Genomic DNA, 57,671 nt, shown 5'->3' with positions numbered 1-57,671 from the left:
AAAAACCAAGTGGCGTCGTCAGTGGCCAGCTCCCGGGCCGGGCTGTCGGGGTCTTCGGTGATGTCCACCACAATGTCGAGCGGGCGCTGCTCGGGCAAGGAGCCCTCCCGCACCATCTGCGGCACGTAGCGAATGAGCTTGAGCAAGTACAGGCTCAGGTGAAAGCCGGTGAGAGTTTTCAGATAATCAAGCAGCACGTGGCGGGGAATCACGTGGCGGTACTGCAGCAGGCGGTGCACATCGTCGCAGTACAGCTCGGCCTCGGGCAGCATCAGCGGACGAATGCGCTCAAACGTGGCGGGGCCGTCGCCGGTAACATCCATATCTACCTGCTCCACCATCCGCAGCAGGCCAAGAGTATCTAGGTCGAGCTTGGGGCGAGGACTGAAGCGCTTGGCCAGCAGGTCCCAGCCTTCCACCAGGTAGCTGCGCAGCTCTTCACTTACCTGGGCCCGCGTGGTGAGAAAGGAATATACCTGGTCGGCAGTGTTGTAGTCGCGGGAGAACTTTTGGTTGCGAATCAGGTAGCTCAGCAGGTGAATGGGCTTGAGCGACGCCAGATTTTCGCGGTCCGTCTGGCCGCGGCTCACCACGTCCATGAGGTTGGCGCGCAGCCAGCCTTTTACGGCCTCCGGGTGCTGGCTGACGCCCTCCGCCAGGCCTTTGCTTTCCATATCCCGAAACAAGCCTAGTAGCTCAGGCTCGCCGATGGTGCGGGTGCTGGCCGACTTAACGCGGCTGCGCGGCCGGCCGCCGTTGTGCTTGAGCAGCACGTATAGGTTGACCAGCGTGCGGTCGAGGTTGATTTGCTTGGCGTCGATAAAGCAAATCTGCGGGTTGCGGAATTCGCCGCGGTTGCCGGGGAGCTTGGGAATACGGAGTGCCATCGGGATAAAGGCGGGCTAGCGGGCGAATTGCTTGGGCCGGACAATGATTTTGTGCTGGGGCGTGGCCTCGATGGTGTGATAGTCGCGGTGGTTGCTGGTAACCAGCACCTGGCGGTAGTCGAGGTTGGCCAGCAGGTTTTTGAATAGCTGCAGCTCCTGAGAGCGGCCTTTCAGGTCGTTGAGGGAGGGCTTGTACCCGTCCTTGATGTAGACGAGTAGCTCAAACAAATCCAGCGAAATGTCCATGCGTACCTGCGGGTACTGGCGGTGCTGGAAAACAAACCGGTCGGGGAAGTATTCCAGGTACTCGGTGCGGCGCGGCGGTACGGCCAGTCGCAACGCAAACTCCTCCAGCTCAAACAGCCGGTAGGTCTGGGCCTGGGGGTCTTTCTCGCCCACGGCCAGCACGAGGTACTGTTCGCCGATGTGGCCATCGGGAAAGCCTTCGAGCAGGGCCAGGGCCTGGGCTATGCTCACGCGCAGTTTATCCAGCTCCTGCTGCTGGTCGGCAGGCTGGGCCAGCAGCACCCGGGCAAACTCGCCCACGGCCCGGTAAGGCAGGCGCAGGTCGGAGTCGAAGGTGCCTTCAAAATACTGATGCCGGGCCAGCAGGCGGTGCATTTCGCGCTGGGCCCCGCTGGCCGCTTCGTCGGCCTGGGCGCGCAGTGCGTCCCGCTCCTGGGCCAGCCAGGGCAACAGGGTGCCCTCGCGTTGTTCGCTGAAGCGTAGGTAGTCGCGGGGTTCCAGCGGGTTGTAGTACAGGGCCCGGTCGTAGGCGGGCAGGGCACGTTGGCCCACGTCGGTGCGGCGCAGCAGCCGCACGAGGCGGTCTTGCTGGCCGGCGTCCTGGGCGTGGCTGTCGGAGATGTTGAAGTAGTAGTTGCGCAGTATCGGCCAGGCTTCGCCAGCGGCCACCAGCTCGGCCACGTCGGCGCAGGTATGGTCGCGGGTGAGCCAGAAGGCCAGCAAGGAGCGCAGGTCGCGCATGGTGATATGCAGCTCGCGGCGCAGGTGTACCGTGAGCAACAGGCGCTCCATGCGGCGCAGCACCTCGGGGCCGGCGTCGGGGTCGTTCAGGCTCTGGGCGTTGTAGCGAATAAAGCACTGCTCGCGCACGGCGCAGGTGTGGCACCCCGCCCAGTGCTCGGGCCGGACGAAGGCCTGCACCTGTCGCCGGAAGATGCTTTCCTCTCCCGTTAGCTCGCTCAGGCTCACCACGGAGCGCAGGTTCAGGTTCACCAGCAGCAGGCCCGGCGGCAGCTCGCTCACGCCCTCCTGGTAGAAATAGGCTTCCACGGCCGTTTCCAGGGCCCCGAACTGGGCGCGGCGGGCGTGCAGGTATTCAATCAGGCGGCCTTCGTTGATGGCAATGAGTCGGCCTTCCGGGGCTTGGCTGAAATCGGCGAGGTTCGCAAAAGGTGCCAGGAACTCGTCCAGCACCTGGGTATTGGCCTTGTCGCCCTCGTCCTGGGAGCCGTCGTAGTTGCTCTGAAACGGAATGCCTTGAAGGGTGAATTCAGCCCCGTTGCGCGAGGCGTGGCGGCGGAAGCCGGGCGTGCTCATTTCCTCGGCCCGGCTTTCCAGCTTTTGAATGAAAGCGGTTTTGCCGTCGCCGGCGTTGCCGGTGATGATGACCAGCCGGTACTTGGCCGCCAGAATGTCGTCGAGCAGCTTGTCGTCGAGGCGGGTGGGTACGTAGGTGTCGCGGGCGAACTGCCCCAGGCCGCGCGCGTCGGCGCGGGTGCCGGCGTTGGTGTAGCGCGACTGGCTGAACAAGCGGTTCAGCTCCACCACAAACTGCTCGGTGGTAAATTCGGCGGGGGCGGCCACCGCCCGGCTGCGCAGCAGGCCCGACACGCCAATGGCCTCCAGGGCGGTCAGCATCTCGGCGGCGGTGGCAAACCGCTCGGCGCGGCGGGGCTGCACGGCCCGCTCCAACCAGGCCGCGAAGGCGGGCGAGAGGTCGGGGCGCAGCTCCTGCGGGGGGCGCGGCGCGCGGCTGACGGTGGGAATGCGGCTGCCGCGGCCATCGGCCCAGGGGTGCTGCCGGCACACCAGCTCGTAGAGCGTGACGCCCAGCGCAAAGGTGTCGCAGCTGGCATCCCAGTCGACGGTAACCTGGTGGTTACGGTCGGGGGCAATGTAGGGCGAGGTGCCCACGTGGTGGCGGTCGGCGGCCTGGTCGGTGGCCACGTTGAAGTCGATGAGCACGAACCGCTGCCCCTGGTGCCAGAGAATGTTGTTGGGCTTGATGTCGCGGTGGATGATGGGCCGGGGCTGGGTGTGCAGGTAGTGCAGGGCCTGGCCCATCTCCCGCGCCAGCTGGTACACCTGGGGCATGGGCAAGCGGGCTTCGCCGCTCACGTACTCACGCAGGGTGGGACCATCAAGCAGCTCCATGATGGTGTAGTAGCGGCCGTCGGGCAGCTGCTCGTTCCACTTGAACTTGACGATATTGGGGTGGTCGAGGTTAATCAGCGCCCGAAACTCATCGCGCAGGGTGCTGGCGCCCACGCTCTCGTTGTAGAGCTTCAGGGCCATGTCCTGGCTTTGCAGGGTGTGGTGCACGCGCCACACGCGGGCGTAGCCACCATCCCCCAAGGGGGCCACCACGTCGTAGCTACCGCCGAGGCGGGTGCCGGGGCCGATGGTCGTTTCGGCGGCCGGAGCGGGGCGGGCCGAGGCATTTGGGGTTGCGGGCTTGGTCGTAGTGGCCAGGCCCTGATCGAAGCGCTGGAGCACGGCGGCCATGTCGGGCAGGCGGTCGGTGGGCTCCAGGCGCACCATGTCGGCTACCAGTTGATCGAGCCAGGCGGGAATGCCGGGCACTTTAGCGCCAGGTAGCTCGGCGGCGGGCAGCCGGCCGCCCCAGTGGTCGAGGTCGTGCCAGGACTGGGGCAGGGGGCAGGTGCCGGTTAGGGCTTCGGCTATGGTGAGGCCCAGGGAATAAATATCGGTGGCAGCCGTGGTTTCGGCTACTTCGTCGTCCAGCTCGGGGGCGCGGTAGCGCAGGGCAACTTCGTCGTCCTCGGTAGCGCGGGGCAGCACCGTGAATTCGTTGCGGCGGGCCGACCAGAAAAAGGCGCGGCTGAAGTTGCCGAGCAGGGCCGCGCCGGCTGGGGTAAGGAAGATGTTGTCGGGGCGCACGTCGCGGTGGTACACCTGGGCGGCGTGAGCGGCTTGCAGGCCCTGAGCCACCTGGCGCAGCAACACCAACTTTTCGGGCAGCGAGTAGGTACGGCGGCCCAGCTCGGCGCGCAGGGTGCTGGCGTCGAGGTAGTCGCTGATTTCGTACAGCTCGCCCCGTTCGGCGTCGGAGAGCAATACCACGGGCAGCAGATGAGGCGCGGCGCCAATCTTTTGCAGAGCCTGGTACTGGTTTCTAATGACGTTGAGGCGCAGCTCCCGGTCGGTGGGGCTGAGGCCGGCCAGGGCGATGCTGTAAGCGCGTACCCGCTTGCGCACGGGCGTATCGAGGCCGCGGGGGCGCACCAGGTACTCGGTGCATTCCTCGGAGCGCGACAGTTCCTCGTCGATTTCGTACTCATCCTCGAACAAGCGGGGCGCGGGCGCGGCGGCCGGCCCCACGCGGCCGGCCAGAAACTCGGCTACGGGGCGTTGCAGGTCGGTAATCTTGTCGGGCTGGGTGGCCCGCGCTTGCGCGTGGTCCTGTAGGTAATAGGTCAGGCCCCGGTCGAGGGAGAAGGCTCGCTCGGCCACCGCCCCCGTGAGCTGGCGCGACACCATGCTAGGGTGCGACAGCACCAGCGCCGACTCCACCCACGCCCGGCCCCAAGCCTCATTCCTTTCCTTGAGCTGGCTCACCAGCACCTGGGTTTTAAAGCGCACGGAGCGCAAAGGGTTTACCCGGTCGCGGCCGTTGATGGTCCAGGTGTGGTCGTCGCCAGTGAGGTGGCCCGCCCAGTCCTTGTTTTCAAGGTGATACAGGGCGTGGGGCGCCACTACGATGAGGTCGTACTCCAGCTGGTCCACGGCGCCGTTGCGCGAGTTGCGGTGAATCAGGTGAAGGTTGGGAATGAGCAGGTAGTTGGCGGGCAGCTGCTCGGCCAGGTAGCGGAGCAGCCGCTCTTCGCCGGCTTGCATGGCCCCGTCGTAGTGCGCGGGCGTAATTATTTCTGCCATGAGGATATAGCCGTTTCTACGGCTTGAATAGCTTTATTCTCAAGTTGGTTAGCTTCATGTCTGAAATCGAAAGCACGCAATACCAGTTTGCTTACCTTATTTTTTAAGTTTTGATCTGCAATAGGAATATTAATATCCTTAATCAGTTGCCAATTTAGACGACGAAGCGTTGTTCCATAAATCATAGCACGTAATATCCTGAACCCGGCTTTAGTACGCAGTGCCGTAAATAAATAAGCAGCGTCCTCTTTACTATTGCAAATGAAGCGTCCGATATCTCCAGACAATAGTTGGCCCTCGTACAGTTTATAAGCTAGAGTGGGCTGAACAAATATTTCGTTCTCTCCTGCGGCGTTTCCAACAGAAGGGAATAAAACCATTTCAGGTTGTGCATAGTCTTTAGATGTAGCACGAATTATTTTGACGCGCTTATAATTTCCTGGGTTTTGACGGTGTAAATCTGATTGGGATACCATTCCAGGGCCGCGGAAATTCTTATCGTCAATTCGTTTGAAATACCCCCCCCCAGTTCCATTGGTGAATGGTTCTGTTAAATACTCATTTAGTATAATTCCTGGCTTTCTGTGCCATTCTCTAATTATTTGAGTTGATCTATAAGAATGGTTTCTGGCTTTTATAGATGTTACGAGTATATCAGAAGCACGAACTACATTAGCTGCCTTGTCTATATTTTCAGATGGCGCAAGCCAGCTTTCGTTGTACGTTAAACCATTGCCCTCTTCGAAAAGGTTGTTAGCGTCCAATAACAGTTGGGTGGCTTGTTCCCTCAATGTTGAAGCCGCTTCTATATCTGCGTGAATCTGCTGCATCTGTGCTTCGGGCAGCAGTGGGACGGGCACTTCTGCTACAAAGTCTGGTTCGATGTGCTGAATGACTGCTCCGAACGTTCCTTGCGTCAGTAGCCCGTATCCAAAGCTGGAAGACAAGAACGCATACAGGTAGCCTGCAGGTAGCTTGCCGTTTGGGACTACTCGGATAATGTGTTCCGAAGCCGCTTTTCCCTCGAAATCTTTGGTCGTAAAGGCTGTGTTGCCAATCGTGCCGGACCGGGATATAAGCGTCCAGCCTGCTTGCAGCATAGAATCCTCCAAATCACGAGTGTGTTTGGTGGAGACATATTTGATGGAGCTTAGGTCGGCCTTCAGCATATCGGAGCTGCCCATAAACGGAATGCCCCGCTCCGGTGAATCCACATAATAGCGTTTGGCTCGACCGCCATAGAAGATGCGCTTAGTTGCCTCTCCAAGGCCCACGGTACCTAGGGGCGCACTCTCAACGAGGTGACGTGCTTGGCGGCCTTCGCTCAAATGATAAGCCGCATCGAAACGCACGCCCGTTTCCTGCAACCAGCCGGATTTTGCAACTGCCGTTTTCATTGTGCGCCTCCCTTCTTGAATTCACGGTACGCCTGCGCAATGCGCGGCAAATCATCATCGAGCGTGGGGCGCTTTTCGGTGCGCACTTTCAGCTTGGTTTTGTCGGGGCTGAGGTACTGAATAGTATGGTTGCTGATGATTTCAGCGCCATCTTCGTCGCGCACGTGCACGGGCACGCCGCGGCGGTCCTTGCCTACTTTTTCGGCAATGGCCATGAACACGTCGTACTCGGCCGGGCCGGTATCGTAGGCTATGCTGCGCTCTACCTCCGAGAGCTTTTGCAGGAACAGCAGCGAGGCCTGCACGCCTACCTGGGGCAAAAACGCCTCCACCGGCAAATCGACGGACGCCAGCAGCCGGAAGCGTTGCAGAATCCAGTGGCGCACGTACTCGGTGTTGGGGTTGCCCAGGATGCCATCGGGCAGCACGATGGCCAGGCGGCCCCCGGCTTCAGGAACTGGTAGCAGCGGTCGATGAACAGGATTTCGGGCGGCTGCGAGCTTTGCAGCTGCTGCTTGTCCCAGCCGGCCCCATCGGGCAGGCGGCGCCAGGTGTGGCCTAGGTCAAATTGCTCCAGAATCTGCCGGTCGTTGATGGGGATTTTGGCCCCGAACGGCGGATTGGAGAAAATCAGGTCGAAGCAGCCGAGGCTGTTGCTGTAGCCCTGGTTGCCGTGCTCGGTGTCGAGGTCGTCCTGGTCTTGGGCCTTTTCGATGCTGCGCTGCACGGCCGCGTCGAAGGCAGCGCGGTCGGGGAAGTGGCCGCCGGGATACTCCAGGGAATTGAAGTGGAAGATGTTAGCGTGGCCGTCGCCGGCCATCACCATGTTCATGCGAGCGGCCCGCTTCAGGTCGGGGTCAAAGTCGATGCCGAACTGGTAAGTCTCGGCGTACTCCTGCACCTGGGCGTTTACCTCGGGCGAGTTGTACTTGTCGCGCAGCCACTCGCCCTCCAGTTCGGGAAATAGCCGCTGGGCCAGCTTGTGGCGCACGTGGTCGAGGGTCATCACCAGGAAGCCGCCGCTGCCGCAGCTGGGGTCGAGCACCCGCTCGTGGGGGTCGGGGTCCATCATTTGCACCATGGCGCGCATGATGTTGCGCGGAGTGAAGAACTGGCCCCGCTCGCGTTTGAGCGTATTGCCCACGATGGTTTCGTAGGCCAGACCCTTCACGTCCACGGTGGCATCGAGGAAGGAGTAGCGGGCCAGCTCGGCCGCCACGAAGGCCAGACCGCGCGGGGTGAGCTTGATTTCCTCGTTGCCCTCAAACACCTCGTCGAACTCGGCAGAGCCTTTCATTTCCTGAAACAGCTCGTTGATGCGCTCGTAAGCGCGCATTTGGCCCTCCGTAGTGTTTTTCTCCGTCACGCCCACCCAGAACCGGCGGCGGTAGCTGGTGTTGGTGCGGGCGCAGATGTCGCGGCGCTTCTCGTCGTAGATTTTGCAGAAGATGAGGTTGAGCAGCTGCCAGAACGCGTCTTTGGTGCGGCCCTCGTTGCCGTAGATGTAATCGTGGCAATACTTAAAGGTGCGCACCAGCGAGTCGTTGGCCGGCACGCGGGCCGTCAGCTTGTCGGAGCGGTCCAGGTCGTCCAGGGTTTCACCCGCCCCCGGAAAGTCCGACAGCTCCTCGAACACCGCTTGGCCGATGGCATTGGTTTTCTTGCGCAGAAAGGTAAACTCCGCCCCGTTGAACCACAGGCCAAACTCGCATTCGCCCACCGCGCCCAGGGCCTCCTGCAAAGCAGCCGGGCCTTTTTTCTGGTCGTTGGATTTGACCTTGGGGTCTTGCACCACACACAAGCGAATGATGTCGGCCTGCGTGGGGTGGTCGTAGTCGGCCCGGTCGGGGCGAAACACCACCAGCTCCAGCCGGCGCTTCCACTTTTTGCCCTCGTCGGTTTCGCTCGTGATGGTGTAGTCGCGCGCCATGTCGCCCCGGTCAAAGCCGTACTCCTCCATGAGCATGCGAATCAGGCTCTGCAGGTTGTCTTCCTTGGGGCTAGGCTTGATGGGCAGGTCCGTCAGCAGGCACAGGACGGCGTTTTCGTCCTGGGCATCATCCAGCGTAGCGGTTTCGATTTCGAGCAGGTCGTCGGGGTTCATGGGCGAAAAGGGCGAGAAAAGGGCTGCGGAAATGCCGGGTCCTGGCGGGAATGCAGCGCGAGAAAAAAGGAGAAACTAAACAGATAAGAGGGCTTCTACTTGCGGCAGCTGCGCTCGGCGCCGGGCGTAGCGCCGCAGTCGGCTTTCGTGCAGGCTGAAGTGCTGGCGGGCGTAGCGGTAGAGGTCGGGCAAGTGGTCCTGGTAATGCGCGTAGAGGTCGGCGTGAGCCAAAGCATCTACCAGTTGCTTTTCCAGCGAACCGATGGTGCAGCCCTCGGACGTCGTCAGCAGCGGTGCTTCCGTCACCAGTGGGCGCAGCACCACGGCCCGCTCGTGCAGGTGCACGTAGCGCAGCACGTCGGCGGCGGGCGGGGCCAGGAAGGTAAAGCGGCTCAGCTCCTGCAAAGCCTCGTACACGGCGGGCAAGTGCGGTTTGGCTACTTCCAGCAGCCGAAAGCTCGGCAGCGCGGGCGCCTCGGGCCGCAGCTGATTAAGCCAGGCGGTATCGGCGAGACATACCACTTGCCCCGGCACGGCTCGTTGGGCCGTGCGGTATAGCCGTACCGAGCCCGAGTCCAGGGCGGGCATGAACTCGGGCCGGGCCGGGTGGCTGGCGTACAGGCCGCGCCCGACGGAGCATAACACGCCGCGGCTTTTCAGGTCGTGGATGCGCCAGGTGAGGGTGGCGTCGGTCAGCTCCGGGTATTCCTGCTGGAGCAGGCCCAGCAGCTGCTGCCGCGACCATTCGGGCCGGGCCTGGAGGGCAGCGTGCAAATCGAAGCGGAGCAGGGGCGTCACGGGGCAGTAAAGGACCTCACCCCCCGGCCCCCGAAGAAATGCTTGATTCGCACCAAAATGCTTAATGCGCATTTCCCAAAAGAGAGGGGGCCAGACGGGCTGGAAGGAGTTGTGGTGGCCGAAGGTTGCGAATGATTTTAGCATTTGCAAATATTCGGCAATGCGTGTTGCCCGGTTGCCGATGGTTGGCGTGACGGTTGCTGCGGGATAAGTGGGTGAGGGAAAGGGCGGTGGGCGCGAATACCCCGTCGGGTAATGCCGAAAACAGGGTGGCGAGTTGTACGGTACGCCCCGTTGCGCTTTATTTGAAGGTTTCGATAAGCGTCGACGTATTTTTTGGCTCCGCCTGTTTCTTTATGCAGCTTGCTCAGCTCTACCAGCACTATAAGATTACGCCCCGTCAGCTGGAAGATGTGTTGCGCAAGCACCGGATTACGGCGCAGCTGAAGCACCTGAAATCGGCGCCGACGGCTTGGTTGGAGCTATTGGATGCGGAACTGGGTGCGCCGGAGGGTACAGGCGGAGCACTTGAGTTGGGCGGGACCGGCGAAAGCACGGTCCCCATGCCCTCGGCGCCGGTACCTGCCCGCGGCAGCGTGAAGCTGGAGCTGTTGGGCGAGTTGCCGCGGACCATCCGGGCCGAAGCGGAAGCACTTGCACCGATGGTCGCCGCAGCGGACGGGGCGCGGCCAGCGGCCAAGGCCGTGCGGCCGCAGCGGGATGAGCGGCCGCGGCGGCCGGCGCCGAAGCAGCCGGCCGCTGACGAGCTGTGCCTGGGGCAGGTGATTAAAGTAGTGGCCGAGAAAGGATTTGGCTTTTTGCGGCAGGCCAGTACGAATGCAGAGCTATTTTGGCACGTTTCGGCCCGCGGCAGCCAACCCCCCGTGTTGGAGGAGTGGGTGCTCTACGCCGAGGGCCCCAGTCGCAAGAAGCCCGGCACGCAGGAAGTGCGCTGGGCTCGGCCCCTGAGCCAGGAGCTTGACCTGGCCCGGCGGATGCAGGAGCACCTGGACGTGGCCACGCTGCGCGTGCTGCTGGCGGTGTTGCCGTTGGAAGCACGGCCTGCTACGGCAATGGAGCTGCTGAGCCGGGTGCGGCCCGTGCGGGATGCCGAAACCTGGGAACCCGCTATTCAGGCCCTGCAGGACGTAAGGCTGCACGCACCGGCTGTGCTACCCGAGGCCGTACAGACGGTGCTTGGCCGCTGCGTACCGGCGTATGCCTGGCAGGTGTGGCTGCATTACAGCTCACCGTTGGCCGGACACCTGGAGGCCGCCACGGCGGTGGCAACTCAGGTAGCCGCCACGGGCGCGGCCAGCGGGTGGTGGACGGGTGGGCAAGCGGATGGGCTGCTGGGGCTATGCCTGGCGGGCTTGCCGCAGCAAGCGGATGAGCAGCTGTACACGGAGCTTAGGCAGCTGCGTGGCGCCTTGCAGAAATTTCATGCTGAAATTTATAACAACCTCTTGCTGCGCTGGCTACGGCTGGCCGGGCAGCCCAGCACAGCGGCCGCATTTTGCGAGACCAGGGAAGTAGCCCGCCTGGGCATTGGGGAAGTAGGTGCTCAGTTGGAACACTGGCTGCAGGAAGCATTGCCACCCGCTGCCCAGCTGGAGCTATGGCTGGCCGGAGAGTGGGAAGCGCTGCCTCGGGCCGAAGCCCTGGCGCAGTTTGGGCACTTGCCCGCTGCCGCCCAGGGCCGCATAGCCAGCCTGCTTACCGATGAAGAGCTGCTGGCCGTGGGCCACTACCTGGAGCCGGATGCCGCCCCGGAGCTGCAGGCGCGGGTGCAGCAGCTGGCCGATGCGCACGTACTGCACACGCTCCAGGCGCTGGGCCTGGACCTGGAAAGCGACCGGGAAGTCATCCACGAAATAGCCTGGGGCCGGCCCGGCGGCTGGTGCACGGGGGCCGGCGACGAAGCCGTGGATGCCGCCGTGGCCCAGCTGGCGGCCTACGTCAGCAGCGACCCGGCATGCCTGCTGGTGGGCCACAACGTGGCCGGCTTCGACGCGCCGGTGCTGGCCGCCCGCGAGGTGACGCTGCCCCCGGCACAGCTATGGGATACACTGCTAGTGGAAATGGCCTTGCAGCCGGCCCGGCGCACCTTCGCCTTGCGCACGGCACACCGGGCCCAGGCTGATGCGGAGCTGGCCTTGCGCCTGCTGGTAAACCAGGTGTACCGCCTACAGCTACTGCCAGAACCCGAGTGGGAAGTGGTGCAGCCGCTGTTTGGGCCGGCCACCGTGGCCCGGCTGCAGCAGTTGCGCGAGCAGCCACCGTTGCGCTGGCACGCAGCAGAGCACCTGCGGGCCGAAGCCGACGAGGGCTTGCGGCCGCAACCAACTGCTTCGGCCCGGCAGGAACTGCTTCGCCAGCAGCTGGCGGCTTGTCGGCGGCCCATCACGCTGGTGCTGGCTCCGGTGGAGCTATGGCCAGAGGTAGGTAGCGAGGCCGGCATCCGGTTCTGGGAAGACGCCAGCACCGCCCCGGACTACCGCGCACTTCGGGCGGACGTGATAAGCACTGGGCTGGCTGAGCACCCGGTAGAGCGGGCCTTGGCTTGGTGCTGGTGGGCATACTGCCGCCGTGCGGGCCTGGCACCCACCCCCGCCAGCATGGCCCCGGCCCTGCGGCAACGGCTGGCGTCGGTGGTGGATTTTGGCACCTACCGGCTGCCGCCCGCAGCGCTCGAATGGCAGCCAGGGCTGCGTATATGCCTCTCGGCGGAGCAGTGGCGGGCCCAGGCAGGCGAGGCCGCCGAACGGGCAATGATGGATGTGGTGGTAGTGGAGCCAGACCTGATTACGCTGGGGCGGCAGCAGCTGCTCCTGGAGTTGGATACGGCGGCGCTGCTAGCTCACCCGGAAGCACGACCGGCCTGGATAAAGTTTTCGGGCGGGCAGAGCTTTGTGGCCCTGACCCAGGAACAAGCTGCCGCCTTGGGAGCCAGGGTACCGGCCGACTACACGAATCTGTGGCTGGAGAAGCATCAGTACGGGCAATACCGCGTGTGGGGTAGTTTTAATTGGGAGGCCCAGCTGCTGGCGGGTTTGCATCCAGAGCAAATACACACCATCAGCAGCGCCGAACGGACTTTCCCGCGCAGCCAGGTAAGCTGCCTAGGGCTGGAGCAGCGCCGGCTGCAGCAGCGCCTGGGGCTGACGCCCTTCAATCCGGAAACCATTTACCGCTCGCGTTACTGGCTGTTGCAGGCGGCGCTGGTGCTGGAAATTCTGCGCCGCGGAGGCGCGCCGTTGGTATTGCTGGTGCAGCGGCCTGAAGAGTTGGAGCCCCTGGAGGCTTACTTCCGAGGGCAGGGCTTGTATGTACCTGGCCGCGAGGCCGCGCTGGGCCGCCGCCTGGAGTTGCTGCACCAGCACCGCTCGGGCCGCCGTCTGCTGCTGGTGTCTGCCAGCCAGGCGGCGGCGGTGCTGGCGGCCAACTACCTAGGGCCATTGCAACTGGTGCTGGAAGGTTTTAACCTACTTGAAAACTACTACCTGGCCCAGGGCTCGGCGTTGTTCGACCGCACGCAGCGCCAAGCTCGCTCCTTCGCCAATGAAGCGGAACCCGCCGAATTGCCCACGGGCCCGTTGGATGCCTCAGGGGTGGAAAGCGTCCTGGAGCGGGACATGTTCTTTCTGCTGCGGCTGCAATGGCCGCGGGTGCAGCAGCTCCGCGCGCAAATGCTGGACAGCCACGCCGACCACCGGCTATGGCTACTAGACCCGCGGTTGGGCGATTTTCCGGCCTTGGAGCAAGCCTGGCACATGCATGCGCAGCTCGCAGACCTACCCTGGACCACGGAGGCCGAGTATCTGACGGCCGCCCAACGCTTGGATGAAGTATTGCTTAGTGCCAGGCCCGAGCAGGATATGGCGCTGGATGTGGAAGAGGCCAAAGACCTCTTGAGTAGAGTGTTCTTAGCTGGCAATCCGTGGTACGACCACCAGAAGCCCTACCTGGATGAAATTTTACCGGCGCAAACTGACCTGTTGGTGTCGTTGCCAACGGGCGGGGGCAAATCCTTGCTGTTTCAGGCGCCGGCCCTGTACCGCAGTGCACTCTACAACCGATTGACCATTGTGGTGACCCCCTTGAAGGCACTAATGGAAGACCAGGTAAATGCCTTGTGGAAGCTGGGCTTTTACAGCAGCGTGGAGTACATCAACCAGGACAACCGCGACGAGCTGCCGCAGATTTACCGGCGCTTGTCGGGCGGCGAAATATCCCTGCTGTTTATCACCCCTGAGCGGTTCCGGAGCGGCGCTTTTACCAAAGCTTTCCTGCAACGCTTTCACAGCGACCAGGGGCTGGAGTACGCCGTGTACGACGAGGCCCACTGCGTGTCGCAGTGGGGGCACGAGTTCCGGCCCGATTACCTGTACTCGGCGCAAGCCGTGCAGCGCTACCGGGAAGCCTGTCCGCGCCGGTTTCCGGTGCTGCTGTTCTCGGCCACTGTGTCCGAAAAAATTTACCAGGAATTTACGCAGCTGTTTGAGTAATGAAGCGCATTGGTGAATTGGCTTATAATCCGGTGCGGGAGCATATCCGCATGCGTTTTGAGCGGGTAAAAGATGACAGCCAGCGACTGGAAGCCGTGCTGCGTGATTTGCGCAGCCAAGCTTTCGATGCTGGTAAGAGCCGGGTGCTGGTGTTTGTGCGAACCCGCCGCCAGGCCGAGGAAGCAGCCGCCCAGCTCGGGGAGCTAGCCGCCGAGCTGGGGCTGGCCTGGGCTGAACAGGTGGACTACTTTCACGCGGGGCTGGATGGCTTTGACCGGGAACGTAAATACCATGCCTACCAGCAAGGCCGCACCGTGGTGCTGGTGGCCACCAAGGCCTTCGGCATGGGTATGGATATCAAGAATATCCACTACGTGTACCACCTGGGGCCTTCGTCAGCCTTCGAGGATTTTTTGCAGGAGGTGGGCCGGGCCGGTCGCAACACTGCTGCGCTGCAGGCCGCTAAATTTTCCGCCGACAATCCCATCCGTACGTTGTGCGTGCTGACCGGGCGAGATTTTCAGTTGTTACGAGACTTGCAGCATAAGTCGGCCTTGAGCTGGGAGTACGTGCTGAAAACCCAGCAGCAGATTCACCGCTATGCTGTTAAGTATTGCCCATTAGATTCTTTGCGCGAGCAGCCGCTGGCCCTTCCGCTAGACCTGTGGCAGACCGACGAAGGGGAAAAAGACGACGGCGACGTGCGCTTCCGGCTAGCCTTGCATTGGTTGGAGCAGCTGGGGCGCATTCGGCTGGGGCTGTTTACGCCCGCTTTTCTGCCGCTGATACTGCTGGAAATGCCCAACTATCTGCTCATCAAGGACGAGCAGGAGCGCAGCGCGATGCAGGCGTTCCTCGGCGAGCTGCGGAAGTCGCGCTATCAGGAAGCCGGCGCGGTGAGTATGCCGATGGAAGAACTCAAAGCAATGGCTGGTAAGAAAAGCCACCGTGAGCTTTTTCGCTTTCTATTTCTGGCCCAAAAGATAAAGGCGCTGTCTATCGACCGGCAGCTGCGGCTGGAGTCGACCGAACTGCGCCAGCAGGAACTCAATGCTTGGCTGGCCAGAAACAACGAGGCATCCGCTACAGCCCAACGTCGGGAAATGAAGGCTGGCGTCTGGCCGCCTCCAGCCTCGAATCACTATTCCGTGCCGCTGCCCCTGGTTGAGGCAGTTTTTTTGCTGGCCGAACGGCTGATAGCCCCCATTGCTCCCCAAACGCAGCGCCAGCTCAGCGGCGACGAGCTGGACCGCATGATCCGGGAGGTGGCCGACGAACACCTAATGCCGGAGCACGTGTATTGGCAACCGCTCAAAAAAAATAAGCCGGTGGAGCCAACCACGGCGGTGCGCGAGCTACGGGAAGACTGGCACGACAAGCGGGCCAAATTTGCGCTGAAGCTGGTGCGGCTATTACCCAATACCCGTCTGCAGTCGGTACAGAATGTGCGCGACCAAGGCGCGGAACCAGGGGTGGTACAGCTCATTTACAATGGCAACCGCCAAGATACGCAGTGGCGCCAGCCCCTGGTCCGGCTAAAACAACGGCTGCTGGCGCTGCTGCGGTACGTGGCCAGCCACAGCAACCAGACCCCGGTCTTTAACTACGCCGACTTAGTGGTGGCGCTGGAGCTGGAAGCGGAAGGACCAGACTACCTTGACCGGCTCTTGTTCCTGGCCCGCGCGCTGGGATACCTGAAAGGTAGCGGCAGTTTTTTGCCTATGGGCATCGAGTTGTACCTGAGCAGCACGGAGGAGCTGGCCCACGAAGATGAAAACTCGCCCGACTACCGGATTCACCAGCAGTTTCTGGAGGGAGCGGAACTGCGGAAATTGCGGCTGCTGGCCCTGGAGTGCCTAGCCGCTATGCCTCAAGCGCAGCAAGACACTTTCATCAAGAAGTATTTTGCCTGCGAGGGTAGCGCCGACCTGGTAGGGCTCTTGGTGGACCACCTAGGGGATGCCCACGATACGCTGAAAGCATTCCGCCAAGAAGCCCTGCGCGAGGCCGAAGCGAAGTTGAGTGAGGAGCAGCGCCGCGTGTACGATGCCCCGCTCACTGAGAATCTACAGGTAATTGCCGGACCTGGCAGCGGCAAAACGCACACCCTGACGCTACGTGTGGCCCGGTTGATTCAGAAAAACACCATTCAGCCCGACCGGATTCTGGTGCTGGCCTACAACCGCGCCGTGGTGGTGGAGCTGAAGGACCGCCTGAGCACGCTGTTTCGCTCGCTGGGCTATGGCCAGCTGATTAAACGGCTGCACGTGTACACCTTCGATGGGTTGTGCCGGCGCTGTTTGGGCAAAGAGCTGGAAGAGGTGAAGTTGGAGGAGTGGGTGAGTACGCTCACCGCCACCCTGGCACGCAATCCATTACTGATTAGCAAGGAGCTGGGACCAATCGAATACGTGTTCGTGGACGAGTTTCAGGACATCACCACCGAACGCCTGGATATGCTGGTGAAAGTAGCGCCGCCGGAGTCGGTTAAGCTATGCGTTATTGGCGACCCGAACCAAAGCATCTACGGCTATCAGCGGGCGGATAAAGGGCAGCCCATGAACCCGTATCCGTACTACCAGGAGTTTGAACGCCTATACAGCCCCAAGCTACTCTACCTCAGCAATAACTACCGTTCTTACCCGGATATTCTCACGGCAGCGGCGCAATTATTAGCCGACAACGCCAACGAGTTTGGCATTCCTGCACTCCAGCCGCTGCGGCAACCCGCCCGCCCGTGGGCTTACTGCGAACTGCTCCGCTTTCGCGACACGAGAGTTGATTGGAAAGACAAACTGGATGCTTTGCTGCAGGAGCCAGAATACGAGCCGGGCAAGCGGTATCGGCAGGTAGCCGTGATGGTGCGTTCCAACGACGAAGTATTTCGGGCCTTTAACGAGCTGCAAGCCCGCCGGCTACCACCCGACGTGGCCTTGCGCATTCAGGGTGCATCCAATTCCCCGGTTACTTCGCGTGAGTTTTACCACCTGCTGGCGCCCTACCGTGAGAATCCGCAAGCACCGCTGGGCCCCAACTACCTAGCAGAGTTTGCTGAGCATAAGAAGCTGATTTTGCAGCAATACCAAGGTGTATGGGATGAGTACCTGATTCACTTGGCGCATTGCCTGGTGCGGGAGTATCGGGTGGAGCTAGAAGAAGAAGCCACGCAAGGCGACTTGCTTGAGTTCATCAACGATATGGCCCGCCGAGACGATGGCCATTTCATGAAGCTGTACGAGAAACATATGTCGGAGCTGGTGCCGGAGCACTCACGACGGGAGGTGGTACTCACTACCATGCACAAAGTGAAAGGCTTGGAGTTCGACGCCGTGCTACTACCGCCCTCTTTCACCGACTTTCCTATGAAGGCAGCAGACCCAGAGAATTCAGCCGCATGGGAAGAGATGGTTGGCGAGGAGCGCCGGCTTCTGTATGTGGCCTATACGCGGGCCCGCTACCGGCTGGCGGCCATTCTGTTTGACCGGGAAGCGGCGGTAATAGCTGGAACTCCGTATCAACTAGCGAACAAGGAGCAGCGACTTGGCCGAATTATTAAACCGGGAGGTAACAAACTGTTTCTCGCCTTCACCGGGCAATCGGACGCAACGCATCGGTTTATTCACGAGCAAGTGAAGCTAGGTGCACCAGTCCAGGTAGTTCAGGTGCATAAGTCCTATTATGTTAAGAGCTGGTCTGAATGGCAGTTGCTTTTTAATGGTAACCAAGTCGGTAAGTTGAGCTCGAAAGCCTTTAACGCAATTCCCGCGTCGGAGGAGCTTCACGGCTTAGCGGTGGCGGCCATCAACTACTATACCTACCAAGAGTCGGTCCGCTTCGACCAAGAATACGGTACCAATTGGACTGCGAAATGGAATGCCAACGCCGTAGCACGTGGCTATATCTACGTGGTAGATTTTGCCGGCTACTACAAGGAGCAGTAACCTCATCACGTGCAGCCATACTTAACAGCCAGACGGCGGTCTTCGGCGCGGTGGCGGGCGTCGATGAGCTTTTGGGCTTCGGGGCTCGGTTGCCAATCGGGGCGGGGGCGGCGCTGGGCAGCAGCGTGGGTTTCGTCTCGCAGCTGCTGGGCCTGGTCGGGCGGGAGCAGGCCGCGCTTCTCCTTGAGGTTGATGACGGTGAGGCGTTGGCGCAGGTGCTCGAGGTTGGGGTGGTCGGGCGGGAGCTGGCGGCCGATGCCGGCCAGCAGGTGCGGGGCTGCTTGCTGCAGGTGGGCTATGGCGCTCTGCTCGGCGCTGGTGCTGCGGGCCTTTTGGTCGAGGTGGCGCTGTTCGAGGAATGCGGCTTTGCGCTCGAAGTAGGCGCGGAGCAATCCGTAGATGGTGGCAGGGTCGAGGGCTTGGTAGAAGATGGTGCCGCCGGTGCGGGCTTGTTTGAGGGCCAGCACGATGTCGCGCAGGGAGTCGTGAGAGTAGGTCTGGAGTAGGGTATCGGCCAGGTCCAGAACGTCGGCGGGAGTGGGCTTGTCGGGCACGCGCACGGAGTCGACGAAGGCGCGGAGGATGACGGCCAGCAGCTTGCGAATTTCGTCCTCGCCGTAGTCGCGCATCAGCTTGAACAGCTTGGGCGCGGCGGCAGCCTGCTCCATGGTGAGGCCGGCGCTCAGCTGGGCAACGAGGATGGCCGTGGCCTCGGAAGTGGGTTGGCTAACCAGGGCGCCGAGGGTAGAACTGGTCGTATAGCGCATCAATTGTGCTGCCGGGCTGTGGCCCGCCGGGGCCGGCAGGTGCCCCGTGGGGCGGGGTTGGGGGAGCGAGTTTGAGGCGGTTGTCATGGGCGTCGTTGAGCATGAAGCGCTGGGCAGTGGCCAGCCAGTCGCGGCGGCGGGGCGGCTCGCCGGTTTTTCGGTCGCGCCAGAGTCGCACTTTCTCGTGGTAGAGGCGCAGGTCGGCTAGGGCGTAATCGGTGCCCGCGAAAGCCTGGATGAACTTCTCCACGTCGGCGTATTCGGACTCGGCGAAGGTGATTTCCGTGCGCGGCGGCCGGCCGGGCCGAGGTGCTGCCGCGGCCTGGCGGATGGTGGCGGCGTGGGCGCCCTGGCCGCGTGGCCGGGGAGGGCCGGCGGACTGATTGTCCGCTGGCAGAATATCTATCCCTGAAAGCTCGTCGTCCTCGGGCGCCGCAGGCTGGCCTATTTTTTTTTCGGGGTGCGGCGCATCACTACGACCGAAGGGAGTAGGTTTTGTAGTAGAGCGTTTACCATTACCTGCTGTTTTCCTATGCAAGGAGTGTTGGGGCACTTCTGACCCCGATGTCGGTGGCATGGGGGGCAGTTCTGCCCGCGCCGGTTCGGGCACTTGTGCCTCCGATGCGGCAGGCGTTGCGGGGACAGAAGTGGCCCCGGTGCCTGGCAGTGCGGGCACTTCTGCCTCCGATGAAAAGGGCGCACCAGGAGCAGATTTGCCCCCGATGCTTGGGAAGGAAGAGAGGTCGGCCAGCCGGCAGGTGCTGGGTTGGTAGCGGGTGTGGCTGGGCTGGTAGGTGAGCAGCTGCCAGGCGGTGAGGTCGCGCAGGGCGGCGCGGTAGGTTTTCTCGTTGCCGATGTGGGCGGCCCGCATCAGAGCGGCATGGTCGAGTGGCAGCTCGGCGGGGAAACGGGCGGCGTTCCACTCGAAGAAGAGGGCCCAATACAAGCTGACGTGGTGCGGGGTAGCTGCGGGCTGCATGGCCAGCTGCTGGTGGGCTGCGCGGGTGTGTTGGATGTAATTCATGCATGGGCCGGCACGGGAATCAGGGGAATGAGAGCGGCGTTGGGCTCGGCGGTCGGCTCGAATAGGTCGAGCTGGCGGTACTCCGTGCACTTGCCGCGTAGGGCGGCTTCGACCTCGGCAAGGACGGCGTCGAGGGCTGACTCCAGCAGGCCGGCGTAAGCGTAGGCGGGCTGTTCGTCGTCGAAGGAGACGTAGGGGCTGGTGAGGTTGAGGACCTTGCCGCCGGCGAGTTGACGTTGGCCGATGAGGGTGACGCCGCGGCCACCGTTGCCGACGCTGAAGCCGGTGAGGGTGAAGGCCTCGAAGTGGGGTGGGAGGGTGCCGGTGTCGTCGGGCCAGTACGTGGGAGTTTCGGTCAACTGCTCGGTGAGCAGGCAGAGGTGGGGGACGAGTTGGGCCAGCCCGTGGAGAAGGTCGGGGTGAACTTGTTCCTGGGCGGCCAGGGTGAAGGCGCGGGGCGGGGCGTCGTCGGTGCGCTGTTCGGTGAATTCGCAGGTTAGCTGCTGGTTTTTAATGCGGGCCTTCTGGATGCGGATGATAGAGCGCGGGGCGGGCGCATCGGGGCCGACGATGGGTAGGAGGGGCGTGGTCATTGGGGAATGGAGTCGGGTGAGTTGGAAGAAGATGGTGGTAGGGGGCCTCGCCGGAAGGTGGCGCGGAAGTAGCGGCGCGGGTATTTGTCGAGAACGGAGCGGTAGAAGCCCCAATCCTTTTCATTGAGCCGAACGCCCTGGATGCGGCCTGCCCGCCGGGCCCGGCGCAAGGCTTCCTCGCTTAGGCCGATGTAGGCGGCCGCTTGACGGGTGCTAAGTAGCTCGTCGGGTGGCGTGGGTGGGGTGAGAAGCTGGGAAATAGCCGTGCTTAAGCGGCTCACTTCGGCGTGGAGCGTGTTCCACTCGGCTTCGGAAACAAGCACTACAAGCTGCATGGGACTGGACGTTAAGGGTTGAACCATATCCAGTAGACAAGCAGGTGGTGGCAGCTCTCTCAGCTTTAGGCGGCTTGGGAAGAGCCCTCTGTGTTGAGGTAGCGCACGTAGCGGTTTTGGTAGCGCTTCAGCTCAGAGCGGTAAAAGCCCCACTCTTTCTCGTTGATGCGCACGCCTTTGAGGCGGCCTTGTCGGCGGGCCTTGCGGATGTTCTCGGGCTTCATGCCGAGAAAGGCCGCGGCTTCGCGGACGCAGAGCACCGTGTCGGGCTCAGGGGCGGAAGTAGTGCGTTGCTGCTCGGCCGATTCGAGCTTTTCGAGGCGGCCTAGAATCTGGCGCCACTCAGGTTCGGGGATGAGGACGACGGTTTGCATCAGGCATTGTTGATTAGGCGGGCGGCTCGTTCCCGAACCTGCCGGCGGCGTTCAAACTCGGCTTCGGCCGTTTCGAGGAAGGCCTCAATCAGCTCGCGGCGGTTGCTGCGGCCGTCGAGGGCCTGGTACATGGCGGAGCGGCTGACTTTGAGGCCTCGCTCCGCCAAAAGAGCAATGGTGTCGCGGACGACTGTGTTGCCGGTGCCCAACCGCTGCAGGATTTGTTGGAACTCGGTGGGCTCGTTGGTATTTTGTTCCATGAACTTGTGTATTTAAGTGTAAAAGTGAAGTTTTATTCACTACCTTAGCACACAAACATAAAACTCTTTGAGTGCTAATAATACACTCAAGTGCTAAAAAATTATGGAACACGCGCCTGCTGCCCCCTCCGCCACACCTACTAACGTATCAGATCGGATTCAGCAATTGCTGGACTATTATGGTCTGAACGTCAATAAAGCAACTCAAAAACTGGGTTATAGCACTACTAGTAAGCTCTACAAAATTCTGAAGGGGGCTGAGCCTAGTTATCCTACTTTGGTAGACTTTTTGGCTATGTGGCCAGAAGTGTCTGCCGAGTGGCTGTTGATGGGCCGTGGAGGAATGTTTGGGGGCAAAGCCACGGATGAGGCGCCTTCGTCGGCTAAGCGGGGGGCAGAGGAAACCAAGGCAGGTCAGCGGGCATTGGCCAACGGTTTGCGGGTGCTGGCCGTGACGGTAGACAAGGTGGGCAACGACAATACCATCCTGATTCCGGCACGGGCGCAGGCGGGCTATACTCGTTCGTACAACGAGGCGGCTTACCTGGAGCAGATGCGGCCTTACCAGATTCCGGGTTTCGAGCACGGCTCGTACCGGGCGTTTGAGGTGAACGGGGACAGCATGGAGCCGACTATCAACCACCGGGATATTGTGGTATGCAGCTACGTGGACCGGTGGGACCTGCTCAAGCCGGGGGAGATTTACGTGGTGGTAACCCACGAAAACATCCTGCTCAAACGGATTCCACGCCGCATAACGGACCGCAAAGGGATGGTGGATTTGCTGTCGGACAACACCACGGTGAAGCCCTATGACCTGCCAGCGGCGGATATAGTAGAACTTTGGATGGTGCTGGGCTACATTTCAACTTATATCCCAAGCCGACCTAACGTGACGGTGGAACGGCTGTGGGAGGTGATTGAGCTGCTAGGCCACGACCGGGGCGAGGTGAAGCGGTACTTGCAGGAAAACGCCGCGGGTGTGGGGGCTAGCTCGTACGATAAAAATGAGGCCCGGCCGCTGAATATTTGAATAGGAAAACCGATGCTAAGACTAGAGGCCTAACTTGATCATGCTATGGTTATGGATGAAGAGCTAATGCAGTTACACAAACTGCTTAGTGGTTTTAAAAATCTAAATATCAAGGAGCGCAAAGGGCCGACGTTATTGGAAATTGCGCGGTGCCCAGGCAGGGAAACCGTTTGGAGTAATATTCTGGCCTTCTACCTGAATCCGAACCTTGAGCATGGGTTGTATGACTTGTTGCTCAAGTCCCTTTTCGAAGCTTTGGGCAAAGAAGTGCCTTCGCCCAATTTGCGGTCGGTTAGCGTCGAAACAGAGTATCTGACTGCCGTAGGAAACCGGATTGATCTGGTGATTACGGCAGACACGTTCGTGCTAGGGATAGAAAACAAGGTTGACGCTGGTTTATACAACGATTTGGCAGACTACTCCCGCGCCCTAACTGGTTGTGCGGCGGGCAAGGTGCCAGTGCATAAAGTAGTGCTGTCGAAGCACCCAGCGCTGGTCAGCAATAGTTTTGAAAATCTGTTGTACACCGACATAATGCGGGCAGTGCGCCGAAACCTCGGAGGATACACGGATTATGTCGACTCGAAATACTTAGTCTTCTTCCTGGACTTCCTCAAAACGATAGAGAACAGTTACAAAAACTCGTACATGACCGATAATATGGACGTGGTCAATTTCCTACGCAATAATGCAGAGGAGGTGGGCCGCTTAATGTCCTACTACAATGGTTTGCAGAAGGAAATGGTGCTGAAGCTCGAGAACATTGATAGGCTTCTTGTTGAACGTTTGTTCGACAATAGCACGCTGGGGCAGCGCTTGGCCGCTCTCGGTGGTAGGTTACAAGGGCAGGCAGCGAATAAGCGTTCTGGCCGCTTTACTTGGCAGGGTGATGCGCTGGTGAAACATAACCTTCAGCTAAATGGCGTATCTGTATTCTATCAGTTGGGAGTGAATTGGAAGCATAAATTATATGCTCACTACTGGGTGGACGGCCGCCAGAATCAGCATTACGAGCAGATTTTCAGCGAGCATCATATCATAGCAAAGGAATTCGACCTAGAAGACCAAGATGAGACAATTGCTCAAACGGTAGAGCAGCAGTTGGCTCAAATGGTGGAATTGCTTGCTTTCCGTGAGCACCCATACTTGGGCACTACAACGGTCGAATCTTAGAGCAAAGGCCAGCCAACTGCAGTTGACTGGCCTTTACCGAGGTGTTGAACTGCTAAGCAGCTGTTGCTGCTACGCAGACTTCGCCTGATACCAAAGGCGCAGCTGTAGTGCTTGGACCGTCCCACGCCAGTTGTATGGCTTGGTGCTGAAAGTCTTCGACCATCTTGGCATAGTGCATGGTGGTCTGCAGCTTGCTATGGCCCATCACCCGCTGCAGCACCGCTGGTGATACCCCACGCAGCAGGCTTTGCGTGGCGAACGTGTGGCGGGCGGTGTGCATGGTCAGCAGCTCGTAGGCCGGCACCGACTTTTTAAGTGCCTGTCCGTTTACAACCTCCATCGTTTCAACTGGTGTGGTAAGCCCCGCCAACTGCCCAAGCCGCTTGAGGCCGCGGTTCATGACTTGGTTGACGTAAACGGGGAGCAGCCGTAGCCGCTCGGTGTTGGCGTACTTGTCGAGGATGGCTTCAGCGGCGGCTGTGAGGTAGATGCCAACCGGACGGCGGGTTTTGATCTGGACTAGCTTGAGGATGCGGTGGCCGTTCCAAGTGTGCAGGTTGGCCGGTTGGAGCTGCTGCACGTCGGAGCAGCGCAGGCCGGTGTAGCAGCAGAACAGGAACACGTCGCGGACAGGCACCAACGTATCGGGGATGGGCGCGGCGGCAAGGGCGGTGAGGTCGGCGGCGGAAAGGAAGTGCTTGGGGGCTTCCGTCCAACGCACCTGCATCCGGTCGAGGGCTAAGCCGAGCGGGAGGCCTCGCTCGCGCTGGAGGTGGCGGAGGAATGTTTTGACATCCTTGAGGATGGTGAAAATGCCGTTGGGGCCAAGGCCATGTTTGAGGCGGAGGAAGTGGATGAATGCGTCGTGATAAGCCAAGGTATAGTCGGCCAGGTAGACGGTTTTCTTGTTGCGGTCCTGCTCAAACTTCTGCAGCCAGTTGCGGGCCGTACCGTAGTGGCGCAGGGTGTTGAAGGCGAAGCCCCGGCCGCGCAGCACCTCCCGGTACTGGTCGAACAGTTCCAGCAAGGTGGGTTCGGCCGGCCGCGCTACCTCCGCCACGGGGTGCACGGCTTCGCGCATGAGGGCCGGGGTAGGAGCGGTACCGGCGGCGCTCAGCTCCCGGTAGCGGGCCTGCAGGCGCAGGGTAAGGTTGTCCAGGTAGGCGTTGGCGTCCTGGTAGCCGGGCAGGGAGCGGCGGAACTGCTGCTTGTCTCGGTTCCAGTCGGCAGGCCGGCATTTTTCTTTGGTGGTGGTTTGCAGGCGCAGCCCGTCAAAGCTGGCGCACACGAAGACGGGGGCCAGGCCGGCGCGGTCCGTCTTGTCTTCCCGGAGGGTGAAGGTAACCTTCATTTTGGTAGCGGATTTGGTAGCGCAAATCCGGCCACATATAGGAATTAATTCCGAAAGGGCTAGAATGCAAGAAGCCTGAAAAACTGCTTCTGTGGCCAGATTCGCAGCTTTTCAGGCTTCTTGGAATTGTATTCTAGTACCCAGAGCCGGGGTCGAACCGGCACACCTTGCGGTATTGGTGTTTGAGACCAACGCGTCTACCGATTCCGCCATCTGGGCAAGACGAGCAACGCGGACCGTTGCTCAGGATCGGGTGGCAAACTTAGCCAGACTTTCCCGAATGCGCAACAGATAGCGCCGTTTCAGGTAGTAGGTGCGCGCCTGCAGCCGGGCTGCCGGGCGCTGTTCCTCGGGCAGGGCAGGGTAGCTTTCCAGCACCGGCCGGGCCTCGGCTTCCAGCTCATTTTCAAGTCGCTCCACCTCCGCGCGCACGCGGGCAGCCGCCTCCGGGTCGAAGTCGAATTCCAGCTCCATCAGCTGCTCGTTCAGCTCCATCACCTCCATCAAAAAATCGGCGGGTAGCTCCTGTTTGCCTTCTTCCAGCAGGCCGTGGCGCTGCAGGATGTACTGCAGGCGCAGGTCGAAGTCCGAGAGGGTGCGGTAGGCGCTGGTGTTCTGCGTCGATAGCTCCAGCACGCGCTGCTGCTCCTCGGCGGGCGCAGTGGCGTGGAAATCGGGGTGGTACTGCCGACTCAGGGCGTAGTACTTGGTTTTGAGGGCTTTTTCGTCGGGCAGAAAGCTCTCGGGCAGGTCGTAAAAGGCGAAGTAATCGGGCTGCATCAGGGTAGGGGCGCGGCCAGCGGGGCTGCGGGAGGTACAACAGCGTCAACGGGAAAATCTCCCGGACGGATGAGGCGCGGCGTGGGCCGGGGGAGCCAACGGGGCGTCAGCACGGTGTAGAGACGCAACTATGCGTTTCTACACCGTGCTAGGAGCCCGTTTACAGCACCGAATCCGGGGCGCTGGCAGGAGCAGGCAAAGGCGGCAGCTGGGCCGTATCGGCCGTGACCTGGTTCACCGAAAAGGCCAGCGGCGGGGCCGCAAACAGCTTTTTGGTGGCCGGCCACACCTCCCCGAACAAGGCGGAGCGGCGGTAAGCGTCGAGGTCGGCGGCCGAGTCCCAGTGGCTGTAGGTGCCGAAGACGTGGGCCTGCTCGGCGTCCTGCCACAGCTCCATGTGCCGGCAGCCCGGCTGCTGCCGAATCTGGTCCTCGGAGGCCCGGAAAACCCGCAGAAACTCCGCCACGGCCTCCGGCCGGAACGTCATGCGGACGATGCGTATGATCATTTAGTGAGTTGGTGATTTAGTGGCTTAGTGAATTAGCGGCTTAGTGAGTTCTTGAACGACCTTGCACTAAGTCGCTAAATCACCAACTCACTCATTCCGCCGCAAACCGCACGTCCACCTGCGAGTCGAAGTGCAGGCCGAGCAACTCGGCCGCGTGGCCCTGGTTGACGCCGATGCAGAGCTGCTGCTGGCTGTTGTACACGCACACCGCGTCGCCGGGGTCGGCGGTCTGGTAGTGGCGGGCCACCCCGCGCACGGCTTCGCGGCCGAAGTGAATGGTGCAGGGCCGGCCGTGGCCTACGGCCTCAATGGCCGCGCGGGTGATGTTGGTGACGAGGTTGCCGTAGTGGTCGACGTGGACGACGTGGCCGGTGATGCGGTGGTCCTGCAAGCGCAGCTGGCGGTTGAGCAGCTGGTACAGTTCGGTGCTCAGGGGCCCGAGGTCGGTGAGGGGGCGGCCCTGGGCCAGGTGGGCGGCGGCGGCGGCCAGCACGTCGCGTGTGGGGGCGGCGGGCCACTCGGCGGGTACGGGCAGGCGCACCAAATCGTCGGGGCGGGCGTCGGTGAGCAGGGTCAGGATGCCGTTGTCGGCGGCCAGGAAATAGTGCCCGTGCCAGCTAGCGGCCAGCCAGCCGCGGCGGCCCACGCCGTGGTCATCCACCCCGATGAGGTGCACGGTGCCCTCCGGGAAGTCGGCGAAAACGGCGCCCAGCACGTGCACGGCCTGGGCCACGTTGAACGGCTCGATGGCGTGGGTGATGTCCAGGACTGGCACCGCGGGGGCCAGGCGCAGCAGCTGCGCCTTTACTGCGGCCACGTAATGGTCGCGGTAGCCAAAGTCCGACAGGAACGTAATCAGCGCCATTCGCCGTTTCTAAGAAGAATGCGTACTATTGTTTACCCCCGAGGGGAGCGGCAAAAGTAGGCATTCGGCCCGGACTGACCGCTCTGCGTCGGGGCCTCTTTTCCTTCCCACCACTGCGCCTTAGGCGTTTACTCTCTCAATTAGTTTGGTCGAAAAAGTCATCACGCTTGAGAACGTGTCGCTCGTCGACTTCCTCGGGCCCGATAACCAGAACATCCGCCAGCTAGCGGCGGCCTTTCCTGGTAGCAAAATCATTTCGCGCGGCAATGAGATAAAAATCCAGGGCCAGACGCCCGTCATTCAGCGCATCAACGACATTCTCAGCTCCCTGATCGAGCACTACCACGAGTACGGACAGGTGACCGACAAAACCGTGGCCCAGTACGTGGGCGCCTCCGACGAAGAGCTGCAGGATGCCAAGCTGGCTTCCTCGCCCGACGTGATTTTGTTCGGGGCCAAGGGCGGCGTCATCAAGGCCAAGACGGCCAACCAGCAGCGTCTGGTCGACGCCGTCAATAAGAACGACCTGGTGTTTGCCCTCGGGCCGGCCGGTACCGGCAAAACCTACATTTCGGTGGCCCTGGCCGTGCGCGCCCTCAAAAACAAGGAGGTCAAGAAAATCATCATTTCGCGCCCCGTGGTAGAAGCCGGCGAAAGCCTGGGTTTTCTGCCCGGCGACATGAAGGAGAAAGTCGACCCCTACCTGCGCCCGATCTACGACGCGCTGGAGGACATGCTGCCGCCGGAGAAGTTCAAGTTCTACCTCGAAAACAAAACCATCGAAATAGCCCCGCTGGCCTACATGCGCGGCCGGACCCTGAACCACGCCTTTGTGCTGCTCGACGAGGCCCAGAACACCACGCCCTCGCAGCTGAAGATGTTCCTGACCCGCATGGGCCCGAACGCCAAGGTGATGGTCAACGGCGACCGGAGCCAGGTGGACTTGCCCACGAAGATTAAGTCGGGTCTGTTTCAGGCGCTGGATATCCTGCGCGACGTGCCCGGCATCGGCTTCGTGGAAATGTCGGCCGAGGACGTGGTGCGCCACCGCCTGGTGAAGCAAATCGTGCTGGCCTACGACAAGCATGACGCCGACCAGGAGCGCGCCCAGCGCGAACGGCCCGTGCGCCCGGCCCGCTACTACCAGCCCGGCCAGCGCCCCGAAGAAGGCCGCGGAGACGATGACACGACAGCTACCGGGTTGCCCGTCAACCACGAGCAGGAATAATCACGCATTAGCTTCGCTGAACTTCGTTTCCCGCGGATTTTTGGCTGCGCCGACCTCCGGTTCGGATTGCACGGATTTCGCAGAGGGTTCGAAACTGAGTGGTGCCACGGCTCAAAGTCGTGGCACCATTATTTTTAAGCCGTTTTGCCGCGCCCCTTAAGCAGCACAAAGCCTGAATCAGAGTACCCATGACTACCGCCCACCGCATCACCGATCCGCAGAATCGCGAAGCCGCCTTTGCCATCCGCCACGAAGTATTCGTGCAAGGCCAGGGCGTGCCCGCCGAGAAGGAGCACGACCAGCACGACCAGACCGACGCCCGCCACTACCTCGCCCGCACTGCCGACGGCACGCCCTGCGGTGCCGCCCGCTGGCGCATCACCGCCGACGGCGTGAAGCTGGAGCGTTTCGCCGTGCTCGAAGCCTACCGGAATCAGCAGGTGGGCGCGGCCCTGCTAACGGCCGTGCTGCGCGACGTGGCGGCCGAGCACCCCGCGGCCGAAGTGTACCTGCACGCGCAGCTGGCGGCCGTGAATTTCTACCTGCGCCACGGCTTCGCGACGGTAGGGGCGAAGTTCACCGAGGCCGGCATCGAGCACTACAAGATGCGCTGGCAGCGGCCGGCAGCGTAGCGGGTCGGTCCGGACTTGCCGGAGCAACAGAATTTTCCTAACTCGGCAGTTGCTGCTTCGGCAGTGATTACCAGGTTAGGGTTTTTTGTTTCGATTTGCTGATGGCTATCCGCACCACCACGATTCCGTGGGCTACTTATCCGGCCGTGCGCCTCGTGCTGGCCCTGATTGCCGGCATCATCCTGTGGTTTTACTGCGGCGCTAAGCTACCCGAGTTGCTACCTTGGCTGGCCGGCGCCGTGGCCCTGTACCTGGCCGCGCACCTGTGGGCTGTGCGCCGAAACCAGCCCGCGCTGACCGACTCGGTGGGACTGATTGGCCTAGTAGTGGTAACCCTGGGCGGCCTCACCGTGGCCCAGCACGCCACCGAAAGCCGCCAGCCCGACCACCTCTACCAGCAGCCCGGCATCGAGTTTTACCGCGCCGTGGTGGACGACGGCCCGGTGGTGCGGCCCAATACCTACGCCACCACCCTGCGCGTGTCGGCGGTGCGGGTGGCGGGGCAGTGGCGGCCGGCGCGGGGCGGCATCCGCGTTTCCATTCCGCGCTACGAAGCCGAAGTGGCGGCCCCGCAGTACGGCGAGGTGTGGCTGGTGCGCGGCGCCCCGGCTCCGGCCAAGGCCCCGCTCAACCCCGGCGAGTTCGACTACCGCCGCTACCTGGGCTACCACCAGATTTACCACCAGCAATTCATTCACCCCGACCAGTACCGCGTCGTCGGGCAGGCGCCAGCCAACTGGCTGCGCTACTGGAGCATGCGGGCCGCCAAGCAGCTGGAGGGCGTGTTCCGGCGCTACGTCAAGGCTCCGCGCGAATTCGCCATTGCCGCCGCCCTGGTGCTGGGCCTGAAGGACGACGTGGACGCCGAAACCAAGCAGGCTTACGCCAGCACCGGTACCACCCACATCATGGCTGTGTCGGGGCTGCAGGTGGGCTTGCTCTACGCGGTGCTGCAGCTGTTTCTGCGCCGTTTCTTTGGGCATACCCGCGGCTTTCGGTACTGGTCGGCGGCGCTGGGGCTGCTGGTCATCTGGGCTTACGCCTTCCTGACGGGCCTATCAGCTTCGGTGCTGCGGGCGGCGGTAATGTTCAGCTTTGTGGCCGTGGCCAAGGCTTCGGGCCGGCAGAGCAATATGTACAACACGCTCGCCGTGGCCGCCTTCGCACTGCTGCTTTGGGACCCGTATCTGCTGGTCGACGTGGGCTTTCAGCTCTCCTTCCTGGCCGTGCTCAGCATCGTGTACCTGCAGCCCCTCATCGGCGACAAAATCGACGCGCAGGAGTGGCTGGCCCGCAAGAAGCGCCCCTGGCAGTCGAAGCGGCAGCAGAAGCTGATGTTTGCCGTGGGCTGGTCGCTCGATGGTATCTGGCAGGCCATTGCCTTGTCGTTGGCCGCGCAGGTGGCTACGTTTCCGCTGGGCCTGTTTTACTTCCACCAGTTTCCGCTCAACTTCCTGCTCTCGAACCTAATAGCCGTACCGATTTCCTCGGTGGCGCTGTACGTGGGGCTACTCCTGCAAGCCGTGGCCCTGCCCGTCGAATGGCTGGCCGACGTCACGGGCGCTGACTGGCTGCTCTGGATTCCAAAGGGCATCGGGCTGCTGTTTCAGGGCCTCATCTGGTGCTTCAACGAGTACATCGTGCTGGTGGGCAAGTCGTTGCCGGGGGCGCTGGTGCAGGGCATTCACCTCACGCCGGGGCAAACGTGGCTGGTATACCTGCTCATTGCCAGCGGCTTGGCTTTTCTGGCCTGGCGACGCCTGGCCTGGTTGGGGGCCGGGGTGGCCGTAGCGCTGCTGTTCAGCCTGAGTCGGGTGGCCGAAGCCCGCGAGGTAGCCGCGGATAAGCGCCTGATCATCTACAGTATTCCGCGCCGCTCGGCCGTGGGGCTGCACGAGGGCGCCGCAGCGCTGGTGATGACGCCCGATTCATTGCCGCTGAACAACACCGAGCAAACCTACCGCGTGCTGCCCGGCCTCATCGGGCGCGGCAACCGGCGGGTGCGCTACGTGGCCGGTTGGGATACTGCGGCCGCCGCGGTGCGCCGCCTGCCGGGCGGCGGCCCCGTGCTGCTGAACTGGCACGGCCGCCGCGTGGCCTGGGTGAGTCAGCGCCTGTGGAAGGCCCAGCAGCCGGTGCCCGTCGACATCGTGGTGCTGCGGCGCAACGCCCGCGTGTGGCCCGAGCAGCTTGTGGCCACGTTCGGCCCCAAGGCCCTGATAATTTTCGACTCCTCATGCCGCACCTGGTACGTGGAACAGCTGCGGCCCCAGCTGCTGGCCGCCGGCCTGCGCGTGCACGATGTGACCATGCAAGGGGCTTGGGTAGAACCTGTTACCGCCCGGGCAAGCAACGCCCGCACCGCTTCAAACGAGTAAGCCGCGGGACCGGGGCGTCCAAATCCTTCGCGGCTCCGTACATTCTCCCGAACCCGGCATTCGGCGACTGGAACATTTTATTGTCGCATCATTTTTGTTAGGTTTGACTGACGCCCTTGATTCGGGTGGCTGCCGCACACGGGCCGTTTCGGCTCTACGCCTCCGGCCGGGAGGCCAACGCGCCGCGCCGCCCTCCACCACACCGACCCACGCAACAACTCATGGAAGACATGGCTACCCAGGAGCTCGAAGCGTTACAGTACATTCGGTACGAGGCCAATGACGCCATTGGCTACATCACGCTCAACCGCCCCGAAAAGCGCAATGCGCTGAGCTCCGAACTGGTGTCGGAGCTGAAACAAGCCTTCGAATACGCCGAAAACGACGAGGCCTGCAAGGTCATCGTGCTGCGTGCCGAGGGCCCGGCCTTCTGCGCCGGCGCCGATCTGGCCTACATTCAGGAGCTGCAGGGCTTCGGCTACAACGATAATCTGGCCGACTCCACGCACCTGATGCAGCTGTTTCACCAGATTTACACGCTCAAGAAAATCGTCATTGCCCAGGTGCAGGGCCACGCCCTGGCCGGCGGCTGCGGCCTGGCCACCGTCTGCGACTTCGCCTTTGCCGTGCCGGAAGCCAAATTCGGCTACACCGAAGTCAAAATCGGGTTTCTGCCGGCCATCGTGAGCGTGTTCCTGCTGCGCAAAATCGGGGAGGCCCGCACCAAGCAGCTGCTGCTCACCGGTGACGTGTTTGCGGCCGACAAAGCGGTAGGCTACGGCCTCATCAACGACATCGTGCCCGCCGACGAGCTGGCCGGCCACGTGTACCGCTTTGCCCGCCGCCTGTGCGTAGAAAACTCCGGGCAGAGCATGGAAGTCACCAAGGAAATGCTGGCCCGCCTGCCCGAGCTGCCCCTGGAAGAAAGCCTGCGCTACGCCGCCCGCCTCAACGCCGAAGCCCGCGGCTCGGAGGACTGCCGCCGCGGCATCTCGGCCTTCCTCAACAAGGAGAAGATTACCTGGAATTAAGGAAGCCGACGGTAACGTCCGCCGTCATTGCGAGCAACGCGAAGCAATCCTTCCTCTAGTAGCACGACGGCCCAGCTGGCAGAAGCCAAAAAACAGCCCCGCCCGGAACCGCAGTTGCGGTTCCAGGCGGGGCTGTTTTTCGTGCCGGCAGTTTTCGGTCTGTAGGTATTTTGCCGTTTGTGCCGCGAGAGGAAGGATTGGCTACGCTTTCCTGCGGGTGCCACGGCTGCGCCTCGCAATGACGGCCACCTGAGTCGTTGCCACCAATAGCAGGCTGGCTACCAGTCTGCTACTGCCGGAGTTAATCCTTTTGCCTGCCGAGCTGCGTATCTTTCGCTTTCGGACCAAACTCAAGGCGTGCCCTCAGGCTGGTTTTGCAAACAACCTGAGCCGTGCGCGGTTAGCCAACATATGACTCTCCTGGCAGGTGTGGCCCTGGCGGCCCTAACGTTCGTGGGAATGGAATTCGTGGCGTGGTTCATGCACCGCTACGTGCTGCACGGCCCGTTGTGGTTTGTGCACCGCTCGCACCACGTGCGCCACCCGCACCGCTTCGAGCGCAACGACCTCTCGTTCGTGTTCTACGGGGCCCTGTCGGTGCTGCTGATGGTGTACGGCGGCCCCGATAAGGATTGGCGCTACTGGGTAGGGGCGGGCATTGCCGCCTACGGCACGCTCTACTTCTTCGTGCACGACGTGCTGATTCACCGCCGGTTGCCCTTCTGGAAGCGCACCAGCAACGCCTACCTGCGGGCCCTGAACATGGCCCACAAGATGCACCACAAAACCACCGGCCGCGACGGCAGCCAGGAGTTTGGCCTGCTGTGGGTGTCGCCCAGGTACTTCGAGCTGGCCCGGCGCAAGCCCGCGGCCAGCCGCCCCGGCCGCCGGCCGGCTACCGCCGAATAATCCCTTGCATTCCCGTTTTCCCCGATTCCGCTTACTCCCGTGGGACAGTTCTCGATAAAAGACCTGGAAAGCCTGTCCGGCATCAAAGCCCACACCATCCGCATGTGGGAGCAGCGCTACGGCGTGCTCCGGCCGGAGCGTACCGCCACCAACATCCGCACCTACTGCGACTCGGACCTGCGCCGCCTGCTGAACGTGGCCACCCTCTGCGAGCGGGGGCAGCGCATTTCGCACGTGGCCAGCCTCTCGGAGCAGGAGCTGTGCCGGGCCGTGGCCGCCTGCTGCGACGACCCGCACCAGTTCAACCCCCAGATTACGGCCCTGCTCACCGCCACCCTCGACATGGATGAGCGGCGCCTGAGCTGCGTCCTCTCGCACGCGGCCGAGGAGCTGGGCTTCGAGGCCACGGTGATGAACATCGTGTACCCCTTTCTGTACCGGGTGGGCGTACTGTGGCAGACCGGCAGCCTCAACCCTGCGCAGGAACACCTGGCCTCGCACCTGCTACGCCAGAAGCTGCTGGCCGCCGTCGATGCGCTGCCCATTACCGAGCACGATGAGGCGCCGCGCTGGGTGCTGTTTCTGCCCGAAGGCGAGCTGCACGAGCTGGCCCTGCTGTTTATGAACTACCTGCTGCGGGTGCGCGGCTTCCGGGTGCTGTACCTGGGCCAGAACTTGCCCGTTTGCGAGTTGGCTAAGGTGTGCAAGCATTACCAGCCCCAACACATTGCCACGGTACTGACTACCGTACCCGAGCGCGACCAGCTGCCACAGTTTCTCGCGAAGCTGGCCCACCTGTGCGTCGATACTGACTTCGTGCTCTACGGTCCGCTGGTGCATCAGCTCGATCTGACCCTGCCACCCCGCTTCCGCCGCTTGGAGCGCATGACGGATTTTATTCGTTTCGTGGAGCAACTGACGACCGTATCCAGCGCCGCGCCGGCTTAATCAGATGTGGTCTTGATTATTTATGATTGATTTACAGTTGCTTATCGTTATAAGCTGGGCTGTATTCGCCGAGAAATAACGCTAACGCGCCAAGTCAGACGTTTATCGAATCAATCCGGGTGTTTGCCGACTGAATCGGGGGCTTGGGCGAAACCGGGCAAAGAAAAGCACCGCCGGCCGTATGCTTAAAAAGTTCTTTCGTATGTTTGTTTAGCTTTTGGTCACCAAACGTTAAACAGGCTGTATGACTTCCCTGGAATTTACCGACCAAGTACAGAAGATTTCCTACTCGCTCCGGCCCGCGGCCATGAACCTGACCCGCGACGCCGATGATGCCAAGGACTTGGTGCAAGAAACACTGCTGAAGGCCCTGCTGAACAAAGAGAAGTTCAAGACCGGGACCAACCTGAAGGCGTGGCTCTACACCATCATGCGCAACACGTTCATCAACAACTACAACAAGATAACGAAGCGCAATAGCCACATTGACACCACCGAGTACTTCCAGTACTTCAACACCGACGAGAATTACATCACCCACAACGGCGCCCAGTCGGACTTCGTGGTGACGGACATCAACGAGGCCATTGCCCACCTCGGCCACGAGTACCGCACGCCGTTTATGATGTACTACATCGGCTACAAGTACCAGGAAATTGCAGAGAAGCTGCAGATTCCCATTGGTACCGTCAAGAACCGCATTCACATTGCCCGCAAGGAGCTGAAAGATGCCCTTAAGGTCTACGCTCCCGGCGCGTAGGGGGAAGGAGTAACTACGCCGGGTGCGTGTTCGGGCCGCAAGCTGCAACCTCAGAAGGGGGGCGTGGCTTGCGGCCTTTTTCGTGGGCCGGATGCGAGAAATGGCGGGCTTAATTTTGGTATGATATCATGCTATGGCTTTTTGCGGGCGTAAATGCATTTAGCGCCGGATAAAACGCCAACGGCCTGATTTTGCCCCGGGATTAAAGAACTTAATGGGAAATCCTACCACTTTTCGCCTTCGGAACGCAACAAAGTTTTGCCGCAATCGGTAGCTTACCACAACCATACTACGCCGCTTCCTCGCTTGAGCAATACCCCTGCCGCCCCCCAAGTTGTTGTTATCGGAGCCGGCTTTGCCGGGCTGGCGGCTGCGGCCTGCCTGGCCCAACGAGGCTACCAGGTGACGGTGCTGGAAAAAAACGACGGCCCCGGTGGCCGGGCCTGCCTGTTCCGGGCCCAGGGCTTCAGCTTCGATATGGGGCCGAGCTGGTACTGGATGCCCGACGTGTTCGAGCAGTTCTTTGCCCGCTTCGGCCACCAGGTCAGTGACTTTTACGAGCTGGTCCGCCTCGACCCCTCGTACCAGATTGTGTTCGGGCCCCAGGATACGCTGCCGGTGCCCGCCGACCGCGAAGCGCTGCGCCGCACCTTCGAGCAGCTGGAGCCCGGCGCCGGCCGCCGGCTCGATGCTTTTCTGGCCCAGGCGGGCTACAAGTACGAGGTGGGTATGGGCAAGTTTGTGAGCAAGCCCGGCCGCTCGGTGCTGGAGTTTGCCGACCCGCGTCTGCTCGTCGATGCCCTGCGCCTCGACTTGCTCAAGGACATGCACCGCCACGTGGGCCGCTACTTCCGGCACCCCAAGCTGGTGGAGCTGATGGAGTTTCCGGTGCTCTTCCTCGGCGCCACGCCGCAGAACACCCCAGCCCTGTACGCGCTGATGAACTACGCCGACCTGGCCCTGGGCACCTGGTACCCGCTCGGCGGCATGCACGAAATCGTGAAGGCCATGGTGCGGGTGGCCCAGGAGCAGGGCGTGCGCATCGAGTACAACCAGGAAGTCGAGCGGATTGAGGTGGAGCAGGGCCGGGCTACCGGCGTGCGGACCGCTACCGGCCTGCACCGGGCCGACGTGGTGGTGGCCGGCGCCGACTACCACCACGTGGAGCAGCGCCTGCTGGCGCCCGAGCACCGGCACTACTCGCCCCGGTACTGGGACACGCGCACCATGGCGCCCTCATCCTTGCTGTTCTACGTGGGGCTGAGCCGCAAGCTGCAGCGCGTGGAGCACCACAACCTGTTCTTCGACGAGGACTTCGCCCAGCACGCCCACGAGATATACGAGGCGCCGCGCTGGCCCACCAAGCCGCTGTTTTACGCCTGCGTGCCCAGCGTGACGGACCCTTCGGTGGCGCCCGAGGGCCAGGAAAACCTGTTTCTGCTCATTCCCGTGGCCCCCGGCCTCTCGGGCGACGACGAGAACATCCGCCAGCACTACTATAATACGGTGATGGAGCGGCTGGAGCGCCACACCGGGCAGCCCGTGCGCGAGTGGGTGGTGTACCAGCGCAGCTACGCCCACCGCGACTTCGAGGCCGACTACCACGCCTTTAAGGGCAACGCCTACGGGCTGGCCAACACCCTGCGCCAGACGGCCATCCTGAAACCCACGCTTAAAAGCCCCAAAGTCCGGAATCTGTATTTTACCGGTCAGCTCACGGTGCCCGGGCCCGGCGTGCCTCCCGCCCTGATTTCGGGGCAGGTAGTGGCTGGCGAAGTGGTCAAGGAGTACCCGGTCATGGTTTGATATTGAGTAACTTAAAAAGCCGATAACACCTGCTTCAGCCGCTCCGCCGGGCTGAAACCGGGCCCGACCAGGCCGATTAGCCGCCGCATCTGCCTTCCACCACACCCAAACGCCATGGAAACCCTGCGCCCACCCGTCGTTTCGCCGCCCGTTGCCGACCACGTGGCCCTGTTCAGCCGGGCCAGCCTGGCGTGCAGCAAAATCATCACCCAGCACTACAGCACCTCTTTCACGCTGGGCATCCGCACGCTGGACGCGCGTTTTCACGAGGCCATTTACGCGGTTTACGGCTTCGTGCGCTGGGCCGATGAAATCGTGGATACCTTCCACGACCGGGACAAGGCGGCCCTGCTGCGCGAGTTTCGGGAAGAGACGTACCGGGCCATCGACGAGCAGTTCAGCATGAACCCGGTGCTGCACGCCTTCCAGCTGGCCGTGCACCGCTACGGCATCGACCGGGACTTTATCGAGGCCTTTCTGCACAGCATGGCCATGGATCTGGAGGACATCTGCTACGACGAACCGCTGTACAACGAGTACATCTACGGCTCGGCCGAAGTGGTGGGGCTGATGTGCCTGCGCGTGTTCTGCGAGGGCGACGAGGCCGAGTTTGAGCGCCTGCGCGAGCCGGCCCGGCGCTTGGGGGCGGCCTTCCAGAAAATCAACTTCCTGCGCGACCTGAAGGCCGACTACGAGGACCGCGGCCGGGTATACTTTCCTGGCCTGCGCTACGACTGCTTCGACGACCAGGCCAAGCGCGCCATCGAGGCCGACATCCGCGCCGACTTCGAGGCCGCCTACGTGGGCATTCGGGCCTTGCCGCGCACGGCCCGGCTGGGCGTGTACCTGGCCTACGTGTACTACCTCAAGCTCTTCGCCAAAATCCGGGAGCAGCCGGCGGCTCGTATTCTGGCTGGCCGCGTGCGCGTGCCCGACAACACCAAGCTGCTGCTGCTGCTGGGCTCCTACTTCCGCTACCGCCTGCGAGCCATCTGAGCCGCTATTTGCCCGTGATAAACAGTTTGTTCGCCTCCCTGCTACTGACCTCCGCCGTGCCCGCTGCCGAAACCGAAGCCCACTCGCCCTACGCCCTGCCTACGCTGCGCCGCCACTTCCGCCAGGCCGCCCAGGACGAGGCCGCCAGCCGCCAGTTCCACCAGCTCATGAGCCAGTACACGGCCCAGGATGCGGTGGTGCTGGCCTATAAAGCCGCGTCGGAAGCCATTCTGGCCAAGCACACCGGCGGGCTGTTCGACAAGCTGGACCGGGTGAAAGCCGCCGGGCGGCAGTTTGAGCAAGCCGTAGCCCTCGACCCGCGCCACCCCGAAATCCGCTTTCTGCGCTTTAGCGTGGAAAGTAACCTGCCGGGCTTCCTGGGCGCCAGCAAGCACGTGGAGGAAGACAAGCACCTGCTGGTACAGACCCTCCTGAGCCACCCCAAATCGGGGATGGATGCGGAGGGCTTCCAAGTGGTGCGCGACTACCTGCTGCGCGGCAACCACCTCACCGACGAGCAGGCCGAGCGGCTGCGCAAGCTGCCGCAATAACCTTTCGTTTCCCCTCCGCCGCCCTCGCCACACCATGTTCCGCTTATCAACATCCTCCGCCTTCCATGCCCGCCGCCTGGCCGCGGTGCTGCTGCTCGCGGGCGGCAGTGCGGCTGGTTTGCGCGCCCAGGGCGTGGTGGTGCAGGGGCGGGTGGTGGACGAGCGGCAGCAGCCGGTGCCCTTCGTGAGCGTGGCCTTGCCCGACGGCAGCCGCGGCACGGCCACCAACGAGGTAGGGGAGTTCCGGCTGCGTCTGGCCACCCCGGCGCCCGAAATTGTGGTGTTCGGCGTGGGCTACCAGCGCACCACGGCCCCGGTACCGGCCGGCAATCAGCCGCTGACGGTGCGGCTGCCCACCAGCGTGGTGGCTTTGCCCGAAGTACGCGTGAGCAGCCAGCAGCACGCCGCGGCCCTGGTGCAGCGCGCCTACGCCAAGCTGCTGCGCCACCAGGCCGACGCCTATTACGGCAAGGGCTTCTACCGCCAGAAAACCAGCCAGAACCAGCAGTACCGCGAATTTTTCGACGCCTTCGCCGACATCCGCTTCACGCCGCAGAAAATCGACGGCTGGGATTTGGGCGAGGCCCGCTTTGCCTACACGCCCGGCGGGGTTGATTTTACCAACTTCTCGGCCATTACGCGCCTGCTGCCCCTGTTTCAGACGGCCACTGAGCCGCCCGGCCGGGTGATGCTGCCGCTTAGTCCGGCCGGCCTGAAGGCGCTGACTTTCAAGCTCGAATCCTACCTGACCGAGCAGGGCCGGGAGCTGGCCGTAGTAAGCTTTGCGCCGCCTGCCGGCACCCCGGACGCGGCCACCGGCCGGCTCTACATCGACCCCAGCACCGCCGCCCTGCACCGCCTGGCGCTGGAGCTGCCGGCCCGCAGCATGTTCAATGTGGGCGAGACCAAAGGTTCTGGCGTCAGCTACGAAGGGGCCACCCTGCGCCTGACTACCGACCTGGTGCCCGTGGCCGACTCGCTCACCCGCCTAGCCAGCAAGCGGGCCGAGCTGGACATGCATTTTATGGTGCGCGAAGCCTTCCCGGAGGACGTGCACGTGTCGTCGTACTTCCTGGTGTACCAGCTCACACCGAAGTTGCCGAATCAGCCCTACGCCGCTATGAGCCCGCAGACCAACGATTTGCAGCAAATCCGCAAGCGCCGCTACAACCCGCAGTTCTGGCGCGACAACGAAATCATTCGGGCCAGCCCCGTCGAGGAGCGGGTCGTGCGCGACTTTGAGGGCCGCAAAGTTTTCGGCCGCCTCTGATGCCCCCGTTTCCCCCGCTTACCCGCCTGCAACCTTCTCTCTCCCGCCTCGGTTTAGCTTACACCATGCCGCTCAATCTCAGCGTCCGCATCGACCCGCATTCCGGTTTCTGCTTCGGGGTGATTTACGCCATTCAGATGGCGGAAGACATTCTCGACGAGCAAGGCTACCTGTATTGCCTTGGCGACATCGTACACAACGACGAGGAAGTGGAGCGGCTGGAAAAGCGCGGCCTGCGCATCATCGGCTACGACACGCTGGCCGGGCTGCGCAGTGAGAAAGTGCTCATCCGGGCCCATGGCGAGCCGCCGAGCACCTACCAGATGGCCCTGCAGAACGATTTGACGCTCATCGACGCCTCCTGCCCGGTGGTGCTCAAGCTGCAGAACCGCATCAAAACCAGCTACGACCGGAAGGACCGCATCTTCATCTACGGCAAGCACGGCCACGCCGAGGTGCAGGGCCTGCTCGGCCAGACCCGCGGCGACGCCGTGGTGTTTGAAAACCTCGACGAGCTGCTGCGCCACGAGCTGCCGGCCAACATCACCCTCTACAGCCAGACCACCAAGAGCACCGACTCCTTCTACCGCATCAAGGGCGAGCTGGAAAGCCGTGGCTACCAGGTGTCGGCCAACGATACCATCTGCCGGCAGGTGTCGAACCGCGACCAGGAGCTGCGCCGCTTCGCCGCCGACTACGACCAGGTGGTGTTCGTATCGGGCACGAAAAGCTCCAACGGCAAGGTGCTTTACCAGGCTTGCAAGGATACCAACCCCAACACGCACTTCATTTCCAAGGTGGAGGAGCTGAACGCGGCCTGGTTTCAGCCCGGCCAGACAGTGGGCATCTGCGGGGCCACCAGCACGCCCATGTGGCTGATGGAGGACGTGCGCGACGCGCTCCTGCGGCTGTGAGACTGTGATTTAGTGATTTAGCGAATGAGTGACGTACGAGAACTGCTGGTAGGGGAGGACGTGAAAAGTAATTTACTCATTCACTCATTCACTCATTCGCCGCGGGTGAAACCCGCCCCGCTGGGCCTGCGCGGCGTAGCCGTAGCTCTGCTGATTATGGCCTGCTGGGCGGGCTTGCTGACGTATTTGCTGGCCTATTACCGCCCTGACTGGCGCACGCCCTGGCCCTACCTGCTGGCGCTGCTGCAGACGCACCTGTACACCGGTCTGTTCATCACCGCCCACGACGCCATGCACGGCGTAGTCAGCCCCAACCGGCGGCTAAACAATGCCATTGGTACGGTAGCGGCCCTGCTGTTTGCCTACAACTGGTTTCCGCGCCTGCTGCCGCGCCACCACGCCCACCACCGCCACGTAGCCACCGCGGACGACCCGGACTTCCACGACGGCCAGCACCCGGCTTTTCTGCCCTGGTTCCTGCGCTTTGCGCGTAACTATATCACCATCTGGCAGATACTGCTGATGGCTCTGACCTTCAACGGGCTAAAATACTTTTTCCCAGTCGGAAATGTCATCGGCTTTTGGATGGTGCCGTCGATTCTGGCTACAGTACAATTATTCTATTTTGGGACTTACCTGCCGCACCGCGGTGAGCATGCACCCAATAATCCGCATAAGTCGCGTACGCAGCTGCCGCACCACCTGTGGGCCTTCATCAGCTGTTATTTTTTCGGCTACCATTACGAGCACCACGACCAGCCCTATTTGCCGTGGTGGCGTCTTTGGCGCACCAAGCAGCTTTTTCGCGGCTAGGTAGTGTGCGAGGTCGGCAGCCGATTGTCCCGCTTTTTTCCTATTTTTAGATAGCGAAAAAAGGCTACGGCTATCTTGGACCTCAGCACCCGGCTTTTGCACCTGATCATTCTACTCCACCGTTCTGTCCCGCACCGCCGCCACTGGCTATGGCTGCTGGGGGTGCTGTGGCTGGTAGCCGCCACGGCTGCGGCTGGTCCGGGCGAGGGAAAGCACGATGAGCAGGTAGGGCTGCCGGGTAGCCTGCGCTACGCGCCGCTGCCGCCCCCCATGCCCAACCCCGAGGCCGCCCTGCTGAAAGCCCGCCGCACCCTGCAGCAGGCCGAGGGCGGTTCTCCCGCCACGGCCGCCGCTGCCCACGCCGAGCTGGCCGCCGTGCTGATGAACCTGGAGCGCTACGACCAGGCCCTGCGGCATTCGCGGCAGGCCCTGCGCCTCTACCAGCAGGCGCCCAACGCGCCGGGGGTGGCCAGCACCTGGCAGCTGCAAGGGAGGGTGCGCTTCGCCCAGGGCGACACCGGCCACGCCCGCCAGAGCTACCTGCTGGCCCTGCAGCAGTTCATCAAGCTGCGCGACGCCACCCAGGAAGCCCACCTGTACGAGCACCTGGCCGACCTCTACGCCAGCCAGCGCGCCTGGCCCCAGGCCCTGAGCAGCTACGAGCGCGCCTACGGCCTGTGGCAGCGCCTGGGCAACGTGCGCTCTGCCGCCGTGACGCTGCACGCCATCGGGCGCATGCACCTGGAGCAGCGCCATTTCAGCCGGGCCCTCTACCACCTGCGTCTGGCCGCCGAGCAGGCCACCGTGCTGCGCGATAGTGTGGCCGTGGCCTACGCCCTGCACAGCTCCGGCGAAGTGTACGCCAAGCTGGGCAACCCCCAAGTGGCCCTGGGCTACTACACCCGCGCCCTGGGCCAGCTGCCGCGCCGCGCCGCCCCGGCCGATTTGCAGGCTACCCTGTTCGAGTCATTGGCGGTGAGCAACCGGCAGATTGGCAATACCGAGGCCACCGAGCGGTACCTGCTGCGGGCCGTGCCACTGGTGCGGCAGGCCGGTAGCAAGGTGCGCCTCGGTGAGCTGTACTACGCCCTGGCCGAGCTGTACCGGGGCCAGGACGAATCGGCCAAGGCCCTGACGGCCCTCACGCGCTACGTGGGCCTGCAGGACAGCGCCAGCGCTGAGCAGCGCGCCGCCCAGATAGCCGAGATGCGCACCCGCTACGAAACCGAGAAAAAGGAGCGCGAAATTCAGCTGCTCGTCAAGAAGCGCCAGGTGCAGGAAGCCAACCTGCGCCGGCAGAAGCTGGCCCGCAACGTGCTGGCTGTGGGCACCGTGCTGCTGCTGCTGACGGTGGCCGCCCTGTACCGGGGCCGCAAGGAGCAGCAGCGCGTAAACCTGCTGCTGGAGCGCAAAAACGCCGCCATCAGCCGGCAGAAGGAGGAGCTGGACCGCCTGAACCGCACCAAGGACACGCTGTTTTCCGTCATTTCACACGACTTGCGCAGCCCGCTCAGCTCCCTGTATTCCCTGCTGACGCTGCTGTCGTTGGGCTCCATGCCCCCCGACAAGCTGGCCGCGCACTCCACCCGCCTCACCCGCACCCTCGATACCACCCTGCGCCTGCTCGACAACATGCTCAACTGGGCCGCTACCCAGATGCAGGGCGCCGGGCCGCGTACCGAGGTATTCCGCCTCGATGCCGTGGCCGAGGAAAGCCTGACCCTGCTGCTGGGCGACGCCGAGCGCAAGAACATCCAGGTGCTCAACCACCTGCGCGAAACTTACTCCGCCCGGGCCGATTTGAACATGATCCGTCTGGTGCTGCGCAACCTGCTTAGCAACGCCATCAAGTTTACGCCCGAAGGCGGCCGCGTGACGCTGTCGGCCCAGCGCGCCGGCGCGTTCTGGGAAGTGGCCGTGCGCGACACCGGTGTGGGTATTGCCCCAGCCGATTACGACAAGATTTTTGGCGAAGCGGGCCACCATACTACCCTGGGCACCGCCCGCGAGAAAGGCACGGGCCTGGGCCTGCGCCTGTGCAAGGAGTTTGTGGAGCGCAACGGCGGCCAGCTCCGCTTTGAAAGCCAGGAAGGCAAAGGCTCGGTGTTCCGCTTCACCATTCTGGCCGCCGAGCCGGCCGACACGCCCGCGGGCCGACCGCAGCTAAGCCCCGGCGGCAGTGCCGAAAGTAAAACCGTAGCCAAGTAATCAGGCGTTTGGAGCGTGCTGGCAACGCAAAAGCCCCGGAGTCCTGCAGAGGGCTCCGGGGCTTTTCGCTTGATTTTTAGCCTAGTGCTGGCGCCGAATGAGGGCCTTGTTGACGATGCGCTCCGTCACCTGGTCGCGGTAGGTCTGGCCTAATGGCAGGGCGCGGCCGCCCACTTTCACTTCCTGGCTGCTCACCGACTCGATGCGGGCGGCGTTGACCAGGTAGGAGCGGTGCGTACGCACAAACATGCCCAGCGGGAGCTGCTCCTCCAGGTTTTTCAGGTTCACCAGCGTCAGGTGCGTGCGCCCGTCCACGGTGTTGATTTTGGTGAAGTCCTTCAGGGCTTCGATGTAGAGCACTTCGCGGTAGTGCAGGCGCACGAACTGCGAGTCGGTGCGGATAAAAAACGAACCCCAGCCCGAGAGCATGTCGTCGGTGCCGGGGTGGGCGGCGGCCTGACTGGCGCGCAGCAGGCCGGCTACTTTATTGACGGCCTTCAGGAAGCGGTCCAGCGAAATGGGCTTAAGCAGGAAGTCGCACACGTCGAGGTTGAAGCCCTCCATGGCGTACTGCGGGTAAGCCGTCATGAGCACCACCAGCGGGGGCTCGTGCAAGGAGCGCACCAGGTCCAGACCCGAGAGGTGGGGCATGGTCACGTCCGAAAACAGCACCTGCACGGGGTTGTCGAGCAGGTAGCGGTGCGCTTCCAACGGATCCGTGAACGTGGCTTTCACGTCCAGGACGTCTGTCATGGCCACGTAAGCCTGCAACAGGTCCAACACCAGCGGATCATCATCGAGAAGCAGACAGGAAATCTTCATGACCGGAAAAGTGGCGGAATGGCGGTGAATATACTGAATAGTGCGCGACGAATGGAAAAGAATTACGAAAAGAATTGGGGTTTAGCGACTAGAAAAAAGGGTTGGTCGACCACAGCCGGAAGCTTCCTCGATTTTAGGCAAATAGTCTGGAAACTTCGCTACCTTATTGGTGAAGCCAAACACCGGGCCAAAAACCGGTAGTGGGGCTGCCGCGCCCGCTCCGCCTACCACCGCCTGCACACCTAACTTATTCGGTCATGGCCCAGCTTGCACCTGGCCCCCCGGTGCCGGTGGTGCTTGGGGTAGCCCTGACGATTGCGCGCTTCGAGCGGTTACGTCCGCCCGGGGCCCGTCGCCGAACCCGCTCCGTGCGCCTGCGCATCGACCCTTCGCTGGAGCTGATTTACTTGATTGAGGCCACTTTGCCCGGCAACCTGGAGTGCCTTACCTCGCTCACGCAGCCCAACCTCAGCTCCCTCACCCTGCAAGCCGCACGGGTGGAGCTGCTGCCGGGCGTGGTAGGGCGGCGCCTGCACCACGGTCCTACGCTCACGGCCCTGGCCAGCGGCAACTGCTTTCTGACCTCGCACAACCACAAGGCCCTCATTGCCAGTTTTTCCGAGGCCGAGGTGCAGCCCAACGTCATTCACATGCAGGTGCAGAGCCGGCTAAACCTGCTGGACTACCTGCGCACCGACTGGTTTACGGTGGAGCTGTCGGGCACGCACCGGCGCCGGCTCAACCAGCCCCTGGCGGCCCGCCTGCAGCTGGAATTCGAGACGCGCGCCAGCACTGCGTACTGACGGGCAGCGGCCCAAACAGCACCGGCCCCGCAACGAGGTGTTGCGGGGCCGGTGCGGTAGTTGAGGTGGGGCGTTTAGTGGACGCCGTTGGTCTTTTTGCAGCACTCGGGCAGCCGCTCGTAAGCCTTGGCATTGGCGGTGGTGGCGTCGGCATCGTAGCCGGTGGCCGACACGGCGGCGCGCAGGGCGTCGGCGGTGGTTTTGTCGGCGCGGTAGTTTACCGTCAGCACCTGCGAGGCCACGTCGAGCTGGGCCGACTGCACCCCTTTCTCGTAGGCCAGGGCTTTTTCGAGGCGGGCCTTGCACATGTCGCACACGGCCGAGGTTTTGATCTGCACCTGCTCGGTGCCGGGCTTGGCCTTGGCTTTGGCCGGGGCCGTCTGGGCCGAGGCCGTTTGAGCAAACAGGGCGGTGGTCAGAACCAGCAGGAAGGAGCGGAGGAAATTCATAAGGCGAAAAAAGGGAAAGTCAGGGAAAGGAAAAGAAGCTCGGGCGGCGGTAGGCAAAGACTATTCCAGGCGGAAACGCAGGCCCACGTAAGTCAAACGCCCGTAGATGGGCCCCCAGTTCATGGCCGCGTCGAACATGGGCCCGAAGGGCTGGTCGGCCGCGTCGATGGGGTTGCGCTGGCGGTAGTTGGTCAGGTTCTCCACGCCCACGTACACGTCCAGGCGCTTGAAGGCGCGGGTGAGCTGGGCATTGAGCAGGGCGTAGCGCGGCGAGTAGAGCACCCGCTCGGCCACGGGGCTGCCCGCGTCGTGCTGGTGGTGCAGGCCGGGGGCGTAGGGCCGGCGGCCGTACCACTGGGCCGTCAGGTCGGCGCGCCACTTGTCGAAGGCGGTGGCGTAGCCCACGTTGGCAAACAGGCGGTGCTGGGGCGTGAGCGGCTTGGGCAGCAGCTCCGCGCCGTAGGTGGTCTGCACGTCCAGCCACTTGTAGGCGGCCTTGGCCTGCAGGCCCTTCACCGGCTCCACCTGCACCTCGGCCTGGAAGCTGCGCGAGTAAGAGCGGCCCCCGGCGCCCAGGTTGCGAATTATCAGCAACGAGGGCACGGAGTAGGGGTCAGCCACCACTTGGTTCTGGAAGAAGGTGTGGTAGTAGTCGGCCACGAAGGTGGCCTGCCGGCCGGCCACGGTGAAGTACTGCGAGAAGGAGCCGCCCAGGTTCCAGGCCCGCTCGGGCTGCAGGCCGTCGGCAATGCTGAACGGGCGGCTGCTGACGAGCATGCCGGTGTTTTCGGCAATGGGGTTGGCCACGCGGTAGCCCCGGCCGGCGGCCAGGCGCAGCACCGTGCTCTTGGTAGCGTCCACCTTCACATTCAGGCGCGGGGTCAAGAACCAGCCGTACAGGTTGTGGTAATCGGCGCGGGCCCCGGCCACCACGGTCAGGTTGCGCGAGTTCTGGTAGGTGTATTCGGCGAAGGCGCCGGGCACCCGCTCGGTGCGCGCGAGGCGGCGCACCTGGTCGGTGGCGGTGGGGGCGTAGTAGCCGCTGCGCAGCTCCTCGCGGTAGTCGTCGTACAGGTACGTGGCGCCGAGGCGGTACACGTGGGCGGTGTTGCCGAGGGCACTCTGGAACAGCAAAGTAGCCAGGCCGGTGCGCTGTTCCCCGTTGTACTGGCGCTGCGGGCGGTAGTGGCCGCCGTGGCTGGGGTCCGTCACCAGCTCAAAATCCGGCCCGTACTGGCTGCCGCCGAAGGCCGAGCGGAAGCCGTGGCTGGTGGCCGAGGCCAGCACGCCCAGGCTCTGGTAGGGCTTGGTGGGCCAGGTGTAGGACGTCTTGCCGTACACGTTGTAGCGGGTGGTCTGCTGGGTGATGCCGTAGTACGGGTTACCGGCCTCGCCTTCGCGGAAGCCCAGCTGCCCGCCCTGCCGCGTCTCGCGCAGCGCGCCCACGCCCACTTCTCTCACCAGGGCCTTGCCCGACTTGTACTTCCACTTGTTCAGTACGTTGTACTGGGTGGCCAGGGGCAGGTCGAGGAAGTTGTCCTTGTTGCGGTCCACGCGGTTGCCGAGGTGGTCGGCGTGCAGCAGCAGGGCCGTGCTCCACTTCGGGCTGATGCGGGCCGAGGTGTTCAGGTTCACGTCGAATTTGCCGAAGTCGTTGGCGTAGACGTTGAACAGCAGGCGGTCGGTCTTGTCGGGCTCCTTGAGGCGCACGTTCACCTGTCCCGAAATTGACTCGTAGCCGTTCACCACCGAGCCCATGCCCTTGATGATGTCGATGCTTTCAATCCAGGGCCCGGCCAGGTAGTTCAGCCGGTACGGGGCCGACAGCCCGCGCAAGGCCGGCAGGTTGTCCACCGTCAGCAGGGAGTAGCTACCGTCGAGGCCCAGCAGCTGAATCTGCTTGGCGCCGGAGGCCGCGTCGGTGGTCGTGACTTCCACCGAGGCGTTGGTTTCGAAGCTTTCCGCCAGGTTGCAGCAGGCCGACTTGGTCAGGTCCTGGCTGCTGATAACCTGGGTGTGGGTGGGCGTGAGCGAGGAGTAGCTGGGGGCGCGGTCGGTAATGACCACCTCCTGCAGCTCGGCGTTGGCTTTCAGCGCAATGCGCACGTAGGGGCCGGCCTGCACCGTGTCGGCGCGGTAGCCCAGGGCATTGATGACGAGGCGGTTCGAGGTAGCCTTGGTGGAGTAGGGCAGCACGAACAGGCCCCGCTCGTCGGTGGTGGCGGCCTGGTCGGTGCCGAGCCAGCGCACGATGGCGCCGGGCAAGGCGGCGCGGGTGGCGCCGTCGGTTACTTCGCCCCGGGCGGGGGCGGCGGATGATTGGGCGAAGGCCGCCGGTGCAGCTCCCAGCAAGAGCAGGGGCAGCGCACTCAGGGCGTGGCTTCGCGAAGAAGCAGGCATGAAGTCAGATGGTTAGGGTTCTTCCAGCGGTTGGGCCGCCGCGCAGGGCAGCCGGGGCAACACCGCAGCAGGCGGTGCCACCGGGCGAGAAGAAGCCTAGCCTAGACGACCAGGGTGCAGGCAAACGTGAGCAGCGTCCGGCCGCCCAGGGACGGGGGCGAGGCATCGGCCGCGTACCAGATTTGCCGCTCAGCGGCTACGGCCACCGTGGCAGTGGGCAGCGCCCACACGGCCGGGGCGGGCAGCACCGCTACCAGGGCGGGCACCGGCACCTTGCTCAGGGCGAAATCGTGGGTGGTGTCGACCTTGTGGTGGTGGGCGCTGAACTCGCAGCAGCCATCCTTGATGGTGGCTTTGGCCGCGGTGGCAGGCTTGCGGCAGCCGACCTTGGCCAGGGCCGCCGGGGCGCAGGCGTGGCGCGGGGTCAGCACCACGGCCCGCTGCGTCTTGCCGCTCATGCTGCAGGTATGCTGCTGCACCGTCAGGCCCACCGAGGCGGTGAGGACGAGCAGAGCCAGCCACAAGCTGGTCAGGCGCAGGAGCAAGGAGCGTTTCGGCACGGCACAAAGATACGCAGGGCCGCGCGCATAGCCGAGTACAGAATGCGGCGCGGCGGCGTGCAGGATTCAGGGGACGCCGAAGGCTTCAGCTTGGGCTGACATTCTGTCAAGGCCCGGGCAGCTTCTACCACTTTCTGCCCCATCCTCGATTCGAAGCCGCTGAAAACCCCTCAGATAACCCCAAAAACCGCTTTTCGTAAGGTGGTAGAAAATGGTAAAAGGTGGTGGCCTTTTGGCGGGGCTTGCGTACTTTTGCTTACCGACCTTGTTCCCAGCCCACATCCATGCACCTGCTCTCCGGCGAATACGACTGCAAGCTCGACCCCAAGGGGCGGCTGGTGCTGCCGGCCAAGGTGAAGGCCAACCTGCCCGAGCAGTCGGGCAATCAGCTGGTGCTGGTGCGCGGCTTCGAGCCCTGCCTGGTCTTGTACCCGCGCTCGGCCTGGCAGGTAATTCACGAGAAGGTGATGGCGCTGGACGAGTTCAACGAGGAGTACCGGCAGTTTCAGCGCAACTTCTTCCGCGGCATGACGGAGGTGGAGTTCGACAACATCGGCCGCTTCGGGCTGCCGGGCTCCATGCGCCGCTACGCCGGCATCGAGAAGGAGGCCATCATCGTGGGCCTGGGCAACCGCTGCGAAATCTGGGACCCGGAGCGCTACGACGAGTACCTCATCAAGGACCAGCAGAGCTTCTCCAAGCTGGCCCAGAAATTCCTCACCAACGACAACCCGCCCGCCGGCGGCCTGGCCGCATGAGCATGGACACCCCCAACGCCATCTACCACCGCCCCGTGATGCTGCAGGAGTGCCTCGACGCGCTCGAGCTGCGCCCCGACGGCCGCTACGTGGACGTGACCTTCGGCGGCGGCGGCCACAGCTGGGCCATTCTGGAGCGTCTTGGCCCCCAGGGCCACCTGTTTTCCTTCGACCAGGACGCCGACGCCGAGCGGCAGGCGCAGGTGCTGCAGCAGGGCCCGCGCGGCGACCGGTTTACCTTCATCCGCTCGAACTTCGGGGAGCTGCAGCGCGAGCTGGAAAGCCGCGGCGCCGCCCCGGTGGACGGCCTGCTGGCCGACCTGGGCGTGTCCTCGTACCAGTTCGATACGCCGGAGCGCGGCTTCAGCACCCGCTTCGACGGGCCGCTGGACATGCGCATGAACCCCGACGAGGGCCCCACCGCCGCCGACCTTATCAACGAGTACTCCGAGGCCGAGCTGCACCGCATCTTCGGCATGTACGGCGAGGTGCAGAACGCCCGCACCCTGGCCAAGGCCGTGGTGCAGGCCCGCGGCGGGCGGGGCATTCAAACCATTGCCGACCTCAAGAAGGCCATTGCCGGCTGCACCCCGCGCGGCAAGGAAAACAAGTACCTGGCGCAGGTGTTTCAGGCCCTGCGCATCGAGGTAAACAACGAAATGGAGGTGCTGCAGCGGATGCTGGAGCAGTGCGCCCAGGTGCTGCGGCCCGGCGGGCGGCTGGTGGTCATGTCCTACCACTCCCTGGAAGACCGGCTGGCCAAAAACTACCTGGCCAGCGGCAAGTTCTTCGGCGAAGTAGAAAAAGACTTCTACGGCAACCCGCAGAAGCCCTTCGAGGTGCTTACGCGCAAGCCCATAACGGCCTCGGAAGAGGAGCTGCAGCTGAACAACCGGGCGCGCAGCGCTAAATTGCGGGTTGGAGAAAGGAATCAATTAATAATTAAGAATTAATAATGAAAAATTGGCCGCCTTGTGCACTAGCCGGTTTTTCAGCTGATGCCCCAGCGGCTCAGCTGCTTGCTGCCCGTTTGTCGGGACGGCCCAGCAGCGCCGTGGACGGACCATCAATTATTAATTCTTCATTCTTAATTATTAATTAAACCCATGGCCGTCAACACCGTTCGTCCGCCCAGCGCGCAGCCCCGCCAGAACACGCCGCGCGAAGTAGTGCCGCCCCCGGCGCCCGAGCCGGTGCGCCCGCCCGAAGCCGAAGCGGCCCCCGAACCGGCGGAGCGCAAGCCCCGCCCCGAGCCCAAGGCCAAGCCGCGCAAGCAGTCCTCGTGGAGCATCTTCACCCTGGTGGAGAAGGTGCTGAACGTCGACGGGCTGTTCCGCGACGGGGTGCCGGTGCGCTTTCTGCCGCACACACTATTCGTGATGTTTCTGATTCTGCTCTACATCGGCAACACGCACTACGCGACCCGCATGAACCGCAGCATTCAGAAGCTCAAAACCGAAACCGAGGATTTGCGCGCCGACTATACCACCCTCTCGGCCGACTACATGGAAGCCAGCAAGCAGAGCGAGGTAGCCCGCAAAGTGGTAGCCTACGGGCTGGTGGAAAGCTCCTCGCCGCCCTTCAGCATCAAGGTGCCCAAGGGCGGGCTGGAAGAAGCCGAGCTGGACCAGGTGCCCGTCCTCACCGCCGACTCCATTGCCGCCCGCGCCGTGCGCGACTCGGCCGCTGCGGCCCAGGCCAACGGCCCGCAGACCCCAGTTACCGCCGAAGAACCGATTCTGGAAGCCGAACAACACTAACGCCGCAAGAGGATGAGCAAGCAGCAGGGCAGCGTTAAGAAATCCATCGTTACGCGGGTGCGGCTCGCCTTTCTGGGCGTGCTGCTGTTTTCCAGCGCCATCGTGTGGAAGATTCAGCGCATTCAATACGAGGAGGGCGACAAGTGGCGCTCCTTGGAGCAGCAGCGGCGCATTGTGTACCAGCCGGTGTTTGCCACCCGCGGCAGCATTTTCGCCGCCGACGGGCGCAGCATCATGGCTACCTCGCTGCCCTTCTACCGGGTGGCCTGGGACCCGTCGGTGGTAGGGAAGGAGCTGTTCGACAGCAAGGTCGATTCGCTGGCCATGCTGCTCTCGCGCTTTTTCGGCGACCGAAGCCAGCAGGAGTACCGCCGTCGGCTCAAGAACGCCTACGGGGCCGGTTCGCGCTACATGCGCCTGAACTCCCGGCAAATCAACTTCCAGGAAAAGAAGCTGCTGGCGGCCTGGCCCATCTTCCGGGCCGGCAAGAACAAGGGTGGCGTCATCTTCGAGAAGGTGGACAAGCGCTTCCGCCCCTTCGGCGGGCTGGCCCAGCGCACCATCGGCTTCGTGAACGAAGAGAAGCACGGCGCGGGCTTGGAGTACACCTACAACAAGGAGCTGGCCGGCAAAAACGGGGAGGCCCTGTTTGAGCGTCTGCCCGGCGGCCTGCTCAAGCCCGTGTACGACGGCACCGAAATCAAGCCCCAGGCCGGCCTGGACATCATGACCACCATCGACATCAACCTGCAGGACGTGGCCGAAAACGCCCTGCTGCGCAGCCTGATGGACAACAACGCCCAGTACGGCACGGTGATTCTGATGGAGGTGAAAACCGGCGAAATCAAGGCCGTGGCCAACCTGGGCCGGGTGGCCGACGGGGTGTACCGCGAGGACTACAACTACGCCATTGCCGACCAGGGCCGCACCGAGCCGGGCTCCACCTTCAAGCTGGCCTCGATGATGGCCCTGTTTGAGGACAACCCCGAGCTGGACCTGAACGACACCGTCAACACCGGGCGCACCGGGCAGATGAAGATTGCCGGGGCCGTGAAAACCGACTCGCACCCCTACGGCAAGATTTCGGTGCAGCAGGTGTTTGAGAAGTCCTCCAACATCGGGGTGGCCAAGCTGGTGAACGACCATTTCGCCGGCAAGCCCAGCGAGTACACCGACTACCTGAAGAAGTTCGGGCTGCACCAGCCGCTGGGCTTCCAGATGGCCGGCGAGGCCAAGCCCTACGTGAAGGACCCCTCAGACCGCACCTGGAGCCATACCTCCTTGTCGACGATGAGCATCGGCTACGAGCTGAAGCTGGCCCCGCTGCAGACCCTGGCCTTCTACAACGCGGTGGCCAACGGCGGGGTGAAGATTCAGCCGGTCATCGTGAAGGAAATCCGCCAGGCCGACCAGGTGCTGGAGCACTACGAAACCAAGGTGCTCAACCCCAAAATCTGCTCCGACGCGACGCTGGCCAAGGTGAAGGCCATGATGGAAGGCGTGGTGACCCACGGCACCGCCCGCGGCATCCGCACGCCCGATTTCAGCATTGCCGGCAAGACGGGCACGGCCTGGAAGTTCAAGAACGGCCGCTACACCAAGACCTATTCCACCTCCTTCTGCGGCTACTTCCCGGCCGATAAGCCCAAGTACTCCTGCATCGTGGTGGTGGACTCGCCCAAGAACGGCCGCATCTACGGCGCCGACGTGGCCGCCCCGGTGTTCCGCGAAGTGGCCGACAAAGCCATGGCCCGCGACCAAGCCAGCCAGCGGCCCCTGCTGGCCCGCGCCCCGGTGCGCAAGGCCCGGGTGCCCGCCGCCCACGTGGGCATGCAGGAAGATTTGCAGCTGGTGTGCAGCCGCATCGGCGTGACCAACCAGGCCCAGGGCACCGCCGCCGACGACTGGGTGCGCGCCGATACCCAACGCAGCAGCAAGGCCCTGCAGTGGGCGCCGCTGCTGGTACAGCGCGGCCGCATGCCCAGCGTGGCCGGCCTGAGCCGCCGCGACGCCCTGTACCTGCTCGAAAACCGCGGCCTGCGCGTGCGCACCGTGGGCACCGGCCGGGTGTCGCGCCAGTCCATTGCCGCTGGGCAGCCGGTGAAGCGCGGCAGCAGCGTGATGCTGGAGCTGCGCGACCCGAGCGTGGTGGCCAAAGCCCCGGTGCCGGTGCTGCCCTACGCCCCGCCCAAGCCCACCGTAGCCCCCGAGCCGACGGTGATTCCCGAGCCGGTGTCGCCCACGGGCCAGCCCATTACCCGCCCCGACGAGCTGTTCCCGGGCCAGCGGCGCAACGCCCGCTCCCGGCCCGCCGCGGCCCAGCCCGCCACCCGCCGGGCCAGCCCCCGCGCCTAGTTTCCCTTGTTCCGCCTTTCCCCTCCGCCTAGCCTTGACTTCTCCCGCCTCCTCATACCCGCTTTCTGACCTGCTCCGGGACGTAGCCGTGCGCGCCCAGCACGGCCCGGCCGATGTCGTCGTCAGCAGCCTCACGCTCGACTCGCGGCAGGCGGCCCCCGGCGCGGCCTTCTTCGCCCTGCGCGGCGTGCAGGCCGACGGCCACCAGTTTATTCCGAAAGCCGTGGCCCAGGGTGCGGCCGTGGTGGTGTGCGAAGAAGCGCCGGCCGAGCCGGCCGAGGGCGTGAGCTACGTGCTGGTGCCCGACAGTGCCGAGGCCATGGCCCACATGGCGGCGGCCTTCTACGGCCACCCCAGCAAGCGGCTGAAGCTGGTGGGCGTGACCGGCACCAACGGCAAGACCACCACGGCCACCATGCTGCACAAGCTGTTTTCGGCCCGCGGCTACAAGGCCGGCCTGCTCTCGACGGTGCAGAATCAGATCGGCGAGGAAGTCATTCTGGCCACCCACACCACGCCCGACGCCATCCGGCTCAATGAGCTGCTGGCCCGCATGGTGGCCGCCCGCTGCACCCACGCCTTTATGGAAGTCAGCTCGCACGCCGTGGTGCAGCACCGCGTGACCGGGCTGGCGTTTGCCGGCGGCATCTTCACCAACCTCACCCACGACCACCTCGACTACCACGGCACCTTCGACAACTACTTGAAGGCCAAGAAGGGCTTTTTCGACATGCTGCCGGCCGCGGCCTTTGCCCTCACCAACGCCGACGACAAGCGGGGCATGGTGATGCTGCAAAACACCAAGGCCCGCAAGGCCACCTACTCCCTGCGCGGGGCCGCCGACGTGCGCGGCCGCCTCATCGACAACAGCGTGGAGGGCCTGCAGCTCGAAGTCGACGGCCACGAGGTGCAGTTCCGCCTGATCGGGGTGTTCAACGCCTACAACCTGCTGGCCGTGTACGGGGCCGCCGTGCTGCTGGGCGAGGACTCGGAGGAGACGCTCACGGTGCTATCGGGGCTGACCTCGGCGCCCGGGCGCTTCGAGCCGGTGGTGTCGCCGCGCAAGCGGGTGGTGGGCATCGTCGACTACGCTCACACGCCCGACGCGCTGGAAAACGTGCTGCAGACCATTGCCGACATCCGCCGGCCCGAGCAGGCCGTCATTACGGTGGTGGGCTGCGGCGGCAACCGCGACGGGGCCAAGCGCCCTATCATGGCCGACCTGGCCTGCCGCCTGTCCGACCGCGCCGTGCTGACCTCCGACAACCCCCGCTACGAAGACCCGCAGGTAATTCTGGACCAGATGCAGGCCGGCGTGCGCCCCAGTGACGCCAGCAAGTACCTCACCGTGCTCGACCGGCGCGAAGCCATCAAAACCGCCTGCGCCCTGGCCCGCCCCGGCGACATCGTGCTGGTGGCCGGCAAAGGCCACGAAACCTACCAGGAAATCCAGGGCCAGCGCACCGCTTTCGACGATAGGGAAGTGCTGCAGGAAGCCTACGAGCTGCTGAGCTTGTAGCGCGGGCTTGAGCCCGCGTGTGCCCGATAGTAACCTCAAAGGATTGGAAATTACTATCGGACGGACGCGGGCTAAAGCCCGCGCTACACCAAAATCACCGCAAACGCAACGTTTGACCACTGCCGAAAAAGCCGAAAATTTGCGGCTTCCTGGCGCCTGAACCGGCGCCGCACCAGCCCTGACCGATGCTCTACTACCTCTTCGACTTTTTGCACCGCCATTACAACGTGCCCGGCACGGGGGTATTCCAGTACACCTCGTTCCGCGCGGCCATGGCCGTGGTTACGTCGCTGATTATTGCCCAGCTGTTCGGCAAGCAGCTCATTGCCGTGCTGCGCCGCAAGCAGATCGGGGAAACGGTGCGCGACCTGGGCCTGCAGGGGCAGCTGGAAAAGAAGGGCACCCCCACCATGGGCGGCCTTATCATCCTGCTGGCCATCCTGGTGCCCACGCTGCTCTTCGCCAAGCTCGACAACATCTACGTCATCCTGATGCTGCTCAGCACCGTGTGGCTGGGCCTCATTGGCTTCGTGGATGACTACATCAAGGTGGTGAAGAAGGACAAGGAGGGCCTGGCCGGGCGCTTCAAGATGCTGGGCCAGCTGGGCCTGGGCCTGACGGTGGGCTGGGTGCTTTTTTTCAGCCACGACGTGACGGTGCGCCAGTACCTGCTGCCCACCGGCCAGCTCTCGGCCGTCGACGCCAGCACGGTGTACCAGGACGTGAAGCTGATGATTACCACTATCCCCTTCGCCAAGAACAACGAGCTGAACTACGGCGACCTGTTTGCCACGGCCGGGGACTTTTTCAACGAGTACTACGCCTTCTTCTACATTCCCATCGTGATTTTCATCATCACGGCGGTGTCGAACGGGGCCAACATCACCGACGGCCTCGACGGGCTGGCGGCCGGTACCTCGGCCATCATCGGCACCACGCTGGGCATCTTCGCCTTCGTGTCGGGTAACGCCGTGCTGGCCGACTACCTCGACATCATGTTCATTCCGAACGTGGGCGAGCTGACCATCTTCTGTACCGCCTTCGTGGGGGCTTGCGTGGGCTTCCTCTGGTACAATAGCTACCCGGCGCAGGTGTTCATGGGCGACACCGGCTCCCTGGCCATCGGCGGCATCATCGCGGTCCTTTCGCTCATCGTGCGCAAGGAGCTGCTGATTCCGGTGCTCTGCGGCATTTTCCTGGTGGAGAACCTCTCGGTGATTCTGCAGGTGAGCTACTTCAAGTACACCAAGAAAAAGTACGGCGAAGGCCGCCGCCTGCTGCGCATGTCGCCGCTGCACCACCACTACCAGAAGCTGGGCTACCACGAGTCCAAAATCGTGTCGCGCTTCTGGATTGTGGGCATCATGCTGGCCGTGCTGACCCTTGTGACCCTCAAACTACGCTAATGGCATTTCTCGCAGAGGTACGCCGAGGTTTACGCGGAGGCTCGCTGAGCTCTGCGGACCTCTGCGTGCTCTTCTGCGAGCCTCTGCGAGAAACCCAATCAGAACAATGGCCAAGATTGTAATCCTCGGTTCGGGCGAAAGTGGGGTAGGGGCCGCGCTGCTGGCGCAGGCCAAAGGCCACGCCGTGTTCGTGTCGGACGGTGGCGCGCTCAAGCCCGTTTATAAGGAGAAGCTCGATAAAGCCGGCATCCGCTACGAGGAAGGCCAGCACACGCTGGACGAAATTCTGAGCGCCGACGAAATCGTGAAAAGCCCGGGCATCCCGGAAAAAGCTCCGGTAATGCAGGCCGTGCGCGAGCGGGGCATCCGGGTCATATCGGAAATCGACCTGGCCAGCCGCTACACCAAGGCCCGCAGCATCGGCATCACCGGCACCAACGGCAAGACCACCACCACGCTGCTGACCTACCACTTGCTCAAGGAAGCGGGCTACAACGTGGGTTTGGCCGGCAACATCGGCCACTCGTTCGCCGAGCAGGTTATCGAGGATACCTTCGACTGGTTTGTGCTGGAGCTGAGCTCCTTCCAGCTCGACGACACCTACGACTACACGCCCACCGTGGCCGTGCTGCTCAATATTACGCCCGACCACCTCGACCGGTACCACTACAGCATCGAGGAGTACGCCCAGGCCAAGCTGCGCATCACCCGCAACTTGGACAGCAGCTCCTACTTCGTGTACAACGCCGACGACAGGCTGATTCAGCAGGAATACCAGTCGGTGTTCGTGGATACCAACGATTTGCCCTTCAGCCTGCACCAGCGCCCCGACGTGCACTGCGCCGCCCGCTACCGCTCCGAAACCACCCTGCGCCTCGACGTGCCGCAGGTGCAGGACGACGGCCCGGAGGACGTGAGCATTGCCCGCTCGCCGCTTATCGGGCTGCACAACCGCCAGAACATGGCCGCCGCCGTGCTGGCCGCCCGCGTGGCCGGTTTGTCGCCGGCGCAGATTGAGGCTGGCCTGCCCACCTTCAGCAACGCCGAGCACCGTCTGCAGCCGGTGGGTGAAATCGGCGGCGCGCAGTTCATCAACGACTCAAAGGCTACCAACGTGGAAGCCGCCTGGTACGCCCTCGACGGCGTGAAGGCCCCGCTGATCTGGATTGCCGGCGGCACTGATAAAGGCAACGACTACTCCACGCTGGTGCCGCTGGCCCGGGAAAAAGTGAAGGCCCTAATTTGCCTCGGTGTCGACAACGCCAAGCTGCGCGCCGCCTTCGATGGCGTGGTGCCGCTGGTGGAAGAAACCCAGGACGTGCGCCAGGCCGTGCGCCGCGCCGCCGCGCTGGCCCAGCCCGGCGACGTGGTGCTCCTCTCACCCGCCTGCGCCTCCTTCGACCTGTTCAAGAACTACGAGGACCGCGGCCGGCAATTCGCCCAGGCGGTACAGGAAGAGGGTGCGAGGGTAGGAGGGTAAGAGGGCATGAGTTAAATCAGGCTTTCTAGACTTCCTATTCATTCTAAACCCTCCTACACTCTTACCCTCACACC

45 protein-coding genes and 1 tRNA gene (1 of these 46 only partly in view) are annotated in these 57,671 nt (G+C 63.0%); 26 read left to right on the top strand and 20 right to left on the bottom strand.

The genetic code is table 11. From position 1 onward, the window contains the following. From mads7 to EJV47_RS25340, 5 genes are all read right to left on the bottom strand, one after another. On the bottom strand, window positions 1-887 hold the 5' portion of the coding sequence (mads7, locus tag EJV47_RS25360; protein ID WP_126696015.1) for a methylation-associated defense system protein MAD7. 709 nt of this gene lie to the left of the window's left edge; only the first 887 of its 1,596 coding nucleotides appear in the window; its start codon is at window positions 885-887; its stop codon lies off the left edge, out of view. Between the two features lie 15 nt (window positions 888-902). Next, entirely contained in the window at window positions 903-5,030 is a 4,128-nt protein-coding gene (mads6, locus tag EJV47_RS25355; protein WP_126696014.1) for a methylation-associated defense system protein kinase MAD6, read from the bottom strand. Next, window positions 5,018-6,427, bottom strand: coding sequence for a methylation-associated defense system restriction endonuclease subunit S MAD5 (gene mads5, locus EJV47_RS25350; RefSeq protein ID WP_126696013.1), 1,410 nt, complete (start codon window positions 6,425-6,427; stop codon window positions 5,018-5,020). The genes mads6 and mads5 overlap by 13 nt, the downstream gene beginning before the upstream one ends. Window positions 6,428-6,734: 307 nt before the next feature. Next, window positions 6,735-8,531, bottom strand: a complete 1,797-nt coding sequence (locus EJV47_RS25345) for an HsdM family class I SAM-dependent methyltransferase (protein ID WP_207895999.1) — start codon at window positions 8,529-8,531, stop codon at window positions 6,735-6,737. A 75-nt stretch (window positions 8,532-8,606) separates the two neighbouring features. Then, window positions 8,607-9,329, bottom strand: coding sequence for a DUF6577 family protein (locus tag EJV47_RS25340; RefSeq protein WP_126696012.1), 723 nt, complete (start codon window positions 9,327-9,329; stop codon window positions 8,607-8,609). Between the two features lie 356 nt (window positions 9,330-9,685). Here EJV47_RS25340 and EJV47_RS25335 point away from each other — a divergent pair, with 356 nt between their 5' ends. Then, window positions 9,686-13,837 (top strand): DEAD/DEAH box helicase, encoded by a 4,152-nt coding sequence (locus EJV47_RS25335; RefSeq protein WP_126696011.1) that lies wholly within the window; start codon window positions 9,686-9,688, stop codon window positions 13,835-13,837. After that, window positions 13,837-17,778, top strand: coding sequence for a UvrD-helicase domain-containing protein (locus tag EJV47_RS25330; protein ID WP_126696010.1), 3,942 nt, complete (start codon window positions 13,837-13,839; stop codon window positions 17,776-17,778). Before EJV47_RS25335 ends, EJV47_RS25330 begins: the two co-directional genes overlap by 1 nt. Before the next feature lie 5 nt (window positions 17,779-17,783). Here EJV47_RS25330 and EJV47_RS25325 read toward each other — a convergent pair whose 3' ends face one another. The 6 genes from EJV47_RS25325 to EJV47_RS25300 form a co-directional block, all read right to left on the bottom strand. After that, window positions 17,784-18,545 carry a hypothetical protein gene (locus EJV47_RS25325; protein WP_126696009.1) on the bottom strand — a complete coding sequence of 254 codons (762 nt, stop codon included), beginning with the start codon at window positions 18,543-18,545 and terminating at the stop codon, window positions 17,784-17,786. Next, window positions 18,505-19,569, bottom strand: a complete 1,065-nt coding sequence (locus EJV47_RS25320; RefSeq protein ID WP_126696008.1) for a hypothetical protein — start codon at window positions 19,567-19,569, stop codon at window positions 18,505-18,507. The genes EJV47_RS25325 and EJV47_RS25320 overlap by 41 nt, the downstream gene beginning before the upstream one ends. Next, window positions 19,566-20,162 (bottom strand): hypothetical protein, encoded by a 597-nt coding sequence (locus EJV47_RS25315; RefSeq protein WP_126696007.1) that lies wholly within the window; start codon window positions 20,160-20,162, stop codon window positions 19,566-19,568. Before EJV47_RS25315 ends, EJV47_RS25320 begins: the two co-directional genes overlap by 4 nt. Continuing rightward, on the bottom strand, window positions 20,159-20,497 hold the full coding sequence (locus tag EJV47_RS25310; protein ID WP_126696006.1) for a DNA-binding protein: 339 nt from the start codon (window positions 20,495-20,497) through the stop codon (window positions 20,159-20,161). Before EJV47_RS25310 ends, EJV47_RS25315 begins: the two co-directional genes overlap by 4 nt. 65 nt (window positions 20,498-20,562) lie before the next feature. Then, window positions 20,563-20,871, bottom strand: coding sequence for a helix-turn-helix domain-containing protein (locus EJV47_RS25305; protein WP_126696005.1), 309 nt, complete (start codon window positions 20,869-20,871; stop codon window positions 20,563-20,565). Next, window positions 20,871-21,131, bottom strand: coding sequence for a hypothetical protein (locus tag EJV47_RS25300; RefSeq protein ID WP_126696004.1), 261 nt, complete (start codon window positions 21,129-21,131; stop codon window positions 20,871-20,873). Before EJV47_RS25300 ends, EJV47_RS25305 begins: the two co-directional genes overlap by 1 nt. 424 nt (window positions 21,132-21,555) lie before the next feature. Here EJV47_RS25300 and EJV47_RS25295 point away from each other — a divergent pair, with 424 nt between their 5' ends. Together EJV47_RS25295 and EJV47_RS25290 are read left to right on the top strand one after the other, a co-directional pair. Then, on the top strand, window positions 21,556-22,164 hold the full coding sequence (locus tag EJV47_RS25295) for a S24 family peptidase (protein WP_243651313.1): 609 nt from the start codon (window positions 21,556-21,558) through the stop codon (window positions 22,162-22,164). A gap of 51 nt (window positions 22,165-22,215) precedes the next feature. Then, window positions 22,216-23,337, top strand: a complete 1,122-nt coding sequence (locus tag EJV47_RS25290) for a PD-(D/E)XK nuclease family protein (RefSeq protein WP_165903926.1) — start codon at window positions 22,216-22,218, stop codon at window positions 23,335-23,337. A 52-nt stretch (window positions 23,338-23,389) separates the two neighbouring features. Here the strand turns inward: EJV47_RS25290 and EJV47_RS25285 are convergent, their stop codons facing one another. The 5 genes from EJV47_RS25285 to EJV47_RS25265 form a co-directional block, all read right to left on the bottom strand. After that, window positions 23,390-24,688 carry a site-specific integrase gene (locus EJV47_RS25285; RefSeq protein ID WP_126696001.1) on the bottom strand — a complete coding sequence of 433 codons (1,299 nt, stop codon included), beginning with the start codon at window positions 24,686-24,688 and terminating at the stop codon, window positions 23,390-23,392. Window positions 24,689-24,825: 137 nt separating this feature from the next. Then, window positions 24,826-24,907, bottom strand: a tRNA-Leu gene (locus EJV47_RS25280). A gap of 24 nt (window positions 24,908-24,931) precedes the next feature. After that, window positions 24,932-25,468: a Fe-S protein assembly co-chaperone HscB gene (gene hscB, locus EJV47_RS25275; RefSeq protein ID WP_126696000.1), complete on the bottom strand. Its 537-nt coding sequence runs from the start codon at window positions 25,466-25,468 to the stop codon at window positions 24,932-24,934. 160 nt (window positions 25,469-25,628) lie between these two features. Beyond that, window positions 25,629-25,976: a putative quinol monooxygenase gene (locus EJV47_RS25270; protein ID WP_126695999.1), complete on the bottom strand. Its 348-nt coding sequence runs from the start codon at window positions 25,974-25,976 to the stop codon at window positions 25,629-25,631. Window positions 25,977-26,067: 91 nt separating this feature from the next. After that, window positions 26,068-26,841, bottom strand: coding sequence for an SAM hydrolase/SAM-dependent halogenase family protein (locus EJV47_RS25265; protein ID WP_126695998.1), 774 nt, complete (start codon window positions 26,839-26,841; stop codon window positions 26,068-26,070). A 145-nt stretch (window positions 26,842-26,986) separates the two neighbouring features. Here EJV47_RS25265 and EJV47_RS25260 point away from each other — a divergent pair, with 145 nt between their 5' ends. From EJV47_RS25260 to EJV47_RS25195, 14 genes are all read left to right on the top strand, one after another. Further along, window positions 26,987-28,069 carry a PhoH family protein gene (locus EJV47_RS25260; RefSeq protein WP_126695997.1) on the top strand — a complete coding sequence of 361 codons (1,083 nt, stop codon included), beginning with the start codon at window positions 26,987-26,989 and terminating at the stop codon, window positions 28,067-28,069. Window positions 28,070-28,257: 188 nt separating this feature from the next. After that, window positions 28,258-28,701, top strand: a complete 444-nt coding sequence (locus EJV47_RS25255) for a GNAT family N-acetyltransferase (protein WP_126695996.1) — start codon at window positions 28,258-28,260, stop codon at window positions 28,699-28,701. A gap of 101 nt (window positions 28,702-28,802) precedes the next feature. Continuing rightward, window positions 28,803-31,079, top strand: coding sequence for a ComEC/Rec2 family competence protein (locus tag EJV47_RS25250; protein ID WP_126695995.1), 2,277 nt, complete (start codon window positions 28,803-28,805; stop codon window positions 31,077-31,079). Window positions 31,080-31,300: 221 nt separating this feature from the next. Continuing rightward, window positions 31,301-32,110 (top strand): enoyl-CoA hydratase/isomerase family protein, encoded by an 810-nt coding sequence (locus EJV47_RS25245; protein ID WP_126695994.1) that lies wholly within the window; start codon window positions 31,301-31,303, stop codon window positions 32,108-32,110. 411 nt (window positions 32,111-32,521) lie between these two features. Then, entirely contained in the window at window positions 32,522-33,019 is a 498-nt protein-coding gene (locus tag EJV47_RS25240; RefSeq protein WP_126695993.1) for a sterol desaturase family protein, read from the top strand. 39 nt (window positions 33,020-33,058) lie between these two features. Beyond that, window positions 33,059-33,967, top strand: a complete 909-nt coding sequence (locus EJV47_RS25235; protein ID WP_126695992.1) for a MerR family transcriptional regulator — start codon at window positions 33,059-33,061, stop codon at window positions 33,965-33,967. A gap of 244 nt (window positions 33,968-34,211) precedes the next feature. Continuing rightward, entirely contained in the window at window positions 34,212-34,727 is a 516-nt protein-coding gene (locus tag EJV47_RS25230) for an RNA polymerase sigma factor (protein WP_111478994.1), read from the top strand. Window positions 34,728-35,033: 306 nt separating this feature from the next. After that, entirely contained in the window at window positions 35,034-36,533 is a 1,500-nt protein-coding gene (locus EJV47_RS25225; protein WP_126695991.1) for a phytoene desaturase family protein, read from the top strand. A gap of 114 nt (window positions 36,534-36,647) precedes the next feature. Beyond that, on the top strand, window positions 36,648-37,529 hold the full coding sequence (locus EJV47_RS25220) for a phytoene/squalene synthase family protein (protein ID WP_126695990.1): 882 nt from the start codon (window positions 36,648-36,650) through the stop codon (window positions 37,527-37,529). Window positions 37,530-37,543: 14 nt separating this feature from the next. Then, entirely contained in the window at window positions 37,544-38,080 is a 537-nt protein-coding gene (locus EJV47_RS25215; RefSeq protein WP_126695989.1) for a hypothetical protein, read from the top strand. A gap of 34 nt (window positions 38,081-38,114) precedes the next feature. Next, complete coding sequence (locus tag EJV47_RS25210; RefSeq protein ID WP_165903925.1) at window positions 38,115-39,350, top strand: carboxypeptidase-like regulatory domain-containing protein; 1,236 nt, start codon at window positions 38,115-38,117, stop codon at window positions 39,348-39,350. A 65-nt stretch (window positions 39,351-39,415) separates the two neighbouring features. After that, window positions 39,416-40,264 (top strand): 4-hydroxy-3-methylbut-2-enyl diphosphate reductase, encoded by an 849-nt coding sequence (locus EJV47_RS25205; RefSeq protein ID WP_126695987.1) that lies wholly within the window; start codon window positions 39,416-39,418, stop codon window positions 40,262-40,264. A gap of 156 nt (window positions 40,265-40,420) precedes the next feature. After that, entirely contained in the window at window positions 40,421-41,077 is a 657-nt protein-coding gene (locus EJV47_RS25200; RefSeq protein ID WP_207896001.1) for a fatty acid desaturase, read from the top strand. Between the two features lie 96 nt (window positions 41,078-41,173). Next, on the top strand, window positions 41,174-43,285 hold the full coding sequence (locus EJV47_RS25195; protein WP_126695985.1) for a tetratricopeptide repeat-containing sensor histidine kinase: 2,112 nt from the start codon (window positions 41,174-41,176) through the stop codon (window positions 43,283-43,285). An 81-nt stretch (window positions 43,286-43,366) separates the two neighbouring features. On the opposite strand, the gene EJV47_RS25190 is transcribed toward EJV47_RS25195, so the two are convergent. Continuing rightward, complete coding sequence (locus EJV47_RS25190; RefSeq protein ID WP_126695984.1) at window positions 43,367-44,107, bottom strand: LytR/AlgR family response regulator transcription factor; 741 nt, start codon at window positions 44,105-44,107, stop codon at window positions 43,367-43,369. Between the two features lie 257 nt (window positions 44,108-44,364). Between EJV47_RS25190 and EJV47_RS25185 the strand changes: the two genes are divergently transcribed. Further along, a complete protein-coding gene (locus EJV47_RS25185) occupies window positions 44,365-44,910 on the top strand; it encodes a hypothetical protein (protein WP_126695983.1) in 546 nt (181 codons plus the stop codon). 74 nt (window positions 44,911-44,984) lie between these two features. Here EJV47_RS25185 and EJV47_RS25180 read toward each other — a convergent pair whose 3' ends face one another. The 3 genes from EJV47_RS25180 to EJV47_RS25170 form a co-directional block, all read right to left on the bottom strand. After that, a complete protein-coding gene (locus EJV47_RS25180; protein WP_126695982.1) occupies window positions 44,985-45,359 on the bottom strand; it encodes a heavy-metal-associated domain-containing protein in 375 nt (124 codons plus the stop codon). 60 nt (window positions 45,360-45,419) lie between these two features. Further along, window positions 45,420-47,759 (bottom strand): TonB-dependent receptor, encoded by a 2,340-nt coding sequence (locus EJV47_RS25175; RefSeq protein ID WP_126695981.1) that lies wholly within the window; start codon window positions 47,757-47,759, stop codon window positions 45,420-45,422. A 101-nt stretch (window positions 47,760-47,860) separates the two neighbouring features. After that, a complete protein-coding gene (locus tag EJV47_RS25170) occupies window positions 47,861-48,319 on the bottom strand; it encodes an HYC_CC_PP family protein (protein WP_126695980.1) in 459 nt (152 codons plus the stop codon). A 284-nt stretch (window positions 48,320-48,603) separates the two neighbouring features. Here EJV47_RS25170 and mraZ point away from each other — a divergent pair, with 284 nt between their 5' ends. The 7 genes from mraZ (at window position 48,604) to murD (ending at window position 57,597) form a co-directional block, all read left to right on the top strand. Then, complete coding sequence (mraZ, locus tag EJV47_RS25165) at window positions 48,604-49,077, top strand: division/cell wall cluster transcriptional repressor MraZ (protein WP_126695979.1); 474 nt, start codon at window positions 48,604-48,606, stop codon at window positions 49,075-49,077. Then, a complete protein-coding gene (gene rsmH, locus EJV47_RS25160) occupies window positions 49,074-50,030 on the top strand; it encodes a 16S rRNA (cytosine(1402)-N(4))-methyltransferase RsmH (RefSeq protein ID WP_243651311.1) in 957 nt (318 codons plus the stop codon). The genes mraZ and rsmH overlap by 4 nt, the downstream gene beginning before the upstream one ends. A 153-nt stretch (window positions 50,031-50,183) precedes the next feature. Then, a complete protein-coding gene (locus EJV47_RS29055) occupies window positions 50,184-50,837 on the top strand; it encodes an FtsL-like putative cell division protein (RefSeq protein WP_341539280.1) in 654 nt (217 codons plus the stop codon). 12 nt (window positions 50,838-50,849) lie between these two features. Next, window positions 50,850-53,192: a penicillin-binding protein gene (locus EJV47_RS25150; RefSeq protein ID WP_126695978.1), complete on the top strand. Its 2,343-nt coding sequence runs from the start codon at window positions 50,850-50,852 to the stop codon at window positions 53,190-53,192. 34 nt (window positions 53,193-53,226) lie between these two features. Then, a complete protein-coding gene (locus EJV47_RS25145) occupies window positions 53,227-54,711 on the top strand; it encodes a UDP-N-acetylmuramoyl-L-alanyl-D-glutamate--2,6-diaminopimelate ligase (protein ID WP_424322017.1) in 1,485 nt (494 codons plus the stop codon). A 185-nt stretch (window positions 54,712-54,896) separates the two neighbouring features. Further along, the gene (gene mraY, locus EJV47_RS25140; protein WP_126695977.1) at window positions 54,897-56,117 is read left to right on the top strand and encodes a phospho-N-acetylmuramoyl-pentapeptide-transferase; all 1,221 of its coding nucleotides are present in this window, start codon (window positions 54,897-54,899) and stop codon (window positions 56,115-56,117) included. A gap of 106 nt (window positions 56,118-56,223) precedes the next feature. Next, a complete protein-coding gene (gene murD / locus EJV47_RS25135) occupies window positions 56,224-57,597 on the top strand; it encodes a UDP-N-acetylmuramoyl-L-alanine--D-glutamate ligase (protein ID WP_126695976.1) in 1,374 nt (457 codons plus the stop codon). The last annotated feature ends 74 nt before the right edge of the window (window positions 57,598-57,671 follow it).

The sequence above is a fragment of the Hymenobacter gummosus genome (assembly GCF_003970915.1).
Lineage (GTDB): Bacteria > Bacteroidota > Bacteroidia > Cytophagales > Hymenobacteraceae > Solirubrum > Solirubrum gummosum.
This window is presented reverse-complemented; position numbering and strand designations above follow the sequence as displayed.

Excerpts from the sequence above, each read along its gene's own strand:
- hscB (WP_126696000.1), bottom strand. The coding sequence starts at position 25,468 with ATGCAGCCCGATTACTTCGCCTTTTACGACCTGCCCGAGAGCTTTCTG.
- EJV47_RS25330 (WP_126696010.1), top strand. The coding sequence starts at position 13,837 with ATGAAGCGCATTGGTGAATTGGCTTATAATCCGGTGCGGGAGCATATC.
- EJV47_RS25230 (WP_111478994.1), top strand. The coding sequence starts at position 34,212 with ATGACTTCCCTGGAATTTACCGACCAAGTACAGAAGATTTCCTACTCG.
- EJV47_RS25285 (WP_126696001.1), bottom strand. The coding sequence starts at position 24,688 with ATGAAGGTTACCTTCACCCTCCGGGAAGACAAGACGGACCGCGCCGGC.
- EJV47_RS25250 (WP_126695995.1), top strand. The coding sequence starts at position 28,803 with ATGGCTATCCGCACCACCACGATTCCGTGGGCTACTTATCCGGCCGTG.
- EJV47_RS25255 (WP_126695996.1), top strand. The coding sequence starts at position 28,258 with ATGACTACCGCCCACCGCATCACCGATCCGCAGAATCGCGAAGCCGCC.
- EJV47_RS25265 (WP_126695998.1), bottom strand. The coding sequence starts at position 26,841 with ATGGCGCTGATTACGTTCCTGTCGGACTTTGGCTACCGCGACCATTAC.
- EJV47_RS29055 (WP_341539280.1), top strand. The coding sequence starts at position 50,184 with ATGGCCGTCAACACCGTTCGTCCGCCCAGCGCGCAGCCCCGCCAGAAC.
- EJV47_RS25220 (WP_126695990.1), top strand. The coding sequence starts at position 36,648 with ATGGAAACCCTGCGCCCACCCGTCGTTTCGCCGCCCGTTGCCGACCAC.
- rsmH (WP_243651311.1), top strand. The coding sequence starts at position 49,074 with ATGAGCATGGACACCCCCAACGCCATCTACCACCGCCCCGTGATGCTG.
- EJV47_RS25190 (WP_126695984.1), bottom strand. The coding sequence starts at position 44,107 with ATGAAGATTTCCTGTCTGCTTCTCGATGATGATCCGCTGGTGTTGGAC.
- EJV47_RS25240 (WP_126695993.1), top strand. The coding sequence starts at position 32,522 with ATGACTCTCCTGGCAGGTGTGGCCCTGGCGGCCCTAACGTTCGTGGGA.
- EJV47_RS25300 (WP_126696004.1), bottom strand. The coding sequence starts at position 21,131 with ATGGAACAAAATACCAACGAGCCCACCGAGTTCCAACAAATCCTGCAG.
- EJV47_RS25315 (WP_126696007.1), bottom strand. The coding sequence starts at position 20,162 with ATGACCACGCCCCTCCTACCCATCGTCGGCCCCGATGCGCCCGCCCCG.
- EJV47_RS25180 (WP_126695982.1), bottom strand. The coding sequence starts at position 45,359 with ATGAATTTCCTCCGCTCCTTCCTGCTGGTTCTGACCACCGCCCTGTTT.
- EJV47_RS25150 (WP_126695978.1), top strand. The coding sequence starts at position 50,850 with ATGAGCAAGCAGCAGGGCAGCGTTAAGAAATCCATCGTTACGCGGGTG.
- EJV47_RS25200 (WP_207896001.1), top strand. The coding sequence starts at position 40,421 with ATGGCCTGCTGGGCGGGCTTGCTGACGTATTTGCTGGCCTATTACCGC.
- EJV47_RS25175 (WP_126695981.1), bottom strand. The coding sequence starts at position 47,759 with ATGCCTGCTTCTTCGCGAAGCCACGCCCTGAGTGCGCTGCCCCTGCTC.
- mraZ (WP_126695979.1), top strand. The coding sequence starts at position 48,604 with ATGCACCTGCTCTCCGGCGAATACGACTGCAAGCTCGACCCCAAGGGG.
- EJV47_RS25310 (WP_126696006.1), bottom strand. The coding sequence starts at position 20,497 with ATGCAGCTTGTAGTGCTTGTTTCCGAAGCCGAGTGGAACACGCTCCAC.
- EJV47_RS25205 (WP_126695987.1), top strand. The coding sequence starts at position 39,416 with ATGCCGCTCAATCTCAGCGTCCGCATCGACCCGCATTCCGGTTTCTGC.
- EJV47_RS25335 (WP_126696011.1), top strand. The coding sequence starts at position 9,686 with ATGCAGCTTGCTCAGCTCTACCAGCACTATAAGATTACGCCCCGTCAG.
- EJV47_RS25345 (WP_207895999.1), bottom strand. The coding sequence starts at position 8,531 with ATGAACCCCGACGACCTGCTCGAAATCGAAACCGCTACGCTGGATGAT.
- EJV47_RS25185 (WP_126695983.1), top strand. The coding sequence starts at position 44,365 with ATGGCCCAGCTTGCACCTGGCCCCCCGGTGCCGGTGGTGCTTGGGGTA.
- EJV47_RS25320 (WP_126696008.1), bottom strand. The coding sequence starts at position 19,569 with ATGAATTACATCCAACACACCCGCGCAGCCCACCAGCAGCTGGCCATG.
- mads6 (WP_126696014.1), bottom strand. The coding sequence starts at position 5,030 with ATGGCAGAAATAATTACGCCCGCGCACTACGACGGGGCCATGCAAGCC.
- EJV47_RS25210 (WP_165903925.1), top strand. The coding sequence starts at position 38,115 with ATGTTCCGCTTATCAACATCCTCCGCCTTCCATGCCCGCCGCCTGGCC.
- EJV47_RS25245 (WP_126695994.1), top strand. The coding sequence starts at position 31,301 with ATGGAAGACATGGCTACCCAGGAGCTCGAAGCGTTACAGTACATTCGG.
- EJV47_RS25305 (WP_126696005.1), bottom strand. The coding sequence starts at position 20,871 with ATGCAAACCGTCGTCCTCATCCCCGAACCTGAGTGGCGCCAGATTCTA.
- mraY (WP_126695977.1), top strand. The coding sequence starts at position 54,897 with ATGCTCTACTACCTCTTCGACTTTTTGCACCGCCATTACAACGTGCCC.
- EJV47_RS25290 (WP_165903926.1), top strand. The coding sequence starts at position 22,216 with ATGGATGAAGAGCTAATGCAGTTACACAAACTGCTTAGTGGTTTTAAA.
- mads5 (WP_126696013.1), bottom strand. The coding sequence starts at position 6,427 with ATGAAAACGGCAGTTGCAAAATCCGGCTGGTTGCAGGAAACGGGCGTG.
- murD (WP_126695976.1), top strand. The coding sequence starts at position 56,224 with ATGGCCAAGATTGTAATCCTCGGTTCGGGCGAAAGTGGGGTAGGGGCC.
- EJV47_RS25270 (WP_126695999.1), bottom strand. The coding sequence starts at position 25,976 with ATGATCATACGCATCGTCCGCATGACGTTCCGGCCGGAGGCCGTGGCG.
- EJV47_RS25325 (WP_126696009.1), bottom strand. The coding sequence starts at position 18,545 with ATGCGCTATACGACCAGTTCTACCCTCGGCGCCCTGGTTAGCCAACCC.